Annotated in this window: 32 protein-coding genes (2 of these 32 running past the window's edge); 3 read left to right on the forward strand and 29 right to left on the reverse strand. The window is 37.1% G+C overall.

Features of this window, described 5'->3' with window-relative positions; translation table 11 throughout:
* The 6 genes from P0092_RS11540 to P0092_RS11565 all read right to left on the reverse strand — a co-directional run.
* A protein-coding gene (locus P0092_RS11540) for an SDR family NAD(P)-dependent oxidoreductase (protein ID WP_276186895.1) crosses the window boundary here: on the reverse strand, nt 1-5,118 show its start. 11,070 nt of this gene lie to the left of the window's left edge; 5,118 of the gene's 16,188 nt are visible here — the first part of the coding sequence; the start codon lies at nt 5,116-5,118; the stop codon falls past the left edge of the window.
* Between the two features lie 54 nt (nt 5,119-5,172).
* On the reverse strand, nt 5,173-9,834 hold the full coding sequence (locus P0092_RS11545) for a type I polyketide synthase (RefSeq protein WP_004618173.1): 4,662 nt from the start codon (nt 9,832-9,834) through the stop codon (nt 5,173-5,175).
* A 23-nt stretch (nt 9,835-9,857) separates the two neighbouring features.
* The gene (locus P0092_RS11550; protein WP_004618171.1) at nt 9,858-10,682 is read right to left on the reverse strand and encodes a class I SAM-dependent methyltransferase; all 825 of its coding nucleotides are present in this window, start codon (nt 10,680-10,682) and stop codon (nt 9,858-9,860) included.
* Between the two features lie 4 nt (nt 10,683-10,686).
* Nucleotides 10,687-11,481: an alpha/beta hydrolase gene (locus P0092_RS11555; protein ID WP_004618169.1), complete on the reverse strand. Its 795-nt coding sequence runs from the start codon at nt 11,479-11,481 to the stop codon at nt 10,687-10,689.
* Between the two features lie 65 nt (nt 11,482-11,546).
* Nucleotides 11,547-13,823: an ACP S-malonyltransferase gene (fabD, locus tag P0092_RS11560; protein ID WP_004618168.1), complete on the reverse strand. Its 2,277-nt coding sequence runs from the start codon at nt 13,821-13,823 to the stop codon at nt 11,547-11,549.
* A 552-nt stretch (nt 13,824-14,375) separates the two neighbouring features.
* Nucleotides 14,376-15,086 (reverse strand): MBL fold metallo-hydrolase, encoded by a 711-nt coding sequence (locus P0092_RS11565; RefSeq protein ID WP_004618166.1) that lies wholly within the window; start codon nt 15,084-15,086, stop codon nt 14,376-14,378.
* A 578-nt stretch (nt 15,087-15,664) separates the two neighbouring features.
* On the opposite strand from P0092_RS11565, the gene P0092_RS11570 reads away from it, so the two are divergent.
* Nucleotides 15,665-15,871: a hypothetical protein gene (locus tag P0092_RS11570; RefSeq protein WP_276186896.1), complete on the forward strand. Its 207-nt coding sequence runs from the start codon at nt 15,665-15,667 to the stop codon at nt 15,869-15,871.
* A 39-nt stretch (nt 15,872-15,910) separates the two neighbouring features.
* The gene (locus P0092_RS22145) at nt 15,911-16,315 is read left to right on the forward strand and encodes a hypothetical protein (RefSeq protein ID WP_040758457.1); all 405 of its coding nucleotides are present in this window, start codon (nt 15,911-15,913) and stop codon (nt 16,313-16,315) included.
* 313 nt (nt 16,316-16,628) lie between these two features.
* On the opposite strand, the gene P0092_RS11580 is transcribed toward P0092_RS22145, so the two are convergent.
* The 16 genes from P0092_RS11580 to P0092_RS11655 all read right to left on the reverse strand — a co-directional run bounded on the left by P0092_RS11580 (nt 16,629) and on the right by P0092_RS11655 (nt 33,349).
* Entirely contained in the window at nt 16,629-16,922 is a 294-nt protein-coding gene (locus P0092_RS11580) for a hypothetical protein (protein WP_004618164.1), read from the reverse strand.
* Nucleotides 16,923-16,960: 38 nt separating this feature from the next.
* A complete protein-coding gene (locus tag P0092_RS11585; protein WP_004618161.1) occupies nt 16,961-17,638 on the reverse strand; it encodes a TVP38/TMEM64 family protein in 678 nt (225 codons plus the stop codon).
* Nucleotides 17,639-17,685: 47 nt separating this feature from the next.
* The gene (locus tag P0092_RS11590; protein WP_004618159.1) at nt 17,686-18,654 is read right to left on the reverse strand and encodes a hypothetical protein; all 969 of its coding nucleotides are present in this window, start codon (nt 18,652-18,654) and stop codon (nt 17,686-17,688) included.
* A 22-nt stretch (nt 18,655-18,676) separates the two neighbouring features.
* Nucleotides 18,677-20,260 (reverse strand): MBOAT family O-acyltransferase, encoded by a 1,584-nt coding sequence (locus tag P0092_RS11595; RefSeq protein WP_004618157.1) that lies wholly within the window; start codon nt 20,258-20,260, stop codon nt 18,677-18,679.
* Between the two features lies 1 nt (nt 20,261).
* Nucleotides 20,262-20,492, reverse strand: coding sequence for an acyl carrier protein (locus P0092_RS11600; protein ID WP_004618155.1), 231 nt, complete (start codon nt 20,490-20,492; stop codon nt 20,262-20,264).
* Nucleotides 20,493-20,517: 25 nt separating this feature from the next.
* Nucleotides 20,518-21,684 (reverse strand): diaminopimelate decarboxylase family protein, encoded by a 1,167-nt coding sequence (locus P0092_RS11605; protein WP_004618153.1) that lies wholly within the window; start codon nt 21,682-21,684, stop codon nt 20,518-20,520.
* Nucleotides 21,685-21,686: 2 nt separating this feature from the next.
* A complete protein-coding gene (locus tag P0092_RS11610; RefSeq protein ID WP_004618151.1) occupies nt 21,687-23,195 on the reverse strand; it encodes an amino acid adenylation domain-containing protein in 1,509 nt (502 codons plus the stop codon).
* Nucleotides 23,196-23,255: 60 nt separating this feature from the next.
* Nucleotides 23,256-23,738 (reverse strand): GNAT family N-acetyltransferase, encoded by a 483-nt coding sequence (locus P0092_RS11615; protein ID WP_004618149.1) that lies wholly within the window; start codon nt 23,736-23,738, stop codon nt 23,256-23,258.
* 52 nt (nt 23,739-23,790) lie between these two features.
* Nucleotides 23,791-24,312: a CDP-diacylglycerol--serine O-phosphatidyltransferase gene (gene pssA / locus P0092_RS11620; RefSeq protein WP_004618147.1), complete on the reverse strand. Its 522-nt coding sequence runs from the start codon at nt 24,310-24,312 to the stop codon at nt 23,791-23,793.
* 227 nt (nt 24,313-24,539) lie between these two features.
* Nucleotides 24,540-26,030 (reverse strand): CotH kinase family protein, encoded by a 1,491-nt coding sequence (locus P0092_RS11625; protein WP_004618145.1) that lies wholly within the window; start codon nt 26,028-26,030, stop codon nt 24,540-24,542.
* Nucleotides 25,973-26,713, reverse strand: coding sequence for a DUF4956 domain-containing protein (locus P0092_RS11630; RefSeq protein WP_004618143.1), 741 nt, complete (start codon nt 26,711-26,713; stop codon nt 25,973-25,975). The genes P0092_RS11625 and P0092_RS11630 overlap by 58 nt, the downstream gene beginning before the upstream one ends.
* A gap of 47 nt (nt 26,714-26,760) precedes the next feature.
* Nucleotides 26,761-27,432, reverse strand: coding sequence for a polyphosphate polymerase domain-containing protein (locus tag P0092_RS11635; protein ID WP_004618141.1), 672 nt, complete (start codon nt 27,430-27,432; stop codon nt 26,761-26,763).
* Between the two features lie 126 nt (nt 27,433-27,558).
* On the reverse strand, nt 27,559-28,875 hold the full coding sequence (locus P0092_RS11640; RefSeq protein ID WP_004618140.1) for a HAMP domain-containing sensor histidine kinase: 1,317 nt from the start codon (nt 28,873-28,875) through the stop codon (nt 27,559-27,561).
* Nucleotides 28,859-29,575, reverse strand: coding sequence for a response regulator transcription factor (locus P0092_RS11645; protein ID WP_004618137.1), 717 nt, complete (start codon nt 29,573-29,575; stop codon nt 28,859-28,861). Before P0092_RS11645 ends, P0092_RS11640 begins: the two co-directional genes overlap by 17 nt.
* Before the next feature lie 175 nt (nt 29,576-29,750).
* Nucleotides 29,751-31,604 carry an ABC transporter ATP-binding protein gene (locus P0092_RS11650; protein WP_004618134.1) on the reverse strand — a complete coding sequence of 618 codons (1,854 nt, stop codon included), beginning with the start codon at nt 31,602-31,604 and terminating at the stop codon, nt 29,751-29,753.
* A 17-nt stretch (nt 31,605-31,621) separates the two neighbouring features.
* Nucleotides 31,622-33,349, reverse strand: coding sequence for an ABC transporter ATP-binding protein (locus P0092_RS11655; protein ID WP_004618132.1), 1,728 nt, complete (start codon nt 33,347-33,349; stop codon nt 31,622-31,624).
* 91 nt (nt 33,350-33,440) lie between these two features.
* Between P0092_RS11655 and P0092_RS11660 the strand changes: the two genes are divergently transcribed.
* Nucleotides 33,441-34,259, forward strand: a complete 819-nt coding sequence (locus P0092_RS11660) for a MerR family transcriptional regulator (protein WP_004618130.1) — start codon at nt 33,441-33,443, stop codon at nt 34,257-34,259.
* Nucleotides 34,260-34,342: 83 nt separating this feature from the next.
* On the opposite strand, the gene P0092_RS11665 is transcribed toward P0092_RS11660, so the two are convergent.
* The 7 genes from P0092_RS11665 to P0092_RS11695 all read right to left on the reverse strand — a co-directional run.
* Nucleotides 34,343-35,233, reverse strand: coding sequence for a hypothetical protein (locus tag P0092_RS11665; protein ID WP_004618127.1), 891 nt, complete (start codon nt 35,231-35,233; stop codon nt 34,343-34,345).
* An 86-nt stretch (nt 35,234-35,319) separates the two neighbouring features.
* Entirely contained in the window at nt 35,320-36,717 is a 1,398-nt protein-coding gene (locus P0092_RS11670) for a sensor histidine kinase (protein ID WP_004618126.1), read from the reverse strand.
* Nucleotides 36,714-37,367, reverse strand: coding sequence for a response regulator transcription factor (locus P0092_RS11675; protein WP_004618124.1), 654 nt, complete (start codon nt 37,365-37,367; stop codon nt 36,714-36,716). Before P0092_RS11675 ends, P0092_RS11670 begins: the two co-directional genes overlap by 4 nt.
* 297 nt (nt 37,368-37,664) lie before the next feature.
* Nucleotides 37,665-38,348 carry an L-2-amino-thiazoline-4-carboxylic acid hydrolase gene (locus P0092_RS11680; RefSeq protein WP_004618119.1) on the reverse strand — a complete coding sequence of 228 codons (684 nt, stop codon included), beginning with the start codon at nt 38,346-38,348 and terminating at the stop codon, nt 37,665-37,667.
* A 27-nt stretch (nt 38,349-38,375) separates the two neighbouring features.
* The gene (locus P0092_RS11685; protein WP_004618118.1) at nt 38,376-47,993 is read right to left on the reverse strand and encodes a non-ribosomal peptide synthetase; all 9,618 of its coding nucleotides are present in this window, start codon (nt 47,991-47,993) and stop codon (nt 38,376-38,378) included.
* A 25-nt stretch (nt 47,994-48,018) separates the two neighbouring features.
* Nucleotides 48,019-57,105 (reverse strand): non-ribosomal peptide synthetase, encoded by a 9,087-nt coding sequence (locus P0092_RS11690; protein WP_004618116.1) that lies wholly within the window; start codon nt 57,103-57,105, stop codon nt 48,019-48,021.
* 34 nt (nt 57,106-57,139) lie between these two features.
* On the reverse strand, nt 57,140-57,671 hold the final stretch of the coding sequence (locus P0092_RS11695; RefSeq protein WP_004618115.1) for a non-ribosomal peptide synthetase. Its footprint extends 8,975 nt past the window's final position; 532 of the gene's 9,507 nt are visible here — the last part of the coding sequence; its start codon lies beyond the right edge, outside the window — the gene reads right to left on this strand; its stop codon occupies nt 57,140-57,142.

The following is a 57,671-nucleotide window of genomic DNA, read 5'->3' on the forward strand; positions in this document are numbered from 1 at the left end:
TGCGATGCGGGCACCCAGAGCCTCCAGTTCTTCAAGCCTGGCCTGCCTGTCTTCGCCCAGCGGAGCGCGACCGGCAAGGATTAGAGCAACACCCTTGGCTTTCTTGGCAATCTCTTTAGCAAATATGAGTCCCAGTCCACCGGCTCCTCCCGTAATCAAATAGACTCCCTCGGCTTTCCATGGAACGGTCTCTTCTTCCTCTGAAGCTTCAACTTCATTCCACCCGGCAACCAGACGTTTACCGGACTGATACCGGATTTGGCTGTCAAGGGGACATTGGCTGTTCTCCTGCAGCTTCTTTACAATCCTTCCTGAGTCTTCCCCAGGCTCCACTTCAATCATCTGTCCTGTCAGCTTCGGATTCTCCAGTTGAGCGGTTTTCAGCAAGCCGGAGAGTGCAAAGAAGAGCTGCTGTTCCTTCTGGGTGGAAATTACTATCTGAACCAGTATTTTGTCCTTGGACTTGTCCCTGAGGATATTTTTTATCTCCTCAAAGACTTGTGCAGTATATGTTTGAAACCGCTCACCGATCCCCTGCTGCGGGGATTGCAGGGCGAGGCAGTATATCTTGTCCATCCTGTCTGTAATGCTTTGAGGAGTAATTTCAGTCTGTTCGCAAAGAATCACCAGGTGCCGCCCATATTCATGGGACTGGACTTTCCCAGCCACGGCTTGTTCCCTCCAGCAGGGTTTGAGCATCAGTGTTCCATGAATTGCCGAAGATTCTGTTAATCCCGGTTCCCCATCTGTTACCCTGGCCGTGAATCCCTTCATCCGCACACACACCTTGCCTTCATCATCGCAGAGGTCGATATCCAGCTTCTGCAGTCTGTCCCCTGCCTGGCTGCCCTCACTGCAGCGAACCAAGGCCCACATGGTGGGGAGGCAGCTTTCAAAGACTTCAAGCTCCTCCAGGGCAAAGGGCAGGGCGGGCCTTCCGGGGGTGTTGCTATTGTATGGCATTATTTCGCCATCATTCATCATCAAGCACATTGAGGCCTGCAGGGCGGAATCCATCAGGCTGGGATGCAGTACGAACTGGTCTTTGGTGGCAGCCACAGACGGCGGCAGTATAAGCCTGGCCAATACCTGGTTCTGCCCTACATAGACCTGCTCAAACCCGCGATGGGCAGGGCCGTAGTCAAACCCCATCGCCTTGAAGGCCTCGTAATATTGGTGAGAGGAAAGGGAGCTTTGGCTGCACTGTGCCTGTAAGGCAGATATGTTCAAGACAGGAGCCTTCCGGTCAGTGTCCAGCACAGCTACACCCTGACTGTGCACTATCGGTTCCGTGTCCGCTTCATCCGGCTCGCTGTAAATCTCGTAGGCAATCCAGCCCGTTTCCTCAGGGTATAGTCCGATATGTAACCTGACTGGCTGTTTCCCTACCTCAACAGGCCGTACCCAGGCAATGTTCTTCAGGCTTATCCGCGTCTTCTCCTCTTTCAGGGCTCCGGCTGCCTGCTCGACTGCCGCCCGTGCCATCTCCAGATAGGCTACTCCAGGCAGGAGGTGCTGGCCTTGCACTGCATGATCTGCCAGAAAGAACTCCTGTCCGGTAAATGTTGAAGTAAACCTCTGTTCGGAGAGGTCGGAGGTGTTTTGATGCAGCATCGGATGTATGAAGGCTGCTGCAGGTGCTGCCATAGTTGGACTGCTCTCAATCTCCGGCACCCAGTAGCGTTCTCTGGCGAAGGGATAGGTCGGCAGGCTGATACGGGAATACCTGTCATTTGCAAATAGCTGTTCAAACTCCAAAGCATATCCTTGTGTATACAGATATGCTACCATGGATAAATACTCAAGATAGTTTCCTCCATCATTGACCTCATGGCAGTTCTGTATGCACTGATTCCCATATCGTTTCAAAGATGGCTGTTCACCGTTGCCATTCTCCTGTATTTCTGAAATATGGATTTCCAATAGCTTGCCCTTTGCAAGCCATTTTTTGAAAAGCTTGATCAATTCCTCAAGACTATGAACCACACATGCCAAACGATGGTTAAAATGTTTTCTTCCTAAAAGCAGTGTATAACTCATGTCGCCACAATCTACCTTTGGTTCGCGCTCACAATACTCAACCAATTGGCTGACCTGCTGCCTCAACTGTTCAAAGGTTCGGGCTGATAATACAATCAAATAGCTTGGTTTTTGTGAATGTACCAGGTCTATTTCGGGCGCTTCTTCAATAACTATATGGGCGTTGGTTCCGCTAAACCCAAAAGAGCTGACGGTGGCGCGACGTTTGGAACCTGAATTTACATTCCAATCTTTTAGACTTGTATTTACATAAAACGGACTGTTTTCAAACTGAATATTGGAATTACCTTTCTTAAAATGGAGTGACGGCGGAATTTTTTTATACTTAAGAGATAAAAGAACCTTAATGACACTGGCAATTCCTGCTGCAGTTACTGCATGTCCCAAGTTAGTTTTAATAGATCCGATGGCACAATATCCGATTTTATCAGTATACTGTCTAAATGTCCGAGTCAGCGCCTGATATTCAATAGGGTCACCTAATCTAGTCCCCGTTCCATGCGCTTCTATCATCTGTATCTCTGCGGGTTGAATACCAAAAGTATCATATACATAACGCTCCAAACGTTCCTGAGCTTTTGCACTTGGTGCTGTGATTCCATTGGTTGTACCATCTTGATTAATACCCGACCCCCGGATCACTCCATAAATATGATCACCATCATTAATAGCCTCTTTAAGACGTTTAAGCACAATTACACCAGAACCTTCACCAGGGACAAACCCATCCCCCTCTTCATCAAAGGTATGGCAGTGCCCTGTCAAAGATAGCATAGTAGCCCGATTACAAGCCAAATGAAACTCAGAGGTAGACTGAATGAATATGCCACCCGCTAATGCCATATCTGTTTCCCTGTTCCACAAGCTTTGGCACGCAAGATGAATTGCAACCAATGAACTGGAGCAAGCCGTATCAACAGCCACAGCAGGTCCCTGAAGATCCAGATAATAAGCAATCCTGGCGGGAATCAGAGAGCCGGCATTACCCCAAAAAGATTGCGCGGGAAGATTATCATCAAACAAAAGCTTATAATCTCCGGGAGCACATCCCACAAAAACCCCGCAAGAACGTCCCTGAATTCCTGTTCCTACATATCCGGCATCCTCCAACGCCTTCCATGACTCTTCCAAAAAGAACCTTTGCTGTGGGTCCATGTATGATGCTTCAAGCCCTGAAATATTAAAAAAAACCGGATCAAATTGGTCGATATTAGACAAAAAGCTGCCGTAATTGCAATAGCGTACGCCTTTAGAAAAATGCTTGGAAAGATCCCACCTGCTTATTTCTTCAACTAAATCTGTACCATTTGAAAGGTGATTCCATAATTCATCTACCGAATCAGATTTAGCAAACCGCCCACTCATTCCAATAATCGCAATGGAATCTTCTCTATATCCGGCAGCTTGATCTTGTTCTGTTACATTTACAGAATATTGAGCCGTTTTCGCGTACTGCGCTGCAAGCCGATTTTTTTGCCATACTTGTTTATTGCTATGTATATCGTTTGCTTCTTGAGCAGCAGATATAACCTCTCCCTGATTTCCAATATGGTCTATTTCCAGAACAGAGGTGTTTTCACTTAGTTGAGAAATTAAAGCAGCTCTGAAATCCCTGGCAATAAACTGTACCAATTTTTTGATATTACTAAAATCGAACAAGTCCGTAGCCTGCAATTTGATATTTAACTGTTTATTGATTAAATTGACCAATTTAACCGCTACAATTGAATCAACACCGTATTCTGAAAAGCTGCGTTCATCCTGTATTATTTCTTCTTTCATTTTTAACGAACTAGCAATACTTTCGCGGACAACCGCCCTCGCATGGTCCTTTAGCATTTGATCGCCAGCATCAGCGTCCCGGATTGTTTTAGTTTTCTGCAATTTGGGTGGCTTATCTTGTATTGCAGTAGACTGCAACTTCCGATGGTTTGCCGGGGAACTCTTCCCCATACCGCTCTTAAGTTTAGGTATTTCAGGTTCTTCTACACGTGCGCGTTGTCTTTTTTGCCAAACTACACCATCACTTTCTGCTACGACAATCTGCTGACCCAAATCATGAGCTTCCCGGCTCGGAAAGAATACAGTCCTGAATCCTTCACTTTGCAACACCCTTTGCCAGTTTTCAGGATATAAACCAGGGCCGCCGGGAATGCGCAGCTCGGCATCTTCATACAGCCACCAGCCTTCTAATAGACCAAAGGTAAGATGGGTAAGCAGGGAATTAACGCTTATCTCATTTAACATGATCAAACCGTTCTTCTTCAAGACCGCTTTGGCATTACGTATAGTTTGTCTGATATTTTTTGTTGCATGCAATACATTGGCTGCTATCACGACATCATATCCGCCTGCGGTTATATCTTGTCCCGCAATAGGCTCTTCTACATTGAAAATTTTAAAAGTCAGATAAGAATTCCCAGGAGCATACACTTCTTCAGCATGGATCAGAAATGCTTTTGAGATATCGGAATAGCAATATTCCCGGATATGCTTCTGATATGGATGTATTTTTTGGAAAACCATCGCACTGGTTCCGCCGGTGCCCGCACCAATTTCCAATATTCTAATCTCTGCCGAGGGTTGCTGCTCAATACGTTCTTTGATATAGTCAACTAAAGTATCTGCCAGCACTCCGTTAAAATAGTCAGCAACCGGATTGTTTTTGTAAATCCCTTCAACCAATTGCATTGATGAATTGGGAAACATGATATCGGTAGCAGGTATTTTACCTGTAAGAATCCCGGGTAATGCTCTGAGCATTGCCTCCAGCAAAATCACATAGTCTTTTATATCAGGATTCTTGAGCCATAAACCCTTTTTGAGTTCCCATTCGTTCCATACGGTCTCCATATCCAATTTCGTTCCATCGACTACTGTGTACAACTCCCCATCGTATTGGAGATAGTTATTCCGTACCAAAACTGCTATACTTTCACTAAGCCACTTATCATATAATTTCCACAACCCTGATTTAGTTTTAAAATCAGCAAATACTGAACTTTTTTGGGTAAATAATCCGATTGATTGTAATTGACCCCATAGCAACCTGACAACAATCTCATTCATCTCGCTCATTAGCAAGTCCGCTCCTCTGCTTTCATTATTTCAGTATCTATGCCTTACAGTTCCTTACATTCTTCCATCAAATAGTTTTGGGAGCGGCACGGTTTTGATACGCTCCTGTAAGCTGTATATGTTTGATGGAATATTTTCCGGGTAGGCTGCAATCCATTCTTCGGTATCCACATGCAAATTCAATTCTTCGAAAACCGAATTTTTTGTCGTTTTCAAAAAGACAAGCTGGTCCAGCTGTCCAGCCATTAGTGTTTCGAGAGCCTCCATGGCTTCCTGCGGCTCAATTGAGCCAATGCCTAACTGGACCATTTTGTCTTTATAATGGTCTGATGCTACGATTCCCACATTACCCCAATAGCCCCAGTTCATAACTTTCACAGCACAGTCCCATTCCAGAGAAAGCTGACGGGCAAATGCATCCTTGAAGGTACAACCGGAAACATAATTGCTTTGTCCTGCAGATTTAAGAAATGAGTTGACAGAAGAAAAGAACATCACAAAATCCAATTCTTCTTTTTGGAAAACTTGAGCGATACGCACACTCAAATCAACCTTGGCAGAAAGTGTGGCCTTGAAACGTGCCTCGTCAATATTGGCTAAGCTCCCGTCCAGCAGCACAATGGCGGAATCTATCACCCCATGAATCCTGGGATGCCGCATTTTAATTTCTTTATAAGCTTGCGCCAAAGCTTTCTCATCGGTTGCATCCGCCGATATATAGTAAGGTTTAGGTCCTAATGCTGCAAGCTTGTTTATCTTCATCCTGATGGATTCGTCCTCTTCACGCCGGCCGAGCCAGATAACCTGAGCTTGATAATTCCTAATCATGTATTCGGTCCACACTTCTGCTATGCCGCCGGCGCCCCCAATTACTACATATATTCCATCTTGCCTGTATAATGGCTGGTTCAACTCAGTAACCTGAGCTGAGACTAACTTTTGCCGGTACCACACCTTATCCCGGTATACCAAAAGCTCCCCCTGAGAGTCAGCTGACAGGGTAAATATATCGTTAATCGGCCATTGGCAGTCGTCTTCTACGTCAACAAGGCGGACTTGCCAGTTTGGATATTCCTTAGCCATTGAGCCAACCAGCCCGTGGAGACTCGCATGAGTTGGGTTCACAATATCGTTTTTCCCTATGGACTGGGTTTGTGTGGTGATCACAGTCCAGCCTAAATTTTGCTCGCCATAGCCTAAACGAAGCAATGCTTTAATTATACGGAAAACCGGGATAACACCTTTTTTCTGTTCTTCAACCAATAGATCATCTGCCAATGAATCCAAAGATCTATGGGGAGCAATCCATATAATATGTTCAAAAGAACCATAATCCTTAAACTTCTTGTATATTTCTTCTATTGTGTCATTTGGGTGAATGTCTAAAACTTGTGCCTGGGGATAGTATTGTTGAATAGCACTCTGCTTGTCCTTCGTCCCCTCAATAACCACAACTCTGTCGGTAAAGGATGGAAATGTCTTTCCTCTCTTGATTGGAACTATATCCCACGCAGGGGTCAGCATCATGGTTCCGGGAAAGTGCTTAATAGAGGTTTCGTTGGCTTTTTTAGTTCTGACCTCCCCCTCCAGCACCCTTTCACAAAAACCCTTCATCCTCACAGAAATAAACCCTTTCTCATCGCACAAATCAATATCAAACTTTTGCACCTCATGTTTCGCCCCGCTGCCATCGCTGTATCGAACATATGCCCACATTTTTTGAGCAAGCTTATCAATTATCTCGAGACTTTGCAGGGCAAATGGTAAAAGTGGATTTCGCGGAGATTTGCTATCAAACGACTTCATATCACCGGAGCCCATCATTAAACAAATCTGTACGGCTGAATCCATCAGGCTTGGATGCAGGTCAAACATGTCCTGGGTATCGTATATGGCTTCAGGCAAGGATATTTTAGTCAATAGCTTGTCTTCCCCCACATATACCTTTTCAATACCCTTAAGTCTCATACCATAATCGGCCCCCATAGCCTTGAAAGCATCATAGCATTCACTGGCCGAAAAACTACCCAGGTTGCATTCAGCCTTTAATGCCTCAATGTCCAAAAGCTGAGGTTCCACAGCCTCATTGGGCGCAACAGAGCCCTGGCAGTACTCTATAATCTCGTCACTATCCCCATCATTCCCACTGTAGATTTTATAAGAAATTTCTCCATTTTCCTCGATTAAAAGGCTTATATGTATTAGGACCGGCTTATCCCTTACAACAACAGGCCGAATCCAAACAACATTTTTCAATTGTAATCCGGTCTTATCTTCTTCTGAAGCATCTACTGCCGCCGCTGTTGCTGCCCGGGCCATTTCAAGATAAACCACCCCCGGCAATATCCGCTCACCCTTCACCACATGGTCAGCCAGAAAAAACTCCCTCCCTGTAAAAAATGTGCTGAACCGTTGCTCGGAGAAATTGGAAGTATTCTTGTGCAGAAGTGGGTGGATGGATACTGAATGGTCCTCTTTAATGTAACGATTCCCTGTTTCCGTTATCCAGTAGCTCTCTCCGGCAAATGGATATGCAGGCAGTGCTATACGATGGGTCTTGCAATTTATAAATAAGTCTTCCCAATTCAAATTGCAGCCTTTTATATATAAATTTGACAATACCAATAATTTTTCTTTATATTCATTCCAAGTTAAATTATCTGGCTCCTGTAATTCCTTGATTAATCGTTCACCATACTCTCTTAAGATCGGCTCCAATACTTTCTCCATTTTTAAAGAATCATTCTCTTCATTTTGGAAATACTCCTCAGCAGTTCCTTTTTCATTGATTTCCCTTATTCTTTGTTTTAGCTCACTTAAGTCCTTTGCGATAAAAGCACACCGAACAGGAAAATGGCTTCTCCCAGTTAGTAATGTATAGGTAATATCCTCAATCAAATAATTTTCCGCTTCTTTATCTATCCATTTGGCCATATCAGAAATTTTTCGACTTAAAGCTTTTTTAGTCTTAGCGGATATCAAGAAAAGATAATATGGCCTATTTATACCGTCCTGGCACCTCTTTTGAATAGGTGCTTCCTCAATAATAACATGGCAGTTTGTTCCGCTAAATCCAAATGAGCTAACACCCGCCCTTAGTGGAATGCCGCCTCTATTTTCCCATTCCATAAGTCTTGTATTGACAAAAAACGGGCTTCCGTTTAAATCAATATGTTCATTTATTTGTGTGATGTTAATGGTTGGTGGAATTTTTCTATATTTCATTGCCATTAAGATTTTTAAGACGCCTGCAATGCCAGCCGACATTATCGTGTGCCCGAAATTTGGTTTATGGGAGCCAATGGCACAAAACTTAGTTTTATCGGTAAACATACGAAATGCCTCTGTTAGGGCTTTTATTTCAATCGGATCGCCCAATTTGGTACCCGTACCGTGTGCTTCAATATAACTGACAGTTTCCGGGTGGATAGAAGCATTTTTATATACATTAAATATTAACTCTTTCTGAGAAAGCATACTCGGTGCGGTAATACCTTTTGTCTTTCCATCCTGGTTTACAGCAGTACCTTTAATGACTCCGTAAATATTGTCCCTATCTTCAATTGCCGCTTTCAATGGTTTCAGCACCAATACACCAACACCTTCACCAAGCACTATACCGTTTGCGCTATTATCAAAAGTTTTACATTTACCGTCAGGTGACAGCATATTGGTTTTAGATGTCATAATATAAAACTCAGGAGAACTGATTGCAAATACACCACCCGCTAAAGCAATTTCCGATTCTCCTCTGCGTATGCTGCCACAGGCTGAATGGATCGCTATCAAAGATGATGAACATGCAGTATCCACTGCCATGCTTGGCCCTTTAAGGTTTAAAAAATAGGAGAGCCTTGCAGCCAGAATCGACATATCGTTTCCTAAAAATGTTTGTGCATTTATCTCTTCTTCCATCAATGTTTTTTCTTTATAATCTGAACTCCGGCCACCGACAAATACCCCCACTTTTTTCCCCGATAACTGTTCAGGAGAATATCCCGCATCTTCAATAGATTTATACCCCTCTTCTAAAAACAACCGTTGCTGAGGGTCCATCCTTTCCGCTTCAAGCGGAGAAATATTGAAAAATGAAGCATCAAATGAATCTATATTTTTAAGTAAGCCTCCCCATTTACTGATGGATTTATTCTTCCGGTCAGGATACGGATCATAATAATTCCTTTCATCCCAACCCTTACGGTTAATTTGTTCTATACAGCTATCCCCATGCTCAAGATGATCCCAAAATTCTTCAATTGTTTCTGAACCTGCAAACTTGCCGGAGATACCTATGACTGCTATATTTGAACCCCATTCTCCTGGAAGAGATACATTGCGGTTATTATTTTCAACTTCAACTTTGGCAGATTCTTTGTGATTAAGTAAATCGGGATTGCCTGTTTCCGTGCAGGAAGGACAGGCAGCAGGTTCATTTTGGCAGTGTTTAGACATGTGATCTGCCCCATATCGGTCCAGGATGAATTCCGCCAATTCTTTAATTCCTCTGTAATCAAAAATAACTTCGATCCCTAATTGAATTTCAAATCTTTGTTCTAAGGCTTCTACCAGCTCTACAGACAATATCGAATTTATGCCCAGTTCCAGAAAGCTTTTATCCAAGTCCAGAGCCTCGCTTTTATCATCTAACAAGTCAGCAACTACTTTTTTTACTTCGGTTTCTATACCTTTCGGACATGACTGAAAATCACCGGCCATCTATTCTCCCTCTTTTCTACCTTCTACAGCAATTTTTCACCAACAGCCATATACAACTGCCGAACAATGGAATGCTTTTCACTTTTAATCATATTTCGCCACTCAACTGAAATACGCCCTAGAACTTTGCTGGATAAAAAGCCATCATGTACCAGCTTAGAGGGAATAGCCAGTCCCTCAGATTTAAAAAACATTTCATCACCGATTACTTCACTATGAGCACAGATAACTTCAAAATCCACGTTTGACAATCCACCTTCTTTGAGTATTAAAGGCAGCTCCCGACCAATTTTTGGGTTTCCCCCTTCAGCATATCGGGCCTGGCAGTAAGAGTTGTAAAGCTCTCTCAAGTCTGTAACATTTGGATAAGCCATAATATGCATTTCAAAATCATTATCAACGAATATCGCTTTTCCGCCAGGCTTCAGTATCCGTACAATCTCGCGAACAGCTTTTACGGGATTCGGTAAATGCTCCAATACCAATCGTGTTATCGCAAAGTCATAAGAATTTTCAGGTAAATCCGTTTCCATAATTGATTTTTGAATTACCTGGTATTTGTTAGGCAGACATTGTTCTGACAAATATTTTCTTGCATAATCAACCAGTAATGGATCAATCTCTACAGCAGTAATATTTACATTAGGGAACCTCTTCAAGATTTTTTCGGTTATAAAGCCAGGACCTGATCCAGACTCCACTATTGCCATACCGTCACTTAAACCAAACTCGATATAGTGCTTGCATTCTTTATCCCAGAACAATTCCACTTGAGCTTTTAAACGGTTAATTTCTTTTTCGACGTTGGAAGCTATAGTACTTATTTGGTAAGAACCTTGTTCACTCATTATATTACCTCCTGACATCGGGCGTTAATTTATGCAAAAAAGCAAAAATTTCGTCAGCCGCAGCTCCCCAATTGGGATCCAACATCATGTCATGGCTGATTTCTGGAAATACGACCAATTTTGTGTTATAAGCCTTGCAAGTAGAAACGGCGGTTGCCGCAGTAAAAAACCTGTCGCTCAGTGAACCTAGTACCAACATCGGAACCTTATTGTTTATGGACTTCGGAACTATTCGTCTGCACAAATCACCAAGTGCTTTTGTCGATTCCGGTTGAAGCAAACTTATGATGTCACTCCTTTTCTTCATCGGTAACTGATCGGATAAAAATAGGTCTGCCGGAAATTCAACATTTTCTCCTTTATTAAACAAATTTATTGCAAGTACCTTCCGCAAATTTGTTAATAATAACCTCCAATATTCTTTTACAAATCCACTGGGAGGAACCGAGGACATTAAAACTGCCGCGGTTATTTTATCCGGATATAAATACGATATTTTTTGAACAATCGCTCCTCCCATCGAGTGACCGATTAAAACCGGTCTTTGCCCTAACAACTCTATGGTTTTCAAAACATCCTCCACATAATCACTCAACGAACAGGTATTTAGTTCTTCATTGATAACGCTTTTGCCGTGCCCCCGGAAGCTAACAGCATAAGAGGAAAATCCTCGTGACGAAAAGTATGCAAGAAAATTTTCTTCCCAGCACCAGGCTCCATGATATGCCCCATGGATGAAAAGAAGGGGAGGGAATTCTAAGTCCGTTTCAGGTAAATACTTTATTAATTCCAGTTCCATTCATTACAACTCCTTAATCATAGAAGATAAAGTTTGCCGAAAAAGCAAGCTTTTTGTGGAGAGTCCTATAAAGACGGGGAAAAATAACTGCTAATAGATCCGACTCGCTGGTTAAGTAATTCCGCAGTATCATTCATAAGCTTTTCCCCAATCTGGTCAACATGCCGGTTTCTCCAATTTTCTAATGGAGTTCCCTTAACCCATTGGTTAAACGCCCCCAGAGCAGGACCACATAGTACCTGATAATCCACTTGCTGTCCCGAAGTACCGTTTAAAGCCAAATCAGTAGCGTAACCAAAATACCACCTAAAGATTAACGCCATTTTTTGTTTTTGGTTTCGTTCCGCATTCTCTATCTCTTGCGGCAGGCAATACTGTTTTACTTCTTCGTAGATTTCTTCAAAACTCCGTTTAAAGTATTTTTTCTGAATTTGCTTTTTATTCTTTTCGTCAATTTCGTCTAATGAATTATACTGGCGATACAATTCGTAAAGCTTATTGGCTCTTGCAGGGAAAAACACCCCTCTTCTTAATACCTGAACTTTAGCTCCAATCTCAAACATATCTCCTGCAGGTGTATATTCAGTATCTTGTACATTCATCTGCTGCAGCAAATCTTTTACTGCTTCACTTGTACCTGCCTCTACAGTACATTGATTGACAGACCCCGTTAGAATAAAATCAGCGCCCAAGATAAAGGCCGCTGCTGCAGCCGCAGGAGTACCTATCCCTCCGGCAGCACCAACTCTTACCTTTTTACGATATCCATACCTGTTGGTCATTTCATCCCGCAGCTTAGTCATGGCCGGCATTAGGGCATATGCTACACCACCATCGGTATGTCCGCCAGAATCTGCTTCTACACATAAATCATCTGCTACTGGTATTTCTTCTAACAGTTCAGCTTGTTCTCTGGTAATCCTGTTTTCCTGAACCATCTTATCTACAATACGTTCGGGTGCAGGACTCAAAAAAATTTCAGCAATCTCAGGCCTTGACACCTTAGCTATTATCCGGTTACTACCCGAAACCGTCCCATCAGGATTGCGCCTTAACCCCTGAACACGGTATTTAATTAGCGCTGGAGTTATACTCATATATGCCGAAGCCTCAACATTTTTTACCCTGTATTTTATATACAAGTCTGCGATGTCTTCCTCCTTTTCAGGGTTGTTCGGGTTATGCAGCAAATTCATCCCATATGCTTGTCCGCCTGACAGTTCTTTTTGTATGTACTTAATTGCTTCTTCGATTTGATTCAGTTTCAGCCCACCTGTGCCAAAAAAGCCCATCATCCCAGCTTTACCCATGCTCACTACCATTTCTTTGGAGGCTATTCCCCTATACATTGCACCTGTCAAATATACATATTTAAGATTGTAATCCTTTTTAAATCCGGCATCACCCAAAGAATAAGCCGTAATACCCAAAGATGTATTACAGCTCTGCTCCTGTATGCCTTCGGTTTCTTCATCGTCTGTAATTACAAGTGGCTCTGCCTGCTCACGTATCTTCTGCACCAACTTGGTTAAAACATCTCCAGGCCCGATTTCCTCAAACTCCATTTCTCCAACCCCCATTAAATACCTTATACTCTCTGTCCATTTAACCGGCTGGATAATTTGCATGGCTAAATTCTTCTTTATTATCTCGGGTTTGTAGATTTTGGCATGGACATTTGATATAACCGGTATAGATAATTCCGAAAATGTAAATTGGTTCAGATATTCTTCGAACCTTTCTTTCGCATCTTTCATATATCTGGAGTGAAATGCCCCACTCACGTTAAGAGGGATATACCTTACACCTTCCATTTGGGAAAACAAACCACTTGCTCTTTCAATATCAGCCTTGAGGCCGGAAACTATGATCTGGGTTGGTGAATTGTAGTTGGCAATTTGTATGGTATCGAAACCGTTGTCCATTAATATCTCTTCGACTTTTTCGTCTTTTAATCCAAGTACTGCAGCCATGCCTCCGCCAATTGCCTGGCTCATCAGTTCTCCTCTCTTTTTTACCAACTTCAGTCCTGTTTCAAAATCAAAAATATTTGCAGCAAATAGTGCACTATATTCCCCCAAACTATGCCCAGCCAAATAGTCCGGCTTCCTCCCCGTTTCCTTTATCTTTTTTAGATAAGACAGAACATTAACAGTATATAGTGCCGGCTGGGTATATTGAGTTTGGCTCAACTGACGTCCTGAGTCTTTAAGACACAACTCTTTAATGGAATAACCGAGTATCTCATCTGCTTTTGTTGTTATTGCAGGAAATTCATCGAAGAGCATCCCTCCCATCCCTTTGATTTGAGAACCTTGACCGGGGAAAAGATATGTAACCATTAGTAACCTTCCTCCTCGTTTTTATAAGAGTTTTTATCTCTGGTTAAAATCCTTTAACCATACTTCTGTGACTTTAGCCAGATTCTTCAAATCCTGGTTAAAGGGCGCCATAACGGAAAAAACCTCTGATTGGAAACTTACATCAATATTACGTTTGGCAAAGTTAGCAAGCGTACCTCCAGGACCCAAGTCTATATAAACAAGATTTTGTTCTTATTCCAGTTTCCTGACAGCTTCGGAGAACATTGTTGGTTTTCTGGTCGTCTCCCCAAAATACCCATTCGGTAGTTGGGTCAATATACCTCCATGCATAAAGGAAATCAAAGGAATCTGAGGGCTTTGATAAAATCTACCCTTAAGAAAATCGAGATAGCAATTTGCAGCTTTGTCACCCATTTACGAATAAAAATAATTTTGCATATAAAGTTCTCTCCATATTTGATAGTATTAAGAACCTTCACCCGAAAATATAAATACTATTGATTTCTCCATAAATATCACCTTTGATTTATAAAATAAAGGGGTTTTGAATTTTACTAAATATAGGCTCTTTTATTGAAAATTAAACAATCCGTTCTTCTGTTTTCGCATTCTAAATTCCACGAACTTTTCCTTCCGTTCAAATAAGAAATAGATATTTTCCTGCATAAGATACTTTAAAGGATACCCCGGTTCTTTACCGTATGAATGTCCTGGATAAACGCAAACCTCTGGAGATACTATTTTTTTTATCATCTGTATTGAATTAAACATCTCTTCCGGGCACCCCCCTATAGAAGTACAGATTCCACAACCTTCAATGAAAATTGTATCTCCTGTGAACAAAGAATCAGAAAGAAGGAAACTCATGCTTCCCACCGTATGACCTGATGTGAGGAGAGCAGTAATATTAGTTTGTCCTAATTTTATTGTGTCAAAATGTTTCACCGGATTCAAGTTTGTACACTGGTACTTGTAAAATTCTATTTCTTTTAAAGACATGTAAACTTGAGAATTAAATCTTTGAATTAATGGTTCAACCAAGTTTACATGATCAAAATGTGAATGCGTAAGGAGGATTTTCGTTGGGTATACGCCTAACATTAGAAGCTTGGTTGTAATTGTTTCAATATCCCAAGCGGGATCGATAACGGCCGCTTCCTTGGAATATATATCACAAATTATATAGGTATAGTTTTTTATAAATGAAAATTTTAATTTTAACTGGTGAATAGCATAAGTTTTTACTTTCTCCTGTAATTGGCTTACTGGCAAACCATTCATTGAGGCATAACCTTCCTTTTAAAAAAGCAGTTTATGTTTAAATAGTCTAGAATAACACTAATTTAGAATCTTGCATTATCTTGGGGCTCTATAAAATTTAGTGCATTTATTAAATGTGTAATATTAAGACAAATTTCAGTACTTTTAGGATAAACAATCGTACACACATAACAACCTAAACAAAACGAAATTCCTTTATACTGTTCAAAGTTCTTAAAATTACTTATCATAAATTAACGTGCCCTACCATCAATTAGCATCTAGTAAGTGCTTTTGTCATATAGAATTCCTCTGTGTATACACCTCTATCCTTTTGACCAGAAAATACAATACGCAAAAATAATATTACCTCAACAATTATACAATGTATTCATAGTAGTGTCAATTTATTCCGTATATGTTATTTTTTATTTAGTTACACAAAGAATGACCTAAATTTCATATTTTTGTTATTTATATAACAAAATAAAAAATAGAGGATACACTGTATAAAGTGACCCCCATGTCAAGGACATTTTTAAAAAAGGGACTTTGAAAAAGGTTAATTTTTTAATATCCTTTGTATAATTTTTAATTATGTGAATATAAATGTAAAGGTTAAAGATGCTATATACTATATCTCTGGTTGTGGTATTAGTAATGACAGTAGCTACGCTGATAAATATATGCTAAAAGAACTACTTATCACGAAAACTCCTAGCGGGCATACCGTTAAACTAGAAGGCATAATTGCTTACAATAAGGGGATATACATTACTGCAAGTGGTGATGAAAATCCAATCTAGATATATAGCATTTTTTTGAACCATAAGGGAAGTAAATATATGTTAATTACAAAGGCAATGAGTTTCGATAGAGATTCTTGGTATGGAATATTTACTTTTGAAGGGAATATATATAACCCTAAACAATTAGATTTCACTGTAAGTAGCACTGAAAAAATAAACTTAAAAATTAGTTTAGATAAAGTTAAGGGATATTTTAATTATAATGATATTGGGCCTACTGTTTCCAAATTAACTCGCAGGATTATTCAGGAGCTTCTCTCGGACAAGCGGCAGGCTGTCCAGAAATGTCTGCATGAATTTTATATGCTTCACTTACGTTCCGAAGTTATTCAGCCAATTCAATCAGGCTCGTTTACTGTTACCATGCCCTGTTCAAATCTTCTCCTGATACCCCAGGTACTGTTTTCACTGATTGAGCGACTTTCGTCCTGCCTTGAGTAGACAAAAATGATGTCGCACTCCTCTGTTTGCCTTGGTGGACGATCTATATCTCACAAACATTCGCCTGGATAGGTCATTTTTTAGTCGATTTGTTACCTACTTATGCATTGCATAATCAGTCTTGCCCCCTGGTTTAATACCGCACAATATATATACATCTAGCCATAAGCTTTTAACCTCATATTGTATCGTATTAACCGCAACATTTCTTATACTTCATTTGTCATATAGCTTCATCAAGAACCTCCTTCATCAAGAGTGGAGGCATGGCTCTTTCAACTATGAAAAGTATAAGTAGTTAATCGTTACTTAATTAAAAATCAAAGTGTATAAATTCTTGACGGTTATATTTAGAATCAATAATGTGATCAATCAAACTTTTAGCCATTTGCTCCAGTAATTGTACTTTTTCAGATACAAGATTGATTGCCTCAAGCGTCGTATCTTCACCACCATGTACAATTTCATTTCTTTTATCATACATGTTATCTATCCAGTTATCGGGAAGTCCCCAACTTTCTATTTCACCAAAAAAATCAATATAACACTGATAAATTTGATTTTTAATACTATCATGCGGCCAAAATATACATAGAATTGCTCCCAAAGGTATTGCCTCCCCGTTTACTGTCGGTTTGTTTTTTATTAATCAGAAAATTTATTTACAAGTTTATCCTTGTAAATGAGTCCCAAAATAAAAGCCAATCCGGCTATTACTGATATAATTATCGTTGACATATAATTTTTTTCGAAAACACTGGCTCCTACACTAACAGATGCTAACAGCCATGGTAATCTACTTACAATTAAAATTCCGAAGAATTTCAAAGGCTTAATAGTAGTCAGTCCGGCAACATATATTAAATAATCTTTTGGCAGCCCGGGAATAAAGAAGAATATAAACAGAAAAATTGAAAAATTTTTATGCCCCATTATATCTGTCATCCACTTAAATTTTTTCTTTTTTATAAGATTTTCTATAAAATTACCACCTAAAAGTCTTGTAAAAAAGAAAGCAATACCCGCCCCAACTAACATTCCTACTGTTGTATACAACGTTCCTAAAGGTACCCCGTAAATGTATCCACCCGCAAGCTGAATTACTTCCCCAGGAATAGGAGCAATTACTGTTTGAAGTATTTGGAATAAAATAAATATTAACGGCCCTATTTTTCCGGTTGAAATTATATAATCACGAAATTTATCAACGGATACAGTAAGTTCGAGAATAGCAGGCAAATGTTTCAGCAGCGGAATAATAACCAGTAGACCTAGTATGACTAGCGATATTTTACTGATTAATAGTTTCTTTGATTTGTCCATAATTATATAACCTTTCTCTCATTAAGTATAAAAAATTACTACTGAACTCATCCCTTTGATTGTTTTGTTAGTTTTAAATATTCCTCGAGGGTTTTATTCCATAAAGCATAGCTTTTTTCCTTGCGATGATCTTTTAAATTGGTATGTGCGGATAAATATGCGCCTATGTAGCTTGTTACTTTTTTAGCTCCGTAATAATTTAAATGATCCCCTTTATCGCGTGTATCGCGGGACCAGTCAATACCCAAATCATCATTAAGCAGATTTAAATCAATAAAAGGAAGCCCATTCTTTATAGCAAAATCAGCTGTAGCATTATGCTTTTGAGATGACCAGCACAAAGGCGATGGTGCACAATATAAAATCAATTTAATATCCTTTTTATTGCAAAGATTTACAATCTCATTCAAATAAAACATTGGTATTTTCTTGATTTCTTTAACTTTTTCTGTTCTTTTTATATAACTCCCTTTTGTATAAGGCTTAACAGTTGTACTATAATGTAACCCTTTAAACATAATAGATGATGAATTTCCTTTCGAATTAGTATTTTTCATCTTGTAAACACTTAAGTTTTGCCATCTATTATGATACTCAAATACCGGAAAAAATTTTTTAGTAATTCTATCAGTGATATTCAAAAATTCATTATACAAGCTAAAATTCCGTGCAAAAGAATTAGTCTCCAACAGAACTACTTTTGGGGACTGATTTTTAAGCAACTCTTCCAATAAGTAATAGGTGTCCCGCAAATGTTGAGCCGAAACTCCACAATTATACCCTGCATATCCGTATTCTTTCCAAATTTCCATAGGTGAAATACTTGATTTACACTCACTATCACCAATAGCCAAATAATCCATAGTATTTTTGGGCTCACTTAAAAACCCCTTTACTCTTTTGTAAGTACCTTCCTCAGCTTTGTTTTTCGGTGCAAATAAATATGATGAAACATTCAATAAAATTAAAAGTCCGATTAAAAATGATATAAATTTAATAACGTTTTTATATTGCATAAGCTTAACCTCTTAAGTAAATCTAAAATCCGGCATAAATCAATTTAGCCTTTAAATATCCGTCACCATAAGCTCCAAAAATAATTATCAGCATTATGGTTGCGTAATAAAAGCTCCAACGAAACATAATATTCCACCCAGCAATCTTTTCACTAATGGAAATTCCTTTTTCATGAAAAATGCCCACTGTCAATACAACAACAAATCCAAACAATACCACTGCAAAATCCTGTATTGAAAGCCCTAATCTTAATACTGAGCCATCTGTAACTGCGGACAATTTAAATCCGAAAAATATTGATTTAAACATTGAAATACCGCTTCGCATACCATCTGCTCTGAAAAATAGTTCTCCTGTAAATATAATTATCAGCATTTTAACAGTCTGAAAAGCATAATACAGAATACTATTTCTATTTATTCTTAAAAATGATGTTACCTTTTGTACCAATGGCTCGGCTGCAATACCAAGAAAAATAATAGCGAAGTAGTACATGCCATAAAAAATATAATTCCATGCGGCTCCATGCCATAACCCGTTACAGCTCCAAACACCAAACAGAGCAATAGCAGAAGGTATAATTTGTCCAATATGCTTTCCAAACTTTTCTCTTGTACTTTTGCCAAGTTTCTTAACAAATTTGGTTAATGATATTGGATAGAAAATATAGTCTTTAAACCATGTACCAAGTGTGATATGCCAACGTCGCCAAAACTCCGAGGCCGTTCTGGAGAAAAACGGCTGACGGAAGTTCTCCGGAATGGTCACGCCAAACATCCTACCCGTACCAATTGTAATATCAATGCAACCCGAAAAGTCCATATAAAGCTGAAAAGTATAACAAACCGCAGCTACGATAACAATAAATCCATTATACTGTGCATGTTTATTAAATACCGTTTCTACAAGCAGATTTAATCTATCTGCTATGACAATCTTTTTGAATAAACCCCAAATAATCCGCTGAATGCCTAAAGTTATATTATTATACTCCAGGGACTTCCCTTGGTATAAGTCTTGTGCTGTTTGTTTATAACGACAAATCGGGCCTTCCATGATAATTGGGAAAAATGACATGTATACTGCCAATCTTCCTAAATTGTCGTCCGGCTCTATCTTTTCCCAATAAACATCTGCAAGGTAGGATACAGCCTGCAAGGTATAAAACGATATGCCTATTGGCAGTGCAAGTTTAAAGACTGGCACAAGAATGGGTGATGATAGCATCTTCAAAACACTATTTATATTTAAGCCAATAAAATTGAAGTATTTAAGAAAAAGCAGAATACCAATTTGCATTCCTATTCCAAATATCAATATCCCACGGCATTTTTTTACATATGCAGCTTTCAGGGCTTTTTTATCATTTGTAGTGATTTTCTTTTCAGCATAGTTTTTCTTGCAGGAAAATAACCAAAGCCCTATATGGTGAACAGAAAAAGTAGAAGCAATTATATATAATAAAAGCTTTCCGCTTATTAGGTAGAAAAAAATATAACTCGCAAGCAAAAGTATTTTCCATCTATGTTTTTGTGTTGCAATCTGATATATCAGTAAAACAACCGGCAAAAATACGAATAGGTATAACGGTGATGCGTAACTCATTTTAATTTTCCTCTTGCAGACGTTGAATCAAATTCCATATAGCTTCAGCAGAATTGAAGTTTGCTGGAATAAGATCAACCGGAGTGATTTCTATTTCAAAAGAATTTTCCAATTCGCCAACCAGAGCAAGAATTAATAACGAATCCAAATAGCCGTCATCTATTAGTCTGGTCTCAGTCATATAGTCTATATTCGCATTTAGTGTATTAAGTATCTCCAATAATTTTTCCATGTTTTCTGTCTCACTTTCTTTAATTTTAATAGTTTAAGATATACGTGGGGTAATTGCTTCTTGCCAAACGAAATTTACACTTTTCCGAGTACAAAAGTACTTGTGGCAGTTCATGGCTTAAAAACAATGATATACCTTCTGTTACAGAGTAAGCACCAACCTTTTTAAAAATCAATGTATCACCCCGACTTATGTCAACGAAAGGATATTGTTTGACCAGCACATCATTGACAGTGCACAGTGAGCCGCAAACAGTCCACTCTTTTGCTTCTCCACTTTTTTCATTCCAATGGATAATAGGAGGCTTTTTCATTCCCATAATTTGTCCTAAGTAATTTAAATGATGAATGCCTCCGTCAACAATGCAAAAGTTCTCATTGTTATTTACTTTTACATCAACAACACTCGTAACATAAAAGCCACAGGATGCAGCAATAAATCTTCCTATTTCCAATGTGATTTTCCCTTTGAAGTTAAGCTTTTTAATCTGTTTAGCAAGCAAATCAAGCATTAAATCTTCAACATTATTATTATCTTCAAAATAGCAAATAGGAAGCCCCGGTCCATATTCTATTTTTTTTATGTTAAAAGCATATTGTTTTTGTAAATCAGAGCATAGATTATCGAGCATTTCGAGTTCTTTTTCAAATTTGGAGGTTGATTTCTTCTGAGTACCTGAAAAGAACTGAATTCCTTCAATATCTATGTATGGATTTTTATTTCTGTTTGCTATAATTTCTCGTATAACTGTTTCATCCATGCCAAACTGATTCCCCGTTGTCAATCGCAATAAAACCCGCACATGCCTCTGATGTTCTAAAGCAAAGTCTGCAATATTTTTCCACTGTGAAAGGGATTCAATGGTATAGATAATTTGGTTGCCATACTCATAAATCATAGTTTCTATATCTGTAAAATTCTTATATACACCGGACATAACGATTTTATTTACATCTATATCAGCTAACTCACAAATGTTGAATTCTCCATGAGAACAGACCTCAAAATAATCAACAATATCTTGCATTTCCTTAATTACAAAGGGATTGGCCTTCATTGCGTAACATATCTCCACATCTGTTCCTAGTGCAGTTCTGATTTTATTTATCTGATTGGCTAATATATCAGTATCAAATATATAAAATGGTGTTTGATACTGACTGATAGCGTACTCTATTTCACTTTTATCCATTTTTATTTCCCCCACGTATCCAGTAATTTTGCTCTATCAATTTTCCCATTCGCAGAAACAGGCAATTCAGATAATGCAATAAATGTCTTCGGAATCATATATCCAGGTAAGGATTCGTGCATTTTATTTTTAACTTGTACACTTTCCATACATCCAACATAAAAAGCTATAATCTGGTTTTTGTTGGTATCTAAAACACAGCAGGCTCTATCGATTCCTGGGTAACTATTAATTATCAACTCAATTTCTTCCAATTCAATACGGTGTCCCATATATTTAATCTGAAAATCTTTTCTGCCTGCAAAACAAAGATTACCGTCTTTGTTGTAAAATGCATCATCTCCTGTTTTATAAATGAGCTCTATATAACGTGAATTCGATGGATTCTGCACAAATACATTTTTCGTTTGCTCAAGGTTATTATAGTAACCTAAAGCCAGAGCTGTACCAGATACACAAAGCTCACCAATTGTCTCTTTATCTTTGATTTTCTTGCCATTTATGTCTAATAAAAACACTTTTTCATTTGGAAATGGTTTTCCAATAGGTATCTTTTCATCTAGCCCGAACTCTTTATCAATTATATAGTAGGTACAATTACATGTAATTTCCGTTGGGCCGTATAAATTTGCATAAACCACGTTTGGCAAATATTTCTGCCATAATTTAAGATGCTTGACAGGCATCGGCTCTCCGCTGAATAATATTTTATTAACCTCTGAAGGTACCCTGTATGTCAATCCTTTAAGTTGAGTGACCATGCATAATGCAGAAACTGCCCATATCATTGTTGTCACTTTTCGCTCACAAATATAGTCAAGCAACTGCACCGGAATTGAGAAAAACCTTTTAGGTATGATGACCATAGTAGCTCCAACTTTGAGTGTTGAATAGATATCCTTAACGGAAACATCAAAGTCAAACGGCGCTTGATTTCCTATGATATCTTTTTCGGTTATATTAAATATGGAAGGGAAATACTCCATAAAATCAATGACAGAGCGGTGACTTATTAAAACACCTTTTGGAACTCCGGTAGTGCCTGAAGTGAAATTACAATATAACGGGTCAATATCCTGAGACAAAGCTCTGATATACTGCAATCTTTCTTCTGCTATTTCATTTCTTACAATATCGTAATAATCAAGTACCTTTCCTGTAAATCCAATTTGATGCAGCATATCTGCGTTATCACCGAGTGTTATAATACAATTTGGCTGTGCAACCTGCAATATCTGAACAACTCGTGCAGCAGGCTGTTCCGGGCTAATTGAAATATAAAAGCATCCAGCATAGACAATCCCCATAAACGCAGTTACCGTCTCAACGCTTTTATCCATATATACAATAATTGGGTTTCCAGGCAATTCAAAGGCTGACAAAGCACTGCCGATGCTCTTGGCATTTTGTAGCAGTTCCTTATACATGCAGTTGCTTTTTGTATCTTCCACAACTGTTTTATCTGCATATCTTTCAGCAGATTGCTCAAGATACTCCAATACATTTTTCATTTATACTCACTCCTTAATGCTAAGTTCAATCAATTTGTTAAACAATTTCTGAAGCTTCGATTATTTCATAACTTTTTCAAACACAAACATTGATTCAACGCTTTTGGGTTCTTCTACTTTAATAATATGAAAGCCGCATTTATTTACATAAAAATGTACATTTCTCATCAAACAAGTCGGCGTTACCGTATTCCACGTCTTAGTCTGCGGATACTTCTTCTCTATTTCCAGCCATGACCTATGGCCGATCCCGTTGTCAATGCATTGCCAATCTATATAAAACAGCTCCAATGTATTATTATTGTCTTCATTAATATTTAAAACTGCACCTCCTACCATATTATCTTCCAGATAAAAAACTAATGGTGTCGCCTCAGGTCTATCAAGTACGCCTTCTAAAGAAGGGCCTTCGTCTACTTCATCATTATCCACTTCAAAATTTTCCGGAAAGTCTTTCATAGAAGCAGCAAAAGATTCTTCCATCATAATTTTTGCTTCCTCAAAGTTTTCACTATTCATTGGTACTAAAATTAACTCCTGCATAAATTGTACCGCCTCCCTTAATGACTTATTTTTATGTGTATAAAATTGTAATCTAAATTTTCTTGAATTTAAATTTCGATACCATTAAATAACCAAGTATCATCAATAAAAATATTGACGAAATCGATGAACTGCTTTTAACAGGCATAATTAGTACATATAATGCCACAATAAAACCGGCAAGTGTTATCGGTACTCCAGTAAAAATACCATTAAATTCGCTAATATTATATTTTGCCAATCTATAGGAACCACATATTATGTATAGCAATAAAGAACAAATGCCAATAGTTCTTAAATTGTCAAAACCCAAAAAACTGAATTTATTAAACACTAACAAAGCCGGTGCAACTCCAAAAGAAACTAAATCCGATAAGGAATCCAGTTCTTTGCCGAATTCACTAGATACTTCCAGAGCTCTTGCAATTCTGCCGTCATATCTGTCCATTAAAGCTGCAATAAGTATAAATATAGCACTTATAAAGAAATTTCCTTTTAACGTTTCAAGTATTGAAAGTACTCCAAATGATAAATTTAATAATGTAAGTAAAACAGGTATCCTTTTCTTAAACATATTCCTCCAAGTCTGATAAATCTATTTATCCAGTATCTAAGATTTACTTCTTCCTACAAAAACTAATTATGCACTTTACTTCTTAACATTTCCTTAAAGAAATCTTAAAAAATATGAAAATACTATTTGTTTTAGAAATAATAGAGGCGTAAGCTTTCGCCTACGCCTTTATACAAGTATTATGAATGTTATTGTAAATACCTTTAATGCTTTAAATCATATGAGGATTAATTACTCGTATCCACCAATATTCCCATATCTGATATTGATATACCCGAAGCATCAATCAGTCTGCTTTTAGCGGCCGACTGCCCTTCTAGAGTAGAAGGAATTTTTCCGTCAAGCTGTCCTCTTATACTTTCTGAGCGCAGTTTACAAAACGTCTTTAAAGTGTCTGCACCCACAATAAACTTTTCCGTAGAACAAAATTTAGTTGGATCCTTTTTTACATAAGGTGCAATCAGATTCTCTGTTTCTTCAATAATACTTTTAATATCTATGGATTTTAGAAAATCATTATAATACTGATGATACATCTTTGTGTATTTTTGGTTTGCAAAAATCCATGCAAGCATAGGTCGTTCACTGAGCTTGGGTATGCGTAACGGAGTATCAATCGGGTCGTTAACTGCATTTATTGCGGTTGTTTCATCATAAGCGCCAAATGCAAGATTATAATCCCATGGCAGCATAGACAATACACCATCTTTTTCGTACAAGTAATAATTATGAGAAGTGTCTCCATTATAACTGTCGCCGTTCACCACATAATTATGGACTATAAAATACCTAAGAACCTTATCTACATTTATAGCACTTTCTATTTTTTTATTACAGCTAATATCTTTAAGAGATTTAATAAGTCGTAACTTATCCGATGTTTTTATCTTTGTCTTTGCAGATTCAAATATTTCAGCATAGCTTTCCACATTTTCATCTTTAAATACTAATTTTGTAGCATCAAGTGCCGATTCTTTTTCATCCCACATATTCAATGCAGTGTCACTATCAGCATTTCCCCCTAAATCAGAATTATCCTCTTGAGAATCTGCAGCAGCGTTCTCCTTATTATCTTGTGCATCAGGCCGTTCTTCAATGTCATTAGTTTCCCCCGGTTTGTACAGATTTCCATAATTACTGCCATAGTTTCTTTTAAGGAACTTTTTATCCACACCTTCCAATGCCAGATATAGCCCCCAGTGCTTACCATTTACCGAAATAGCAGTATAGCTGCAAAGAGGCGCGGGAACACTAAACTCCCGCATCAATCGATATGTAAGATAGTCTTTCATATACGTATTATCAAAAATCATATTGTTCAGGGATAGTTTCTCAAGTCCATGATATTTTATAGCTTTATCGTACTGGTTGAATTTTATCTTAAGGCTGTACCTGCTACTTTTCATTTTTGAAACAGATGTAAGCGAAGTATCACCCTTTGCGCAGATTCCAACATTTTTGTAGTTCTCCCCGTCAATAATAACCGAACAGGCAGAATACTTCTTATTTTCACAGCTTTTTAGAAAGCTATCCCAATTATCCGTAACAATGTTTATTTTATGAACCTTTGATGTATCAAACAGACGACTTTCGTAATCACTAGTTTTACCAATAGATTTTATTCCCAAGCTTTTTCCATTCATGAATACTACCGCAAACGTCAGAGCCAAGACCATTGCTGTAATGCAGATTTTAGAAAAGTGTTTATTGGTTGACATTCTACCAGCTCCAATCCCATGTATTCCCCGTTAAAACTGACAAGCATGGCTCTATTTACTCCACTTATTTCTCCAAGTGTATTAACAAAATCCGTATTATCATCTTTCAGACGAATTTCCATATTAAGCTCAATCATACCTCTTTGCGTGGTCTTACTTTTTACTGCCAAATGTGAGACATGGCTCTTTAGAAACTCTCTTGCTTTCATTTCTGAGCCAGTATCTTCACACTGCATAACTACAATATATGGATTTAAATGTGATTTTTTGTTTACAAGTACAAACAAACACAAACCAATAATAGCGCATCCAAAAACCGCAAGTGGAATCATTCCTGCTGCCAGTACTATACCAGCTGCGATTGACCAAAATAAAAATGCAATATCCAGAGGTTCCTTGACGGCAGTTCTAAAACGTACTATGGATAATGCACCCACCATACCAAGTGACAATACAACATTAGAAGTAACTGCAAGCATTATAACTGTTGTGATTAGCGACATTGCTACTAATGTTACTCCAAAACTGGAAGAATACATTACACCCTGATATGTCTTTTTATAAACGAAAAATATAAATAAGCCAAGCATTAAAGCTAACAACAAAGACAAAACTACATCCATCATGCTGACATTAGTCACGTTGTCTATAAATCTGGATTTAAAAATTTCCTTAAAAGTCATTATAAATTCTCCTTTTCTCTATAGCCTTATGTAAAACATTTTAGTCATTAGCCATATATACGGCAGATTGCGTACTTTGAAAATGCCGCGGAACGTCGGCTCTCCAGCCGGACAGCATCTCTTATAATATCAGGAAGAAACTCGTCCCATTTTACTTCAAGGATAATCTTAGGTTCTCCTGCAGGCATTGTAGGGCAATCTGTGTTTAAAAAATCAGTACAACTGAGTCCTGTTCTAATATCATAGTCTAGTGTAACTCTTACGTTTCCAGCGTAAAACACATAAGGTTCTCTGGTATAATCAACAATTGTTTTCGGTTTAAGACCTTGTATACACATTTTTCTATGTAGTTCCTGAATAAGAGGTTTATCATTTTCTTTCATCCAGTCTATCCGCCCGTCTACAATGTCCTGCGCTTGCTCGTTTGTAAGTGCAGCTTTTTGCTTATTCCCAACACCTGCTACCTTGCTTTTTTTCTCCAGATAAATCTTTGATGTATCTAAATTATAGTAGCGAATTCGAAATTTCTCTCGCCTGCTCACCCCATCTTGCTTCTCACGTAATGCCTTGTCTGTTATAGTTTCAAAATATAAGCTGCGTATCATATACTTGCCATCTTTTGCGTACGAATCCGGTTTTGCAACTGCACACAACCTATGGCGAAGTGCTATCATGTCCGAATATGTAATCTCGTGTTTTAGCTCATGCCTAAACTTCAAAATAAGCACCTCCTTCCTTCAAGAACTAATTATGCACTTTACTTCTTAACATTTCCTTAACAAAACCTTAATAAATATAAAAAAATACCATTTATTCCAATAAAAAACAAAGACGTAAGCTTTCGCCTACGCCTTTACACAAGGAAACATCAATGTTATTTTATATAGAGCATCTGTTTGTTCAGATATACATGTTCCATTCATTTTCAACATCATATTCTTTATACTTTGAATACCAATTCCAGTACTATCTCCATTTTCTCTGATTGCTTTTACATGGTTCTCAAAAGAAATTCCAAGCATATTTTCAGAAAACAGATTTGATATCCGTATAGATTGTTCTGTGTCTGCATACTTTACAATATTAGAGGTTATGTTGTCCATGATACGTGAAATACAGTCCAAATTCACCTCAATGTACTCATTGCTCCATCCTCCGGACAGTTCAGTTTTAAATCCGTTTTGCTCCAGATAATTGCACGTTTCTGATATAAGATCATAAAAAACTACTTCATAAGACTCAGTAGTTTCACTTAATAGCTCCGTATTTTCAGCTATCAATGAGTACTCAAACAAGTTATCCGTCTGCTGCTTCATACGATGTGCTATCCGGTCAATTTTGTCCAAATACTCAATCAGTTGCCTTTCCTCTTTATAGCCGCCTTTTTTTATTATTTCTATATATAGCATAATTGCTGTTAGAGGAGTTCTAAGGTCATGTGACATTTCGGTTATAATTTTCTGATTTTCCTGAACAAGATTTGCTTCTAACTTCACTTGCTCACAAAATGACTTGCGCATACTGTCAAGCCCCGATGCTAATGCAGCTAATTCATCTTTTCCGGTAACAGTAATCTCATACTCTAGATTCCCTCCCTCTAAAATACCAATTTCATCACTTAGCTGCCTTATATAATGCATTTTTTTTCTGATTCCGATTAATACAAGCATAAGAAAAACAACAAAAGTTAATATTAATTCAATAATAAAGGAATAAGTATAAATTCTGTAATCATACATTCCGTTTATATGCACCTGAACCTGTCCGTCAGAAAATGTTACAGGATAGTATTGTTTGCGTGAAAAGCTGCTAGTATCCATATTCTCTGGCTCTAGGTTTTCCTCATTAGGATAATCAGAGTCATATATCAAAATCTTATTTCTATAAAGCTGAATCGAAAGTATTTTTTGCTTTTTTACCCAAGTGGTTAATTCTTTTAGATTTTTAGCTGTTAATTTATACGCAATTACATGTTCCTGAAGCTTTGCGATATATTCCTTGTTCTTTTGTTCCACATATTTGGGGTTAGAGTAATAGGTATCAATATAATACCCTGTTACAGTATTTACAATTACAAATAGAATTCCTGAAAGCACTGCTGAAACAGCCAGAAGTCGAAATAATGAAAAATATATAGAATTTCTTTCACTCGGCCTGCACATCAAATTTGTACCCCTTTCCCCAAATAGTTTTGATATATTTGGGATCTTGCGGATTGCTCTCTATCTTCACGCGAAGCTTACGAATATGAACCATTACGGTACTGTTACATGAATAGAAATACGGTTCTTTCCATACACTTTCATATAGGTTTTGTGCAGAAAATATTTTTTTAGAATTCTGCATCATTAAAAGGAGAATGTTATATTCAATATCAGATAGCTCTTTCTCTTTTCCATTTACAAGCACTTCGTTAAATTGTTGATGAATCTTTATTCCCCCGATTTCTATATAAGGGCTTTCTTTATCATTACTTTCTGAAGGTTTACCCTGATATTCACGGTATCGCCTGACCAATGCTTTTACCCTGCCTAACAATTCTGCATAGGTAAAGGGCTTAGTAAGATAATCATCCCCACCAGCCATAAGACCAATTAACTTATCAGACTCCTGTGCTTTTGCCGTCAAAAAAAGAACAGGCAGGAAGGAAACTTTTCTAATTTCTTCACAAGTTCTTAGACCTGACATTCCGGGCATCATAATATCTAAAATCACCAAATCCATAAGCGTATCTAATTTTTCCAATCCTGTCATTCCATTTTCCGCTTCTATCACTTCATAGTTTTCGCTTTCCAAAAGAATACGGATTCCTTCACGTATGTCATAATCGTCTTCGATTATTAGAATTCGTCCCCTGCTCACTTTTTATCAAAATCCTTTCAGTTAGTATCATATCAATAGTATCACTTAAAACTGTTTTGTTAAATGACTAATTCCAAAATCCGATTTTTCGGTTAAAAGTCGATACTCTAATGCTGCTTTTGTTATCATAAGATATGATGAAGCTTCACAAACTGTTTTCTTTTACAAACACCTCTTATTTATCTTTCACGACCTTACTTGCAAACTGGCTGTTATAAAGCTTCTCATAAAGCCCTTTTTGGTTCAGAAGCTCCTGATGTTTTCCCTTTTCTATGATTGTCCCGTTTTGCATGACCAGAATCAAATCAGCGTCACGAATCGTTGACAGTCTGTGTGCGATTACAAAGCTGGTCCTACCCTGCATAAGCTGATTCATGGCTTTTTGAATTTCCGCTTCTGTTCTTGTGTCAACGCTAGAGGTTGCTTCGTCAAGAATAAGTATAGACGGATTCGCAAGAATAGCTCTTGCTATCGTCAGCAATTGTTTTTGCCCTTGAGATACGTTCGACCCGTCCTCATTTAAAATGGTTTGATACCCTTGCGGTAAAGTACGGATAAAATGATCCGCTCGAGCAGCCTTAGCCGCAAGAATCACTTCATCCAGGCTTGCGTCCGGCCGGCTGTAGGCGATGTTGTCCTTTATGCTTCCTTGAAAAATCCATGTGTCCTGCAGAACCATGCCGAACATCTTCCGCAAAGTCCCACGACTAAATTCTTTAATGTTCACATTATCAATCGTAATTCTTCCGCCCTGAATTTCATAAAACCGCATCATCAGATTAACCAAAGTGGTTTTTCCTGCTCCGGTTGAGCCTACGATGGCAATCGTATCCCCTGAATTAAAATGGATATTGATATCTTCCATCAAAACCTTGTCCTTAAGATATCCAAATCTCACATGTTCGAAGGCTATTTCCCCTCGGGGGTTTTTAAGCTGTTTGCTGTTCTGAAGATCCGGCACTTCTTCTTCCTCATCCAGAAGTTCAAAAACACGCTCCGCTGATGCAACAGCAGATTGCAACATATTCAGTATATAGGAAATCTGTGTCATGGGTTCCGAGCACATGTCGATATACTGAATAAATGCCTGAACATTTCCCAGAGTCATGGTTCCTTGCACCGCAAAAATACCACCGACAACTGCGACAATGACATATCCGATTTTTCCGATAAACCGTATCAGTGGTTCTATGGAAAAAGCGGTAAACTGTGCCTTTCTATTTGCGTCACATAGCTGTCCGTTCACTTTTTGAAAGGCTTTCACCGATTTTGCTTCCCCGCTAAAGGCTTTTATCACAACTTGACCGGTAAACGCTTCTTCTATTGTGCTGTTTAATTCACCAAGATATTTTTGGTTATCAGCAAAATGGCCTTCGACCCTATGTGCTATTTTAGTGGTGATAAACATGGATAAAGCGAGTGTAAAAACCGTAATCAGCGCAAGAAGAGGATGAATGCTCAGCATAATTACAATAGCAGCTACAATAGTAACTGACGAAGAGATAAGCTGCATCATCCCTTGCTGAAGGCTGTCGGCTACTCTCTCCAGATCACTGGTAGCACGGCTTAATATATCTCCTTTTTTATGGCAATCATAATATCTTAACGGCAAACGGTTTAGTTTTTGGCTAAGTTCTTTCCGCAAGCCCAAAGTAAGAGTTTGTGCCACTCCTGATATCAAATATTGCCCAAAGTATATAAATAATGAAGTTAAGATATAAATAACAAGCAAAAGAATTACGGTTCTTCCGATTGTATTGAAATCCACAATGAATTTGATTCCGGTTGTCAGTGACTCTTTTATTCCCTTAGTCAACTGATCAATCACTTGACCCATCACCAGAGGAGCCACAAGGTTAAGCGCGGAACTTACCAGTACGGTAATCAAAACCGCTAAAAGTTTAAACTTCTGCTTTGCTAGGTATTTCAGCAAGCGTCTGGACGTGGCTTTGGCATTTTTAGCTCTGTCAACGGAATTGTCCATGCCAATATCAAAGGTTTCTATTTCTTGATTTATATTCTCGTTCATAACGGCCTCCTTTCCTATTAAACCAATTCTTCTTCACTGAGTTGTGACGCCGCAATTTGTCTATACACATCACATTTCTTCATCAAGTCACCGTGTCTGCCTATGCCCGCTATTTTTCCGTCATCCAATACAATAATCCGGTCGGCATCCATGATTGAACTGACGCGCTGTGCTATAATTACTACTGTGGAGCTTCCGGTTTCACTCTTCAAGGCTCTTCTAAGCTTTGCGTCTGTATTGAAATCGAGGGCAGAAAAGCTGTCATCAAAAATATAAAACTCCGGTTTCCGAATCAGAGCGCGGGCAATTGCCAGGCGCTGCTTCTGCCCACCAGACAGATTGCTTCCCCCCTGTGCCACATGAGAATGATATCCTTGCTCCATTTCGGTAATAAAATCATGTGCCTGGGCAACTTTAGCAGCATGCTCAACTTGTTGTTGTGTAGCATTTTCTGTGCCGTACCGGATGTTTTCTAATATTGTCCCACTGAAGAGAAATGTTTTCTGAGGGACAAATCCTATTTTATCTCGCAGTTCTTTTTGAGACAGCTCCCGGATGTCGATACCGTCAAGCAAAATACAGCCCCTTTCGATTTCAAAAAAGCGGAGTATTAAACTTGCTATGGTTGATTTTCCAGCTCCTGTGCCTCCAATAATTGCGGTAACTTCTCCAGAGCTTGATTCGAAGCTCAAATTGGAGAGTACCGGCTCTTCTGCATTCGGATATCGGAACGTAACGTCCCGGAATTCCAGATGTGCGTATTCTTTCCTTCCAGAATGAGGTACTGCCATGTCTGAAATTTCCGGATTTATCATAAGAATCTCATTAATTCTGTCGGCGCAGGCCTGTGCACGGGGAATATACATAAACATCATAACACCCATAATTAGAAATATCAGAATCAAAAAGCAGTACTCCACCATGGCCATAATGTCACCGATTTGCACAGCACCTTCCGCAGCCCTTACTCCTCCAAGCCATAAGATGCCGATGATGCCGCAATTGATAATCATCATCGCAATTGGCTGCAAAACTGCTATCATCTTATTAATACGAATTGCATTGTCCGCATAATCGGAAGATGCCGCGTCAACTCTGCTTTTTTCATATTTTTCGCGGTTAAACGCACGGATTACGCGCACGCCGATTACATTTTCCCGAAGGGTTCGGTTAATATTGTCCATTTTTATCTGAATCAGTTTAAATAGAAGAATTACTTTTTTCCCTAACAGAGCAGCTAAAAGTAAAAAGACAACCATAGTTGCCACAATAATCAGCGCAAGTACCCTATCCTTCGCAAAGGTAAGACATAATCCTCCGATTGCCATGACTGGCGCAGGCAGCAGCATCAAAATAAACATAATCGTGGTATCCCCGATTAAGGTTACATCGCTGGTTGCCCTTGTAATCATAGAAGCCGTTCCAATTTTGTTAAAATCGGTAATTGAAAATGATTGTACTTTTACAAATACTGCCTCGCGGATATCCCGAGCCAGTCCTGCGGATAAATTCGTAGCTAACCGGTTAATAAAAACATTGACTGCTCCAGTCAAAGCCGATATCAGCAGCATAAAGACTCCGGCTTTTATTATATAAGGAATATCTCCCTTCATTACTCCTTTGTTCACAATTTCGGCGGTGAGAGTGGGAATAAATAATGTACCGAGCGTCAACAAAAATGTGAGCAATATTACAGCCACAAGCGTGACTTTATAAGGTTTTAAAAAGTGAAACAGTTTTAGCATAAATATTCTCCTTGCTTGAATTCGTTCATTACCTATCCTATAATAAGGTATAACGTAACCAGATAGTCAATAGGGAGAGAAAATAAAAATTATGATGAAAAAATCGAGCAATTATTTCACAACAGGAGAATTTGCAAAGCTTTGTGGTGTAAACAAAAGAACTCTTTTTCACTATGATGACATCGGACTTTTCAAGCCTGACATCACGGATAATAACGGGTACCGATATTATTCCTACCGCCAATTTGAAGTTTTTTTAATTATATCAATACTAAAAGAACTAAATCTTCCATTAATTGAGATGAAAAAATATTTAGATGAAAGATCACCTGAACACTTGCTTTATTTGTCAAGTCAAAAAATCAAAGAAATTGACCAAAAAATAAAAAAGTTAAATCAAATAAAGCATTTATTAGAAGAAACAATTGTTTTTACAAATAAAGGGATGAATGCAAACTATGAAGAAATAACTGTTGAGGAACTGGAAGAAGAAAAAATCGTCCGAAGCGAACTTCTCAACGAAGAGAATACGAAAGATTATATCAGGTGGATGCTGGAATTCACCAATTTTGAGAACAGAACTATGTCAAAAGACTCATCTTTCGTAGGTACTATGTTAAGCAAAGAGAATATTAAAAATGGTAACTACATTAATAACTCTTACTTCTTTGTGAAAACAACCGATGAAAGCATTTCAAATGCAATAAAACCAAAAGGTTTATATGCAGTAGCTTACCATCACGGGAGTTTTGAAACTATTGGCAAAACCTATGATAAATTGATGAAGTTTTGTGATAAAGCTCATTTACGTCTGGGAGACTTTGCATATGAAGAAAATCTTTTAGACAGTGTTGCAGTTAGAAATGAGGATGATTATGTTGTGCAGATTACAATTGCAGTTGAAAAGTAACCTTTCTACCAAAAAAAGGGAACTTATACAAGCTTTTAACTCTTGTTAAGTTCCCTTCTTTATATGTGAGACTATATTATTTTTTACTTTTCTCCTGTTATTACAAGTGTGGGAGCTTGTGTTTCACTGGCAGAGGCAGCTGATTTCTGTCGAGTTGCAGCATTTGCCTGTGCCTCCTGCTCCAATTTTCTTATTGCTTCCAGAGTATACTTATATGAGGTGTTATAGCTGATACCTAGTAGAGCCTTGTCATATCTTGAAAAAACCATTAAAGCAATCTCTCCGTTTTCACCTATGACATTCAATGAAATTGAAGGGTCGTTGTTGCTGTAGCCTTGTCCGTTGTATTCAACTGACGCAACCTTGTCGTGAACGACATTGAACTTTTCTGCAGTTTTCTTTGCCAGCTCCACATACTCCTGGGGATTTTTGTCAAGAGCCTCGTCAAAGGCTATGGATACATTTTTGTCAAGTGTTCTGCTGTAGTTTAAAGCAAATAATTCTCCGGTAACGGAATCCACCTCAAAGCTATAACTAATCTTACCTTTAAGGACATCCGCATACCATCTCGAACGAGGGATATTGTCTGTTGCCGAATTATAACCCATTTCAACCACCTTACCCTCCAAGCTTAAGCCATATACACTCCATAAGGCCTGTGCTCCTATTTCGGCAGCATCTTTCCTTGCCATATCCTTGCTTGTGGGTTTTTGATTGCGGTAATACTCCAGATTAATGTCCCCTATTGAATAATTTGCTTTCTTGTAACCTTGTCGCACACTGTTCTTCGCTGTGCCGGATGTCTGACCCATGTAACTTACGTAGCTTGTATGAACCGTATTTGTTTTGTTATATTCCGCCGCTACGGGTAACTGTGTAATCCCCTGAAATACCATTGTGCTTACCCCGATAATCATTGCAGCTGCTATAACAGACTTTTTGACATGCTTACTTTCCGATTTGTTTGCTTTCATGTTAATCTCCCCTTATTGTTTTATTGGTAACTGTGATCACAGTTACCAGTATATAGGGCCTGAATTATAGAATCGTAATAAAGTTATTATTGAGTTGTAAAAGTTATTTTTGCCGTTGTACCTTCACCGGGACGGCTGCTAAAGCTCAGCTCTGCGTTGTGGCTTGAAGTTATCTGCTTGCACAGAGAAAGCCCCAATCCGGCACCGCCGTCGCTCCGATTCCGGGATTTTTCTCCGCGGTAGAAAGGTTCCGTAATCTGCGCAAGAACTTCGGGAGTCATACCTTTCCCGTTGTCTCGGACACTAATGGTTTTTCTTCCGGCCTCCTTGGCAGCGTTTACAATAATATGTCCGCCCTTACTGCACGCCCGTATGGCGTTATCAAGGAGATTGATGAGCATACTCTCCATAAGACAGAAGTCTCCACGGATTGTCTCTATCTGACTGTGAAATTCTATCTGAACATCTTTTCCTGACAGCTTACCATACAGCGTTTGCCTGACTGCTTCAAACAAGCCGGATACCTTCAGTTCTTCAAAGGTAATCTGATTATTCTGAAGATTTGCAAGTTCCAGCAATTGATATGCTACTGTTTGCAGTCTGCGGCTTTCGGACATGATATAATTTAGTGCCGAAAGTCTGTCGTCCTCAGATAACACAGCCTTTTGCATATATTCAGCGTATCCGTAGATAGCAGTCAGCGGTGTACGAAGCTCATGTGCAAAATTATCGACAAACTGCTGCTTTTTATCTGCGGCGTCCTTTAGCTCTGTCATATGACGCTGTATTTCCTCTGCCATATAATTAAAGCTATGGGACATCTCAGTTAGTTCATCATGGCCGGATATGGAAAGTCTGGTTTCATACGCACCGTTTGCAATATCCTTAGAGGTCTGGGTTATCTGTTTGAGAGGCCTGAATATCCGGTTCAGCACAAGAAGAAGTCCGAGAGCAAGCAGAACAGAGAGGACAAAGCCGGCGATAAACAATAGGTTTTTCAAGTCACTCCATGAGTTTATGGCTTCCGTGGTATCGTATTGATACACAAGTGTATAGGAAGCATATGGGGAGGGAAGCTTTCCTGAGACGATAACATAAGTTTTTTTGTCAACTTTCCGTATCGTTACCAAGCGGTTCCCATTACTCGGTGGTATTAAGAAATTGCTTCTTTGTACATCCGTATCCTTACTTGAATAGATAAGTTGATTATTTTTGTAAAATGCCAGCCCCACCTTGTTATCTCCGGAGAGATAACTGTAAGGCTGAAGCAGGGAGCTTAAAGACCCGTCTATTTTTGTTCCCCGGCTTTCAACAGCTTTAATATCCTTTATCAGAGCAGAGGCTATAAAATAGTGCTCCCCCAGACTCCTGTCCTCCGCTCGCTTTACCGTATCCTTGAACATTGCAACGGAAACAATAAATATTCCAAGATTAAAAAAGAGGAGAAAAAGTGCAAGAGTTGTCAAAAATGTCCTCTGCTTCATCGGCTGACCTCCAGACGATAGCCCAATTTGTAAACTGTTTTTATTCTATCTTCCCATTCCAGCTTTTTCCGAAGCTTCTGTATATGTACGTCCACGGTTCGGGTGTCTCCTTCAAAATCGTAACCCCAGACCAACTCCAGCAGTCTTTCTCTGGACAGAGCAATATTACGGTTGTTCACAAGGACTTCTAATAATTCGTATTCCTTTGGAGTACATTCCACCGATTGTCCATTATGAAATACCTGATGGCTGCTAAAATCAATTTTTACGTTTCCTGCTTCAAAACAACTTGCTGTCCTCTGTGTCCTTCGAAGAACCGCTTCAACACGAGCCAACAGTTCAAGCATCTCAAAAGGCTTTGTAAGATAATCATCCGCTCCCATTGAAAAGCCCTTGATACGGTCAGGCATACTGTTTTTCGCAGACAGAAAAATTGTAGGCGTTTTATTAGCTTGCTCTATCACCTCAAACCCGTCGAGTCCGGGCAGCATGATATCCAGAATAATCAAATCATAGGAGCGACACTGTATTTCCTGGACAGCAGCATTTCCGTCAAAAACTGAGTTACATTGGTGTCCCACAAGCTGCAGATTCCTTTTTACAAGCTCATTAATTGCCACTTCGTCCTCAACAATTAAAATAGATGCCAACTAGCTCCACCTCCTTATGTTAATTATATTATCAACATAATGTTATGGAGTTGTAAAGCCCTGAATATTTGAGCACTGGCACTGATTGCAACAGTAGTGGCTGCCAGATTAATTTTACCCATTTTGACACCTCCATTAATGCGTTTTAATTTTTTCTTAATAAAAAAGACTATTTCCTTTTCGCTGAAAAATCAGCAAATATAGAAACAGTCTCTAATTTGTTTAGTACACAAGTTTAATTTTATTTATTATAATCGCAAATCCATATAAGTAAATATGAATACTATGTTATTTTGATTATGTAGCACTTTTAATTATCTTTTTTAAATCGCTTTCGGTTTCTCCATTTCTTTTGTATCGGAAATTACAACAATCATCTCCTCTGCCCAGTGCTTTATCTAATTTCATTCCAGCCTTCATTTTCACAAACATACAATGATCAGTGGCACAAATGTACGGCATAATTTCCGATTGGTTATTTTCGCGAAAGAAATCATTAATCCCACATCGTTTGTAATCTATTCCCCATTCAAAGTCTTTCCCGTTTCCATCAACTATGTCAAATACCCAATTGAAAATATGGTCCCTTGTTTTTGAGTATCTTGCAAGTTCTCTCATATAAGCAATATGTTTTTTTGAAAATTGCTTTCGTTTCATAAGCTTCATTATAAAAGACGGATAATTGTCAATAAAGGTTTTGAAACCATAATAAATTATATCCCCTATTTGCTCCATACTTAAATCTTCCATTAAGAGATTCTCATAAATAATGTGAACTATAAATGCAAAATCCATTGTTTTCTGGAATGCATTCATATCCATTCCTATATCAGGCATATCGTCATAGCTCTTCTCTAACTTATGCATACTTTTTTCAGCAATACGCTGGTTTGCACTAACGCCTATTTTTTCTTCAATAAAGGGTTTAAAAATCTTTAAGAATTTTTTCATTTGCTTGGTTATAATCTTTTTTCTATTCACGTCCTGCTACCTCCCTAAGATTTTTATTTATAAATTGATAATATCTTTATCCAGATAGTTAACATCAATACAGTGTTCTAACATCTTTTCTATATGTATCTGTTCTAAATCAATCCATTGAAATCCCAGTTGATTAAGAATGAAATTAGTCTTCATATTATATGCAGTATACTGTTTGCTGATATTCAACTCCTTTCTTAGCAGCCCATAATTAACAAGTATACTATTTGCTTCGTTTCTGAGTTTTTTATTTTCATAGCAATTATACAAATAATCGAGAAAATCATTGGCAGAATATTTTTGCATTGTACATCCGCATTTAGAAAATAGTTCTGCAAGTTTATTTAGTTGAACATATTTATCATTAAAGATATGATACGTCTCATTTGTAAGATTACTTTTGTTAAATAGTTTTATGATAGATGCGGAAACATAGTCAACAAAGGAAAAATCATACCTAATTGACATATCGGGAATAACTTTCATCTTTAAATATGCCTTCAACACCGAGTAAAATGCATTTTCTTCAATATTCTCCTGAAATTTTCCGTTTTCAGAATCAAACACAATATTCCCAATTCTATATATATTTACTTTTAGCCCTTTTTCTCTGGCTTCTTGAATACGTTCTTCCGCTATTGCTTTTGTTTTCCCATAAAAATTCTCAATTGTATTACTGTCAGCATAGTCGTATTCATTAAAAATAGCATCTCCTGAGTGGTTGTCGTAACTTGCAAAAACTCCAATTGTTGAAATATGATTTAAATCAATCCTTCTTTCACCCATACAGAATTCCAGTATGCGCTCAACACCTCTGACATTAATTTCATAAAAGTCGTTGTAATTTCCATAATGCTTTACATTCGCAGCAGAATTTATTACACAGTCAATATGCTCTGAAAGCTCTTTGTATAAAGTAACAGGCATTCCTAAAAAGGTCTGGGTCAAATCGCCTTGTACAATATGAAGCCTTTGCTTATTTTCTTCCATAATATCTTTTGATAAATAGTACATTGCTTTTTCTTTAAGTCTTGTTTCACATTCCTCCATTGACTGTCCGTGTACTAAGAGAAAAATTTCGCTTTCGGTCTCTTTTAATAACTGTCTCAAAATATATATTCCCAGATAACCGGTACATCCAATCAATAAAATATTTTTATATTTTTTTTCCGCCAGTACATCCAGTTGTTTATATTTTAATTTGGTTTTTTTATTATACTCAGCTCGTTTTGGAGAAGAATTAATATTGACATCTGCCGCTTTCTCCTCCATAGAGTTCAACATTTCTTTCATTATATTAATTTTATTTCTTAATAAATCTTTAGAATAAAATATATTTTTCGCTAATTGCTCAATGGTTCTGTAATTAAATATATCATTAATTTCCACAACAAATTCTTTGGATAATTCAGATATAACTCTTATTATCTTAATGGAATTTCCACCTATTCTGAAGAAATCTTCATGAATGCCTACACGCTTGAGTTCTAATACTTCCTTCCAGACCTCTGCTATTTTCCTTTCTGTCTCATTACGTGGAGCCATATAATTCTTTAAGCTATTCCCGCTATTATCTATCTGCAATAATTTCTTTCTGTCAATTTTTCCATTACTGTTAAGGGGAATCCTATTGAGTTGTATAAAGTCAGACGGTATCATATATTCCGGAAGCTTTTCTTGCAGATATTGTTTCAAATTTGGAATAACATTTTCGATGAATTTAGCCCTAACGGGATTGTTTGCATAATCTGATAATTTTCCGTAAGTTTGTACCGAATCACCTCCACAAATGCAGGTATGATATCCTTTCTGAGGGTTAAGTGCTTTTTGATAGCACACTATATCGAAATATTCATCTTTACCAACTCCCGACCAAACTGCTTCAACTGCATAACCGGGATAGTTTAATGTGTAAAATTCTTCCGGAGTACAACCTGCTTCCTCAAAATCATTCCTAAGTCGCTGCCTGAACTCCTCCATAGTTGTAACGGTGTTTTCCTCCAGCAGAGCCATTTCATTAAAAGACATCTCCAGACGTCTATTTCTTATATTACGTAATCTCAAAACTTCCGGTTTTCTCTCTTCCAAAATAATTTTTATTTCTTCTGCAGCAGTTATTTCTTTTCCCCAATCAAACATTAGTATTGCAGGATTTTTCACCTGTGTATGTATGTACAAAACAGCATCATATCTGAATCTGTTTAATTCGTTCTCAATTGTTCCCCCTTTATGAAGAATTTCAATATGTGTAATATCCGGAATTTCCTTCATAAGAGCGTAGAAAAATTCAGGTGAAACTAATAATTCTGTCTCGGTTAACATGCGATTTTCAATATGCTCTCTGCAAGCATCAATAGTAATGTTATTTGAAGCTTGAAATATTTCAACGGAAGTATGAAATGCCCTCAATAGCGAAAAGTTTCTGATATCACCCAAGAATACGGCGCCTTCACCTTCAATACACCTGATAGCGTTTTTTAATACATTAACAAAATACTCTGTATTAGAGAAATATTGAGCAACAGAATTGATAATCACTGTATCAAATTTATTCCCTGAAATTTCTTTAAAATCATGGGCACTTTTATTTAAAAGGGTTAATTTATGATGAACCTCTTTATTCTTTGCTACTTTTGCAACATATTCCAGAATTTTTGTAGATATATCCGTTCCCATATAGCTTTCACACTTATCAATCAATCTGAATAACAGCATTCCCGTACCGCAACCGATTTCAAGTACTCTCTTAGGGTTCAATGCCTTAATTCGTCCAATAGCGGTATCTAACCATTCCCTCATTTCCAATTCTGATATCTGCTCACCGTTATAGCTACTCATCCATCCTGCAATATTAAAAGAATCCTCCATGCTCTTGGGTTCCAATAGGTTAATGCTATTCCATACAACTTGCCAGTCCTCCAACTGTCGCTGCTCCTCTTTTTTGATTTCCTTCTCGAACTCTTTCATGTCTTCTTTCAACACCAGATATGAAGTAAGGCTTGAATCACCGAAGCTGTCAATTTTAGCTGTAACTACATTCTCTTTTATAGCGAAGAACTGATTTGTAACTGCTTCAATTTCTCCTAGTTCTATTCTGTGGCCTCTGATTTTTACCTGATGGTCTAATCTCCCTAAATATTCAATATTTCCATCAGAAAGCCATCTGCACAAATCACCTGTTCGATATAATCTTTCTCCTGCCACAAAAGGATTCTGCAAAAATTTAGTATTGGTTAGTTCGGGATTGTTGAGATAGCCCCTTGCTAAGCCCACTCCTGATAAGCATAATTCTCCCTCAACACCAATGGGAGTAATCTGCTTATTGAAGTCTAAAATAAATGCATTTAAATTTTGAATAGGTTTTCCGATTGGTATAAAGGTCTTATGGCAGTCATTTTCCGTAATAGAATATCTTGTAGCATATACTGTAGCTTCTGTGGGCCCATATAGATTTTCTAATTGTACATGAGGTATGATTTCAAAAAACCTTCTCACAGTATCTGTGCTAATTGCTTCTCCTGCGGAAAATACATATTTCAGGCAGCTTAATTTTTTCGCTTCATCTTTATTTATTGTTCCAAGAAATACATTCAGCATAGAAGGAACAAAATTAATATGTGTCACGTCATTTTTAACTATTTCAGCTAAAATTTCGGAAGGATTTTTTTCATCACCTTTGTTCAATATAGCCAATCTCCCGCCACCAAAGAACCAACCGAATATTTCAGTCACCGATACATCAAAGGTGTAATTCGTTTTTAGTAAGTAGGTATCATTTTCAGAAACCGGGTATTGCTCCTGCATATAATACAGCAGATTTACAGCACTGTAGTTTTCTACTGTTACCCCTTTGGGATTACCGGTTGAGCCTGAGGTATAAATCATATAAGCCAGGTCATGAGGTCTGCTTTCTATTGCATTGACTCCTCCATTTTTGTTGTCATGGCATTTATTATCTATAGATAAATTCTCGCTATCTAAGCAATAAATAGCTAAACTATGGTTTGATAACGTTTCACACAAAGTGTCATAATATTGTTTCGTCGTTAACAATATAGCTATATCACTGTCTTTCAAGATAAATTGGAGCCTGTCTTTAGGACATGCGGAATCAATGGGTACATATGCACATCCGGCCTTCAAAATTGATAAAATACCAAGAATCATTTCGGGGCAGCGCTCCATTAATATTCCTATTTTCCCACCCTGCTTTGAACCACTACTCAATAACTTTTCTGCCATTACGGAAGAATAATCATGAACCTGTTTATATGTAGTCTGTTTGTCTTTATAGACAAGTGCAGTATTATCCGGTGTCTTTTGAGCTTGTTCCACAAAGATATCTATAATGGTTTTATTTTCGGGAAAGTCTTCTTTTGTGTCATTAAATTCATTAATCAGTTTGTCTTTTTCTTTTTCGTTCAATAGAATTATATCGGATACTTTCATATCCTCAGCTGCAAGAAGCTGTTCCACAACGGACAGCACATGTTTCGATATACGTTGAATATACTCATGGTCGTACAGACAGGAATTATAACTAAACCGAAAAATTATGTCTTCTGCCGGTCCCACCATAATATTGAAATCATAATTTATTTGTTCGTATACATCGTTTGTGTCAAGGCTTATTTCGATTTCAGATGCAACTTTACTATGTTCTGATATATCCTGAATGGGATAGTTTTCAAAGGCAATAATGTGGTTTAACAATTTGTCCTTTAACTCTGAATCTGTCTGTATTTCTACCAGTGGGTAATAGGAATACTTCAATGACTTTATAGCATTGTTTTGAATATTTTCCAATAATTGCAAAACAGTCGTATTCCCTTCCGATTTTACCCTTACGGGAAGAGTATTCACAAAAAGGCCTACCATTTTCTCTATTCCTTCAATTTCAGAAGGTCTTCCAGATACCACCGAGCCAAAAACAACATCATTTGTATTGTTATACTTTTGAAGAATAATTGCCCAGATTAAATGTATTACATTACTTAATGTTGCATGATTTTTTGAAGCAAAGTTTTTCAACTGCAACGTTAAGTCTTTGTTGATTCTGAATATGTATTCTTCTTTGCTGTATTCTCTTACTTTACCCGTCGATTTTAAAGCCATTATACCTGTTAACTGCTCATAGCCTCCAAGATATTCTTTCCAGTAATCTCTTGCTTCATTATTATCTTGTTTGTCTATCCAATCAACATAGTTCTTATATTCATTTATCGGAGTTAATTTCAATGGGGCACCTTTACTAAGTGTATTGTAAATGCTGAAAAACTCGTTGAATACAATTCCAAGACACCATCCATCCATTATAATGTGATGAAAACTCCAAATAATTATTTTTGTAGCTTTAGCAAAATCCAATATGGAGAGACGGATTAAATTATCATTCGATAAGTCAAACCCACGCTCCCTATCTTTATTTTTACACTTTCTTATATATTCTGACTTTTCTTCTTCCTGCATATATGAAATATCTTTATAGTAAACTTCAGAGGTTCTGTTCTTTAAAACTAGTTGCTTTGGTTTCTTTAAATCTTTATAAACAATGGAACTTCTGAAAATGTCGTAGCGCTGCATTAAAATATCAAAGCTTTTCTCAAAATTCTTAACGTTTGCTTTTCCTGTGATTTTTACACTGAACTGTTCAAAGTAAACCGATGATTTCGTATCCTTCAGGTAATGGAATAACATTCCCTCCTGCATGGGAGTGAGACTGTAAATACTTTTAATTTCTTCTGCCGGATAGCTCTTGCAGATTTCGTCAAAATCTTCTATTGAAACATAGGATGCCCCTACATCGTAGGGTGTATACTCTTTAATCTTTTTTTGGGCACAGTGATTGATAATAATCAGCAGATTTTCTTTAAACATTCTTGTAAAATCCAATATACTATCTTCCTTATATTCGTTTTTATTGAAGCTTACAAGAAACTGCAATTTATCATCCATAACACTTCCGTTAATACTGATTTTTCCTAAACTTTCGCTGTCAGGACTTAAATAGTCACCTGCACTATATGGAGAAATACCTATAAATCCTTTATCCATGCCCCCATCAAACTGTCCCAGATAATTAAAAGTAATTTCGTTCTCGTACTCTAACTTCTCTCTTATCGTGTAGTCGGCATTATTCTTGAGTAACTGATATCCCACTCCCTTATCCGGTATGTGACGGATTGCCTCTTTCACTGTTTTAATTGCATGGGAAATATCCTCTGCTTTCTCCATATCCAATAGCAAAGGGTATTGGGAAGTAAACCAGCCCACTGTTCTGGTTACATCTATATTTTTAGCTATATTTTCTCTTCCGTGTCCCTCCATGCTAATCAAAATATGGTCAAGATTCTTCCATGCTTTAATTGAAACTCCTAATGCAGTAAGTAAAATATCATTTGCCTCTGTGTTGTATGCTCTGTTGGTTTCCTTTAAGAAGCGATATGTGTCTTCTTTACTTAGAGAAAGCTTGCATTCCCTATTGTCTCTTATTTTTCTTGTTTGGATTTCATTGTCTACCGGTAACTTACATTGTCTTGAAACGATATTTTCCCAATATCTTCTCTGCCTTCCTGCTTCTTTTGAATTTCCGTACTCTTCTAAAGCCATTGCCCACTGGCGGTAAGAACAGGTTTTATCTGAAAATCCAAAATCCGTTCCATTTTGCAATTGTTCATATCCAGCTTTAAAATCCTCAAGAATAATTCTAAAGGAAACTGCATCCACCACTAAGTGATGTATGGCAATGATAAAATGATCCCCCTGATTGGTTTTAAACAACCCCAGTTTTACCAAAGGGCCCGTTTCAAGGTTTATTCCGGCTTGAATTTTTCCAGCTTCCTTTTCGATTACATCTTGACAACTCTCGTTATCATAAATCTCTTTTACATCAATTGAAAATAGGTTTTCACTATCAATGCTTCTGATGTACTGAAGGACTTGTCCGTCTTTTTCTGTAAATTTTGCCCGGAGTATATCGTGGTGCTTTACTATATTTTCAAAGACCTTTTTCACGATTTTTTCATCAAACCCATATGGGTTATATAAAAACATTGCCTGATTGAAATGATGACGGTTTGTAAAATTACATTCAAAAAACCATTTTTGTATAGGTGTCAACGGGGCTTCTCCCTCTGAGATTTCCTCGGCATAATTTGCATCGGAACTTTCATTTACAAAGGTCGCTGTACCTCTAACTGTAGGATTGCTAAGTAAATCCTTGATTTCCAGTTTCATTTTATATTTATTCAGTCTGGAGGAAACCTGTATTGCCTTGATGGAATCACCGCCACAATCAAAAAAGCTGTCGTCAATTCCAACCCTTTTAACCCCCAGAACTTCCTGCCATATTTTACATAGTTTTTCTTCTATGTGATTTGTTGGAGGCTGATATTCCAGCTCACTGTCTGGACTTGTGGGAATAGGTAGCTCAAGCAAAGCTTTTCGGTCAACCTTCCCATTCTGTGTCAATGGCATGGTGTCTATTTTCACAATATAAGAAGGTATCATATAGTCAGGCAGTTTTTCAGATAACACCTTTTTAAGCTTGGCAGGGTCTATTTCCTGAGTACCTGTATAATAAGCAATAAGATATTTATTTTCATTACTATCTTCTTTATCTAAAACAACAACTTCTTTTATGGACTCAATCTTCTGGAATTGTATTTCTACTTCACTCAGTTCAATACGGTAACCTCTAATTTTAACCTGTTTATCCATCCTGCCCAGAAATTCGATATTTCCGTCAGGCAGCCATCTTGCAAGGTCTCCTGTCAGATATAGTTTTTCACCCGGCTGATAGGGGTTATCCACAAACTTTTCTTTCGTCAGTTCATCTTGATTCAAGTAGCCTTTTGCCAAGCTGTCTCCACTAATACAAAGCTGACCTATTGCTCTCACAGGAACTAAATTATTCCTTTTGTCTAAAATAAAGATTTTTATATTTGAAATAGGTTTTCCAATGGGTATGTTTTCGTAAGCTTTATCAACACAGAAGCTTGTGGCCACAACTGTGTTCTCGGTTGGTCCATAATTATTGACTAATTGATAATTGTTTTTTGTATAGCTCTTAATCTTATCTCCGCCAGTCAATAAAAATCTCAAACTCTTATTTTCAAGCTTCATGAACTGTTCACATAATTGCGTCGGTAAAAAACTTATGGTAACTTTGTTTTCCTCAAAATAATCATTAAGTTTTTTAATATCTAAACGTATTTCATCACTGATAATGTGAAGTGACGCTCCTTTAATAAGGTAAGGGAATATTTCCCATACGGATGCATCAAAGCCAACCCCCGAATATTTTGTGGCTGCATCCTCTGCCTTAATCTGATAATAAGTATTATGCCAGAAACACAAATTAATCAGAGATTTATGGCTTACAATTACTCCTTTAGGATTTCCAGAAGAACCTGAGGTATAAATCACATACGCTGCATCGTCAGGAAGTAATCCGGCTTTGGGATTATGTGCTGCAACAGAATAAAGGGTCTCATCATTCAGATTAAGCACAGTACCCTCAAACACTAAGTACTCCATATGCTTCTCTTGTGTCAGTAAGATACGGGGTTTGCTGTCCTCCAACATATATCGTATACGTTGTGCAGGATATGAAGGGTCAATGGGCAAATAAGGGCATCCTGATTTCAGCACAGCTATTATAGCAATTATCATTTCCAAGGAATGTTCTGCTATGATTCCTACTATCTCACCTGATTGCAGACCATTTTCTTTTAAATGTAAAGCCACCTGATTGGCCTTTTCATTTAACTCCTTGTATGTCAGAGTTCTATTTTGAAATACAACTGCAATAGCATTTGGGGATTTTTCAACTATTTCTTCAAATAGCTGCTTTACTGTTTTGTCTTTGGGATATTCTGATGTTGTTTTATTAAATTCACAGATTAGCTGTAATCTTTCTTCTGCCGAGAGAATATCTATATCCTCAAGTCTAATATTAAAATCTTCAGTAACAGTCAGGAACACCTGCTTTAAATGGTTAAAAATCTCATTTATAATGCTTTGTTCAAATAAGCGGGAATCATATTCAATTCTAACTGTTAAAGAATTTACCATACTAAATATAATCTTTACGGGGCAGTATATATTTTCTAGTAATTTAAAAGCATGAAGCTCTTCCAGTGCCACAATTATTTTATATATATTTTGCTCCGTCCCATAGCTTTTTCCCCATATATATTCAAAGGGATAGTTTGATTTTTCATATGCTTCATGTATTGTATTTTTAACCTCTATAATCAACTCTTTAAAAGCTTTATCCTGTAATACCGTTCTTATGGGAATAAGTTCATTTAAACTCTTTTCTTCCTCACCCTTGTACACGGGTACACCTACTAAAATATCAGCACTGTTGGTATAGCGGTTCAATATTATCTGTGTAACTGCTAACAGAATAACATAAGCCATATGATATGAATTATTACTGACTTTCATGATTGCTTGATAAACTTTATCCGGCAGTTTATACTCAGAACGGCTAATTTTGCTTGTCTTTTTATTGCTTACTGCAAAGTCAGGAAGAAATCCGCACATTTCAGTGCTTCCGGACAATTTTTTCTCCCAATATTCCTGTTCTGCTTGAAAGCTATTATTTTTTATAATAATATTTCTCGTAATCTTATCCATTCTAAGTACTTCCCCCTAATCTCAGTTAAAAAATAAAATCCAGCTCATTTAAATTGTCCAGCTTATGACTTGTTAAATTTTCTCCAACCAAATTAATATCACCAATGAGCTGTTCCCTGTTTTTAACCATAGCTTCAACAATTTTACCGTAGTGTATTGTCATTTGTTCAATGGTATCTCTCTTATAGAGTCCAATGCAATATTCAACATCAAAATAAAGACTTTCATTTTGTTCTACCCCATTAAAGGTTATATCAAATTTTGATATTTTAAGAGATACTTCGTAGTCCTCAAAAACTAAATTATCTATATTCAGAGAAGTAATTTCAATATTTTGCAGTACAAACATAGTATCAAATAATGGATTTCTGCCTGCTGCTTTTTTTATATCAAGATTATTTAGAAGGGTTTCAAATTCATAATCCTGATTTTCCAACACATTGAGTACCTTTTCTCTTACTTCACCAAGGTACTGAATAATGGTTTTTTCCTTTGTGGGATAATTACGAATTGCAATGGTATTTACAAACATACCAACCGTATCCTGTATATCCGGATGATTCCTTCCCGATACAATTGAGCCTACAATAATATCTTCTTCACCGGAATACTTATGAAGCAATATGGTGTAGGCTGCTAACAGAATCATATACAGAGTTGAGCCTGTTTCTTTTGCCAGAATATTCAATTTTTCTGTAGTTGCTTTATCTATGGCAAACTGTATACGATTACCTTCATACTGCTGTATAGCACCTCTTTCATAATCCAGAGGCAATTCAAAATCAGGTAGTTTCCCCTTGAGCTCCTTTGTCCAGAATTCCTCCTGCTGTCCTTTATCTCGATTTTTTTCTTTCCACTCTGTAAAATCCTTATATTGAACACGATTTTTCGGTAGTATCTGACCTTGATGTAATCCTGCCATTTCCCTTAAAATGATATTCATAGATACTCCGTCACATATAATGTGATGCATATCTATCATCATAAAATGTTCGTTCTGGCTCTTCATTATAAATCTGATACGAATTAGTGATTCATCTTTCAACTGAAAAGGTCTTATAAATTCGCATATGGCAGAATCAATGGTTTCATTTTCTTTTAAATCCTTCCAATCAAATGCTGTGGCTACTTTATCATGGATTTTTTGATAAATTTCATCCCCTACCATCTCAAAGGATGTTCTAAGTGCCTCATGTCTCTGAACAATTGTTTCAAAGATATTCTTAAATTTCAGATAATCAACTTCTCCCTTTATTTTCATAACAAAAGGCATATTATAAACAAGGGATTCTTTATCAATCATATTTATTGTGAACAACCTCTTTTGCACTGAAGAAACCAAATAGTATTCTCTTTTTTCTATAGAAGCTATAGGGCAATATATGGTTTTATCACAATTCTTTATGTATGCCGCTATTTCTTTTACTGCTTGCAGAATATACAGCTGTTTTATTGGAATCTCTACATTGAACTCCTTGTATATCCTTGAAAGAAGTACTGTGGCTTTCAAAGAATGTCCGCCTATTTCAAAAAAGTTATCGTTGATTCCTACTTTATCGCTACCAAGTATTTCTTTCCATATCGCTAAAATTTTTTCTTCAGTAGTGTTTCCTGCAACTTCAAAATCAGAAGCCTCTATTCTCTCAATACCTTCAGTAAGCAAAGCTTTCCTGTCTATTTTTCCATTGCGGGTCAACGGCATTTTGGACAAATAAACGAAGTAGGAAGGTATCATGTAATCCGGCAAATCAGCAATCAAAACTTTTTTGATTTCACTCTTTTCAAGTTCCTGATTAGCTGTATAATATGCAACAAGATACCTGTTTCCGGCACTATCTTCTTTATCAATTACAGCAACCTCATTTATCTGTTCATGCTTAAGCATACTTGCTTCAATTTCTCCAAGTTCAATACGAAATCCCCGTATTTTTACCTGATAATCCATTCTTCCTAAAAATTCAAGATTACCGTCAGGCAGCCATCTTGCAAGATCCCCGGTCAGATACATTTTTTCTCCAAGGAGGAATGGGTTAGGTATAAATTTTTCATTTGTCATCTTTTCCTGATTCAGGTATCCTTTTGCAAGCCCAACTCCACTGATGCAAAGTTGACCTGCTACCCCTTTGGGAACTAACCTGTGAAATTTGTCTAAGACATAAACCTTGAAATTTGATATGGGTTTACCGATAGATAAACGATTCTGCTGTTTTGAACAATCGGTGCAAACAGTTGCGCATACCGTTGTTTCTGTAGGCCCATATGCATTAATGTATTCTGTTGTTTTACTCCATTTATCAACAATTGCTTCTGAGGTCTCAGAACCGGCAGTTATTAATTTACGCAACGAATGAATTTTATCACTTTCCAAATACGTCACATACGCCGGAGGAAATGTGGCAATTGTTATATTGTTTTTGTTTATATAAGCTCCCAGTTTACTAAAATCACCAATTGTATCGTTACTTGGAATAGAAAGTGTTCCCCCAATTAAAAGTGCCATGGTAAATTCCCATACCGAGGCGTCAAAGGACAAATTTGCGAATTGCAATATATTATCACTTTGGAGTATTTTTAAATCCTTTTGGAAGTAATCCTTCAAATTCGCAACTCCAATATGGTTTACCATAACTCCTTTAGGTTTACCCGTAGAACCTGAGGTATAGATAACATATGCCGTGTCTTCTGCTTTGCTCCTTATTGAACCTTCACCAAAATACTCATTCACAGAAGAGGCATTAATGTCTGTGTAATATACGATTTTTCCATCAAACTTCATATTACATTCAATATCTGAACAGCAAAGAAGAATATCCGTTTTACTATCCTGTAGCATATAATCTATTCGATGCACGGGATAGGTATAATCAACTGGAAGATACGCTCCTCCTGCTTTTAGTATTCCTAAGATTCCAATAATAACCTCAACAGTACGTTCTCCGGTGACAGCTACTATTTTCCCCTTTTCCACTCCCATTTTCACCAAAAAATCTGCTACAGTATTGGCTTTTTCATTTAATTCGATATATGTAAGTTTTTTATCTTCATCTTGTACTGCTATATAATCAGGCTTCTGTTTAACTACTTCTTCAAATAATTCCTGAATGGTTTTATCTTTTATAAACTGGCGTTCTGTATTGTTAAAATCAATCAAAAGTTCTTTCTTTTCATTTTCAGTAAGAATATCTAAACTATCAAGTTCCTCTAAGGGGTTCTTAATGATTTTTACTATTAACTGCTGAAAGTGCCCTGCCATTTCAGTAATACTATATTGGTCATACATCCTTTTGTTATAACTGAACTTTATAATTGTTTCTTCCCCAGGCCCTATAATGATATTAAAATCATAATTTGCCTGTTCATGAGCTTCAATTTTGCTCAGATGTACTCCGAAGTGTTCGGCATTCATTTCAACGGGATAATTTTCAAACACCATTATATGATTAATTAAACTGTCGTTCGGTGCCGTAAGGGACTGTATATCCGCCAAAGAGCAATAAGAATATTCATTGGATATCATAAAATCACTGTTAACCTTTTTTAGTAATTCTATAAAAGTTATTTCTTTTTCTGATTTAACACGAACCGGAAGGGTATTAATAAATAATCCTACCATATCTTCAATACCCTCAATTGCTGTCGGTCTGCAAGATACTACAGAACCAAAAGCCACGTCTTCTGAATTATTATAGCGTTGCAAGAGAATTGCCCAAACCGAAAGAAAAACTGAGTTTAAAGTCACCTGATTTTTCTGTGCTATATTTATTAAATCCGTTGTAGTATCCTTGTCCAAACTGAACAAATATTCTCCTTTTGCATAGCCTTTATCTTTTTTACGCATATGTAACGGTTTAGCAGGTTGGGCATACTCCTCCAGATAGTTTTTCCAATATCTGATTGCAATTTCCTTATCCTGCTTCTCAATCCACTCAATATAGTTTTTGTATTCAGTCACAGGTGTATGCTTTATCTCTTTTCCCAAAGCCAAACTGCCATAAGCTTCAAAAAAGTCTTTTAATATGATTCCCAGACACCAGCCGTCCATAATGATATGATGAAAATTCCATATCATCTTAAATTCATTTACCCTTACCTTAATAATAGAAAGCCTCACTAACTTCTCTCTAGTAATGAAAAAACCACGGTCTATTTCTTGTTTTTTGACTTTTTCTATATACTTTTCTTTTTCTATTTCAGTGTAATTGCTTATATTCTGATAGCTAACCTTGCTTTCCATATTCTTAAAAACAATTTGAAGTGCATTTTCTACATTCTTATAAATAAATAATGTACGAAAAACATCATATTTCTGTGTGAGATAATTAAAGCTTTTTTGAATAATGTCAGGGTTAAGCTCTTCCACGTTCATAGTCAACTGTTCAAAATATAGAGCCGGATTCTCATCTTTCAGATAATGAAAAAACAGGCCTTCTTGCATGGGGGTTAATCTATATATACTTTGAATTTCATTTAAGGGATATTGTCTCCCTATTTCTTCAAAATCAGTGAGACTTATTTTTGATGCTCCCACATCATATGGAGTCAATTCTCTTTCCTTCTTATTCACACAATGACTGATAACCGCTAAAAGTTCATTCATATAGATTTTTGCAAACTCAGAAATATTGTCCTCTTTGTATTCTCTCATGTCATAGTTAATCTGAAATTTTAACTTGCTCCCTGTTATGCTTCCATTTATACTGATTTTCCATAAACTTTCGTTATCAGTACTGCTGCATTCACCTACTCCGAAATCTGATATTTCAACTACTTCTTTATCAATATCCTGTCCGAATTCTCCCAGATAATTAAAAGAAATCTCATTTGCATATGCCAATTCTTTGTAATCAGTATCTTCTCCGAGATACTTGATTATCTGATATCCTATTCCCTTGTCAGGTATATTGCGTATGGTTTCCTTTGTCTTTTTAATAATGCAGGATATATAAGTGTTTTTCATATCCAAAAGCAACGGGTATTGCGTGGTAAACCATCCCACCGTTCTTGACACATCTATGTACTTTCCTATCTTTTCCCTTCCATGTCCTTCCATACTGACAAGAATGCTGTTAATGCCAATCCACTTCTTTAGTGCAAGCCCCAGTGCTGACAAGAGAAGGTCATTGGCTTCTGTGTTGTATGCCTTATGCGCTTCTCTGAGAAACTGTTTTGTTTCTGTTTCACCTAATACGATTTCAATATTATTGCTATTGCAGACTTTTCTTGTAATTACTTCATTATCTACAGGCAAGGGAGAATATTGTGCTACTATATTCTTCCAATATTGTTTTTCTCCCTGTAACTCTTTAGCTTTGACATAATCCCTTAATGCATTAGTCCATTGCCTATAAGAACAGGTCTTATCAAACAACTCCACTTTCCTGCCTGCCTGTATTTGCTTATAACCGTGGACAAAGTCCTCCATGATAATGCGGAAGGATACTGCATCTACAACTAAGTGGTGTATGACGATTAATAGATAAGCACCCTTATGTGTTTGAAACAGTCCCAACTTAACCATAGGCCCTTTTTCCAAATCAAGCTCCTTCTGTATTCCGGTTGCGGTCTTTTCAATAAAAGCTTTGATATTTTCTTCAGGAGCAATATTTTGTACTTCGTAGGTATAAAGTGGTTCTTTTAGAGGATTTTTTAAATACTGCCGCACTTTATCTTTATCTCTTGTATATGTCATTCTTAATGCATCATGCTGCTTTATTATTTTGTCAAAAACTCTTTTTACTATATCCTCAGAGAAACCTTCAGATTTATATAAAAGTACCGCCTGATTCCAATGATTTTCTTTTTTAAGTTTCTGTTCAAAAAACCATTCTTGAATTGGTGAGAGAGCAACTTCACCCTCTAAAGCTTCGTCCACAATACTTGCTGCCCCTATCTCTCTTACATAGAAGGCTACTTCTCTTATTGTGGGATTACTCAATAAATCCTTTATTTCAAGTTTCATTTTGTACTTATTTAATCTGGACGCAATCTGAATTGCTTTTATTGAATCACCACCTAAATCAAAGAAACTATCATCTATTCCTATTTGTTTTGCGTTTAATATTTGCTTCCATATTTTACATAAATTTGATTCAACTTTATTTCTAGGCTCTGCATACTCAGTATTTTCGCCATTACCAGTCTCAAATTGCAGCTCCAACAGAGCATTCCGGTCTACCTTTCCATGCTGTGTTAAAGGCATCTCCTCTGTCTTAACAAAATAAGAGGGTATCATATAATCCGGAAGTTCTTTTGATAAATGCCTTTTTATATAAGCTGCATCCAATTCCTTGATTCCGGTATAAAAAGCAACCAGATATTTATTGTTGTTACTGTCTTGTTTATCTAAAACAATAGTCTCTTTTATTTGCTCAATTTTTAGAAGTTGTTCTTCTATTTCACCTAATTCAATACGAAAGCCTCTTATTTTTACTTGATAGTCCTGCCTTCCCATGAATTGAATTAATCCGTCCGGCGTCCATTTTCCAACGTCCCCGGTCAAATACATTTTCTCATTGGGCAGAAACGGATGCTCAATGAATTTTATTCTCGTCAGCTCCGGCTGATTCAAATAGCCTTTTGCCAAACCATCTCCACTGATACATATCTGGCCTCTTACACCTATTGGTACCAATTGATTCTTTTTATCCAGTATGTATACTTTTGTATTCGGTATGGGTTTACCAATTGAAATAACCTCAGTGTTCGCTTCATTTGCCCTCCAATACGTTGCGCAAACAGTAGTCTCAGTAGGGCCATAAGCGTTAATATATTGAAGTTTGCTGCTCCATTTTTTTACAATGGCATCAGTTGTTTCAGACCCGGCTGTAATAAGTAACTTCAAAGCATGAATGTTGTCACTCTCCAAATGGACAGCATATGCAGGCGGTAATGTTGCGACAGTTATGTTATTGTCATTGATGAATTTTTCCATCTTCCTTAAATCATTAATAGTATCTTTCCTTGGAATGTATAAAGTGCCTCCTATTAATAGAGCCATCATGATTTCCCATACTGATGCGTCAAAAGATATACTTGCAAACTGTAAAATGTTGTCCTCTTTATTAATGTTCAAATCATGTTCAAAGTAGCTTTTCAGATTGGCTATTCCAATATGACCTACCATAACTCCTTTTGGCTTACCTGTGGAGCCGGAAGTATAAATAACATATGCTAAGTCTTGAGGAGTACTTCTTCCAACCAAACTGCAAGTTTCACCAAAAACAGTTTCCCTCAGCATTTCATCCATAATCAGAAATTCCCCATTAAATTCAGGTGTATACTCCAGTTTGGAGGTGCACAGCAAAATTGTAGTTTTGCTGTCTTCCAGCATATATTCAACACGGCTCTTTGGATAATTGTCCGAAATGGGTAAATACGCTCCTCCTGCCTTTAAAATCCCAATAATCCCAATTATCATTGTTGCAGAAGGTTCACCGGTAACAGCAACTAAAGTTCCGGATGTTACCCCTTTTTTTACTAATATTTTAGCAACTTGATTAGCTTGTGTATTTATAAGACTATAGGTCAATTTCTTATCTTCATCAAAAACTGCTATTTTCTCAGGTACTTCCTTTGCTTGCTCCTCAAACAGTTCTTGTATTGTTTTTTCTTTATTATAATCTCTGTCAGTGCTGCAAAAATCCTCAAGTAATTGTCTTTTCTCCTGACTGGCGAGGATATTAAGGTTTTCCAGCGTCTCGTGGGGATTATGAAGTATACTTGTAATTAACTCCTGCAAGTGAACCGTCAGCCTTTTTATGGTATCCCGGGCAAATAGTTTAACGCAATATTCTATTTGAAAATGAAGCCTATTGTTTTCTTCAGATGCAATAAGTGTTAAGTCAAACTTTGAAAACTTAAACCGCTTATTGTATTTCTTGAAAACAAGCCCACCAAGCTGTATTGAAGTATTTGCCACATCTTCAAAAACGAACATTGTATCAAAAAGGGGATTTCTGCTCATGTCTCTCTTTGATGGCAATTTATCTGTTAAAAATTCAAATTGGCAGTCTTGGTTATCAAAAGCTTTCAAAGTAGTCTGCTTCATTTCTTCCAAGTATTGTAAAAATGTTTTTTTACCTTCAGGATAGCTTCTGATTGCAATGGTGTTTACAAACATTCCTATTATATCCTGTAAATCTGCGTGTGTCCTTCCCGAAACAGGAGTACCTACTACAAGGTCTTCTTGTGAGGTATATTTATACATTAGTATGTTATATACGCAAAATAGCAGCATGTATAATGTAGTTCCGGTTTTTGCGGTGAGTCCCTTTAGCATCTCCGTAGTTTTCTGACTAAGCACAAAATCTATTCTGTCACCTTCAAAGGATTGAATAAGAGGTCTTTTATAGTCCATAGGCAGCTCAAGTATAGGCACAGGTTCAGAAAAGACTTTTTTCCAATAGTCTTGCTGCTTCTTAAAAAGACCTTTTTTAGTACTTTCATTTTGCCATATTGCATAATCCCTGTATTGCAGTCTTAATGGCTGCAAAGGCCTTCCCTCATAGAGTTCCTTTAAATCTGACAACATTATATCAACTGATATTCCATCTGCTGCAATATGATGAACATCAATAACAATTATGTGCTGATTTTCGTTCTTCTGTATAACAGTTACTCTTATTAAGGGAGCAGTACTTAAATCAAAAGGCCGGATAGCAGCATCAATAAATTTCTCCTCATTTTCTCCTGCCTGCAATTCAACAAAATTAACCCTTAGCACTAAATCTTCATTTATTTTCTGTACAACCCTATCATCCTGTATTTCAAAATATGTCCTCAAAGACTCATGTCTTCGTACTATCGCACAAAACGCATCCTGAAGTCTTCTTTTATCCAAATAACCTTCTATCTCCATAATTAACGGTATATTGTACACCGTACCTGTTCCATCCAATTGACATACGGTAAATATTCTTTTTTGGCTTGAGGACACAATATAGTATTCCTGTTTGTCCAATGCCTGTATATCAGTAAATTCAGCAGCCTCCTCCTGATTGAATTCGTCCGTTTCCTGAACCAATTCCTCTAAACTATATCCCAGTTCTTCCTCCAATTCTTTTCTTTGTTCATATGTCAGCTTTTGTATTCTATTTAATAAATCCTTGTCCATTTGGTAACCTCTTTCTATAGCAAAAAATTCAAAGTCATATTCCCAAATCGATTAACTTTTTCATTAACAATTCTTTTTTTTTCTTTCGCTCTAAGGCTGCATGTATCAATTCAGATATTTCTTGAATAGTTTGCTTTTGGAAAAAATCTTCAATTTTTAACTTTATATTTATTTCTTTGAATATTCTATTTACCAGCAATGTTGTTTTTAATGAATTTCCCCCATGTTCAAAGTAATTGTTGTTTATTCCAAATTGGCTCACTCCCAACACTTTCTTGTAAATACTCACTAATTTTTCTTCTATTTGATTTCTTGGTGCTACATAATCCAATTCTGTATTTGCTTCAAGCATTGGCAAAGCGAACTTGTCCAGTTTCCCATTTGAGGTAATTGGTATTCTATCTAAAATCACAATTCTAGAAGGTACTTTATATGTCGGGAGCTGCTGCAATAAATATCCTCTTATTTCTGATAACGTAATGCCCTGTTTCCCTGTGACATAAGCTACAAGAAATTTATTATCAGCTTTATCTTCATTAACAACAACAATCGCTTCATTTATACCC

This window comes from Ruminiclostridium papyrosolvens DSM 2782 (assembly GCF_029318685.1).
Lineage (GTDB): Bacteria > Bacillota > Clostridia > Acetivibrionales > DSM-1351 > Ruminiclostridium > Ruminiclostridium papyrosolvens.

Bases quoted from the DNA above. Each gene is read 5' to 3' on its own strand.
- P0092_RS11545 (WP_004618173.1), bottom strand. From the start codon at position 9,834: ATGGCCGGTGATTTTCAGTCATGTCCGAAAGGTATAGAAACCGAAGTA.
- P0092_RS11550 (WP_004618171.1), bottom strand. From the start codon at position 10,682: ATGAGTGAACAAGGTTCTTACCAAATAAGTACTATAGCTTCCAACGTC.
- P0092_RS11555 (WP_004618169.1), bottom strand. From the start codon at position 11,481: ATGGAACTGGAATTAATAAAGTATTTACCTGAAACGGACTTAGAATTC.
- fabD (WP_004618168.1), bottom strand. From the start codon at position 13,823: ATGGTTACATATCTTTTCCCCGGTCAAGGTTCTCAAATCAAAGGGATG.
- P0092_RS11565 (WP_004618166.1), bottom strand. From the start codon at position 15,086: ATGAATGGTTTGCCAGTAAGCCAATTACAGGAGAAAGTAAAAACTTAT.
- P0092_RS22145 (WP_040758457.1), top strand. From the start codon at position 15,911: ATGTTAATTACAAAGGCAATGAGTTTCGATAGAGATTCTTGGTATGGA.
- P0092_RS11585 (WP_004618161.1), bottom strand. From the start codon at position 17,638: ATGGACAAATCAAAGAAACTATTAATCAGTAAAATATCGCTAGTCATA.
- P0092_RS11590 (WP_004618159.1), bottom strand. From the start codon at position 18,654: ATGCAATATAAAAACGTTATTAAATTTATATCATTTTTAATCGGACTT.
- P0092_RS11595 (WP_004618157.1), bottom strand. From the start codon at position 20,260: ATGAGTTACGCATCACCGTTATACCTATTCGTATTTTTGCCGGTTGTT.
- P0092_RS11600 (WP_004618155.1), bottom strand. From the start codon at position 20,492: ATGGAAAAATTATTGGAGATACTTAATACACTAAATGCGAATATAGAC.
- P0092_RS11605 (WP_004618153.1), bottom strand. From the start codon at position 21,684: ATGGATAAAAGTGAAATAGAGTACGCTATCAGTCAGTATCAAACACCA.
- P0092_RS11610 (WP_004618151.1), bottom strand. From the start codon at position 23,195: ATGAAAAATGTATTGGAGTATCTTGAGCAATCTGCTGAAAGATATGCA.
- P0092_RS11615 (WP_004618149.1), bottom strand. From the start codon at position 23,738: ATGCAGGAGTTAATTTTAGTACCAATGAATAGTGAAAACTTTGAGGAA.
- pssA (WP_004618147.1), bottom strand. From the start codon at position 24,312: ATGTTTAAGAAAAGGATACCTGTTTTACTTACATTATTAAATTTATCA.
- P0092_RS11625 (WP_004618145.1), bottom strand. From the start codon at position 26,030: ATGTCAACCAATAAACACTTTTCTAAAATCTGCATTACAGCAATGGTC.
- P0092_RS11630 (WP_004618143.1), bottom strand. From the start codon at position 26,713: ATGACTTTTAAGGAAATTTTTAAATCCAGATTTATAGACAACGTGACT.
- P0092_RS11640 (WP_004618140.1), bottom strand. From the start codon at position 28,875: ATGTGCAGGCCGAGTGAAAGAAATTCTATATATTTTTCATTATTTCGA.
- P0092_RS11650 (WP_004618134.1), bottom strand. From the start codon at position 31,604: ATGAACGAGAATATAAATCAAGAAATAGAAACCTTTGATATTGGCATG.
- P0092_RS11655 (WP_004618132.1), bottom strand. From the start codon at position 33,349: ATGCTAAAACTGTTTCACTTTTTAAAACCTTATAAAGTCACGCTTGTG.
- P0092_RS11660 (WP_004618130.1), top strand. From the start codon at position 33,441: ATGATGAAAAAATCGAGCAATTATTTCACAACAGGAGAATTTGCAAAG.
- P0092_RS11665 (WP_004618127.1), bottom strand. From the start codon at position 35,233: ATGAAAGCAAACAAATCGGAAAGTAAGCATGTCAAAAAGTCTGTTATA.
- P0092_RS11670 (WP_004618126.1), bottom strand. From the start codon at position 36,717: ATGAAGCAGAGGACATTTTTGACAACTCTTGCACTTTTTCTCCTCTTT.
- P0092_RS11685 (WP_004618118.1), bottom strand. From the start codon at position 47,993: ATGGATAAGATTACGAGAAATATTATTATAAAAAATAATAGCTTTCAA.
- P0092_RS11690 (WP_004618116.1), bottom strand. From the start codon at position 57,105: ATGGACAAGGATTTATTAAATAGAATACAAAAGCTGACATATGAACAA.